The organism is Pseudomonas sp. HS-18 (assembly GCF_020401845.1).
Taxonomy (GTDB): domain Bacteria; phylum Pseudomonadota; class Gammaproteobacteria; order Pseudomonadales; family Pseudomonadaceae; genus Pseudomonas; species Pseudomonas nitroreducens.
This window is the reverse complement of sequence record NZ_CP084413.1, coordinates 1,244,056-1,301,056: the sequence shown is the minus strand read 5'-3', so window position 1 is coordinate 1,301,056 and position 57,001 is coordinate 1,244,056. Positions and strand designations below refer to the sequence as shown.

Sequence of the window (57,001 nt, the reverse complement as noted above, 5' to 3'; positions counted from 1 at the left end):
TGATCACCACCCTGCTGATGAAAGAGCCGCCGGTGAACGTGCAACCACAGGCTGGCAGCTCGGCTTTCGCCTTCAACCACCAGCTACTCTCGGTGCTGACCCTGCTGGTGCTGCTGATCTCCGTGCCGGCCATGCTCACCGCGCTGACCGCACAGGCCTGGCCGCGCGCCGCGCTGTATGGGATCTTCATCGGCATCTGCATGACGCCCCACGGTCGCCGGCAGATCCGCCCGGTCCGCGAGCTGCTGTCGAAGGTGCGCCGCCCGCTGCTGCTGGCCGTACACGGGCGCGGCCTGCCGCAGTTCGACTTCGTCCACCAGGCGGTTTCGGTGATCGTGCTGATCATCCTGCTGGTGACCGGCACCGCATTCATCAACATGACCGAGGCCGGCAAGTGGTGGCTCGCCCTCCTCTACCTGCTGATCGCCCTGAGCTGCATCTCCGCACCGGGTCGGCTGCTGATGGCCCCGGTGCTGACACCCATCACCGAGTTCGTCCGCCGCTACCGCTGGCAGGCCCTGCTGCTGCTCGGGCTGATATCCACCTACCGCATGTCCGACACCGTCATGGGCACCATGGCCAGCGTGTTCTACATCGACATGGGCTTCACCAAGGACACCATCGCCACCGTCAGCAAGCTGTTCGGCGTGGTCATGACCCTGGTGGGCGCGGCGGCCGGCGGTGTGCTGATCGCCCGCTTCAGCATCCTGCCGATCCTGTTCATCGGTGGCGCGGCCTCGGCGGCGACCAACCTGCTGTTCGCCCTCCTTGCGCAGATGGGCGCGATCGACGATCCGCATCTCATGGGGCAAAACGTCTTTGCCCTGCTCAAGGTGCTGGAGCCCCACGTCACCATGCTGGTGGTGACCATCATGCTCGACAACTTCAGCGGCGGTCTGGCGACCTCGGCCTTCGTCGCCTACCTGTCGAGCCTGACCAACCTGAAGTTCTCCGCGACCCAGTACGCCATGCTCAGCTCCACCATGCTGTTGCTGCCGCGCTTCATCGGCGGCTACTCCGGCGCCATGGTCGAGGGCATGGGCTATGAGCGGTTCTTCTTCTTCACCGCCCTGCTCGGCGTGCCGACGCTGCTGTTGATCGGCTGGCTGTGGCTGCAGCGCAAGAACGACATGACCAACGGCGCCGCCGAGGAAGCCAGCGAAGCCCCAACGCAGCCAGCCAGCGCCGAACGCCCCTGAACTGGCTGATGAAGCAGCGCCCATGAAAAAGGCCGGCAAATGCCGGCCTTTTTCGTTCCGCGTGAGGGATCAGTCCGCCAGGACGGCGTCCTCTTCACCCTTGACCACACGCACCACCTTGTTCGGCGCAAGGTCGATGCCGTCGTCGCGCAGGCGCTGACGCACCTGCTCGTTGAGCATGAAGGTGACCGCCCAGTAATCGGAGTTGGCGGTCCACAGGCGCAGCGACAGGGTCACCGAGTTCTCCCCCAGGCCCGCGACCACCACCACCGGCGCCGGCGACTTGAGTACGCGCGAATCCTCCGCCAGCTCCTTGAGGATGGCACGAGCACCCTCCAGATCGGCGTCGAAGGCCAGCTTCACATCGAAGGTCACCTGGCGGGTCGTCTGGGTCGAGGTGTTGGTGATGATGCCGTTGGACAGCGCGCCATTGGGCACGATCACCGTGCGGTTGTCACCGGTGCGCAGCACGGTGTGGAAGATCATGATGTGGTCCACCGTGCCGGAAACGCCCTGGGCTTCGATCCAGTCGCCGACCTTGAACGGGCGGAACAGCAGGATCAGCACGCCGCCGGCGAAGTTCGACAGGCTGCCCTGCAGCGCCAGGCCGATGGCCAGGCCGGCGGCACCGATGGCAGCGACGAAGCTGGTGGTCTGGATGCCGATCATCGACGCCACGCTGACCATCAGCAGGATCTTCAGGATGATGTTCACCATGCTGCCGATGAAGCCCTGCAGCGTCCTGTCCACATGCTTGGTGGACAGCAACCCGCCGATACGACGGGTGAACAGGTTGATCACCCACCAACCGATCAGCAGGGTCAACAGCGCCAGCACGGCATTGCCCAGGTAAGCCAGGACGACCGGCGTCCAGGCCTCCGCACTGTTCATGATCTGCTCGTAATTCATATCCATGGATGCAGGCCCCTTGTCTGTTGCCATTGCCTAAAACAAAACCGCCATGGCAAGCCATGGCGGTCGGGAGTTCGCCGAGCGACTCTATTACTGCGACGTCGCGCGGGCGCTGAGGTTCCGCAGCGCTTACAGAGCAGCGCGCATCAGTCGCGGAAGTTGTTGAACTGAAGCGGCATACCGAGGGATTCACCACGCAGCAGCGCGATGGCTTCCTGCAGGTCATCGCGCTTCTTGCCGGTGACACGCACCTGCTCACCCTGGATGGCAGCCTGCACCTTGAGCTTCTTGTCCTTGATCAGGGCGACGATCTTCTTCGCCAGATCCTTGTCGATGCCCTCGCGGAAGGTCACTTCCTGCTTGACCACCTTGCCCGACGGGAAGGGGTCCTTGGTTTCGATGCACTGCACATCGATCTTGCGCTTGACCAGGCTGGAGCGAAGAATGTCGAGCATCTGCTCAAGCATGAAATCCGCCTCGGCGGTCAGGGTGACGGACTTGTCCTTGGTCTCGAAGCTGCACTTGCCCTTCAGGTCGAAACGGCGGTCCAGTTCCTTGGCAGCATTATCCAGGGCGTTGGTCAGTTCGTGTTTGTCCAGTTCGGACACCACGTCGAACGAAGGCATGACATCTCTCCAGATGGACGGCGCGACCCGGTTCACAGACGGGACGACGCCTGGCTTGACGATAAAAATGCGCGGTCATTATAACTGACAGACAAGACCGCGCCCGGCCTCTGACGTCGTTAGCCGGCATTTCCTACCCGTTTCCGAGACATTCCATGCCAACCAACCATCTCAGCATCCTGGTAGTCGACGATGCCAAGTTCTCCAGCGCCATGATCGGCCGCGCGCTGAGCCAGGCCGGCTACCTGAACGTGCGCTTCGCCAGCAGTGCCAGCGAAGCGCTCGACCTGCTGGAAAAGCAGCCGGTGAGCGTCCTCCTCGCCGACTGGCTGATGCCCGAGATGGACGGCCTGGAGCTCACCGCCCGAGTGCGCCAGCTCGACGAGAGCGGCGACCACTACACCTACATCATCCTGCTCACCGGCAAGGAGGGCGACAACGCCCTGGCCGAAGCCTTCGACCGTGGCGTGGACGACTTCGTCAGCAAATCGGCGATGAACGAGCAACTGGTGCCCCGCGTACTGGCCGCCGACCGCCTGAGCAATACCCTGCAGCGCCTGCTGATGGAAAACCGCCTGCTCACCGAGAACATCACCAGCCTGGAAGAACGCAACCTGGTGGACAGTGCCACGGGCCTGGGCAACCAGCGCTACCTCAAGCAGAAGCTGGCCGACAGCATCCGCCAGGTGGAATCCCGTGGTGGCGCCGTGTGCTACATGCTCATCGGCCTGCCGGAGTTGGCCGAACTGGGGCAGAAGCGTGGCCAGTCGTTCCAGAACGAACTGCTCCACGGCGTCGCCCGGCGCCTGCAGCAACTGGTACGACCGCTGGACGTCCTGGCGCGCATCGACGGCCAGCATTTCGCCCTGATCACCCTGCTCGAAGACCTGCAGGAATGCTCCCCCAGCAGCTTCCGCCGCCTGCACGAAGGCCTGAACCTCAAGGCGTTCAAGACCAGCGAAGGCTTCATCACCCTCAAGGCCGGCATCAGCCTGGTGGGCCTGGACGCCAAGGCGCTGCCCGTGGAAGTCGAGCAACTGATGCAGCAGGGCCGTGCCCTGCTGCCCGATGCCTTCGCCAGCGGGCGAATCAACGCCAGTCGCCTGACCGGCCTGCGCTAAACTTCGCGGTAAGCCCCCGAACCCGCGAAGTTTCTCCCATGACCTGGTCTATCCTCGGCGCCGGCAGCCTCGGTTGCCTGTGGGCCGCCCGCCTGTCCCGCGCAGGCCTGCCGGTGCGCCTGCTGCTGCGCGACCGCCAGCGCCTCAACGCCTACCGCACCCTCGGTGGCGTCACCCTGATCGAAGACGGTCGCGAGAGCCTCTACCCGATACCCGCCGAAACCGCTGCGCAAGGCGCGCCGATCCAGCGCCTGCTGCTGGCCTGCAAGGCCTACGACGCCGAGTCTGCCGCCGCCAGCGTGGCGGCGCGCCTGGCCCCCGGAGCCGAACTGATCCTGCTGCAGAACGGTCTGGGCAGCCAGCAGGCGGTCAGCGCCCACCTGCCGCGCGCGCGCTGCCTTTATGCTTCCAGCACCGAAGGCGCATTCCGCGAATCCGACTTCCGCGTGGTATTCGCAGGCCATGGCCAGACCTGGCTGGGCGACGAGCACGGCGGGCCCACTCCGGCCTGGCTGACCGAGCTGGAGCAAGCCGGGATTCCCGCCCAGTGGAGCGAGAACATCCTCGAACGCCTGTGGCGCAAGCTGGCCCTGAACTGCGCGATCAACCCGCTGACCGTGCTGCACCAATGCCGCAATGGCGAACTGGCCGGGCACCCCGACGAAGTGGCCGCGCTGTGCGACGAACTGGGCCAACTGCTGCACGCCTGCAACTACCCCGCCGCTGCGCAGGAATTGCAGGGCGACGTGGAGCGCGTGATTGCCGCCACTGCAACGAACTTCTCCTCCATGTACCAGGACGTCGTCCAGGGCCGGCGCAGCGAGATCGCTTACCTGCTCGGCCACGCCTGCCGCGAAGGTGACCGCCTGCACCTCGCCCTGCCGCGACTGCGAGCCGTACACGAGCGCCTGCGCGCCTACCTGGTGGCGCGCGGATTGCCCGACACCTGATCGCGGGCTACCCTGCCCGCCTCTCCTGTTTTTCCAAGAAAGCGCCCATGCCTTCACCCATGAACCTGCGCCAGCGCCTGGAAGACCTGCCGGTCGGCCAGAAAATCCTCGCCGCCCTGCTGGTGCTGCTGGCGACCGTGATGCTGGTGGCCAACCTGGCTTTCATCAGCGCGGCCTACTGGATTTCCCAGGACAGCGTCGCGCCCCAGGCGCTGCAGACCATCGGACGGCTGATCGCCAATCCGGCGCTCAGCGAGCCGGCGTTGTCCTCGCCCACCCAGGCCCAGGTGCTGCTGCGCCAGCTGGACGACTACCAACCGCTGCGCGCCGCCGCACTGTACGACAGCAACGGCGAACGCATCGCCCAGACACCGGGCAACGGCCCCATTGCCCTGCCCGAGCGCCTCGATCACCTGGAGCGCTGGCGCCAGCACGAATACCGCCTCAACGCGCTGTTCGAACTGCCCCAGGCCGGCCGCAACAGCGGCTACCTGCTGCTGGTGGCGAGCAGCGAGCTGCCCGGCGCCTTCTATACCGGCACGCTCACCGCCAGCTTGGTCATCCTCGCCGTCTCGGTGCTGCTCTGGCTGCTGATCGCCCAGCAGATCCGCCGCCTGATCACCCGGCCGATCCGCAGCCTGGAGGAGCTCTCGCGCCAGGTCACCCGCGAGGAGAACTACGCCTTGCGCGCCGAGCGCGGCAATGCCGACGAGATCGGCCGGCTGGCCGACGCCTTCAACACCATGCTGACCCGCATCGAAGCCCGCGAGCAGCAGCTCAAGCGCGCCCGCGACGATGCCCAGGAAGCCGTGGAGCAGGCCCAGTCGCTGGCCGAGGAAACCCGCCGCTCGAACCGCAAGCTGGAGCTGGAAGTCCAGGTACGCAGCAAGATCGAGAAGAAGCTCACCGGCTTCCAGCACTACCTCAACAGCATCATCGACTCGATGCCCTCGGCGCTGATCGCGGTGGACGAGCAGCTCTACGTCACCCAGTGGAACCAGGAAGCCAGCCTGCTCTCCGGCACCAGCCTGGACGACGCAGTGAACCAGCCGGTATTCCTCGCCTTCCCGTCGCTCAAGCCCTTCCTGCCGCAGCTCACCCGCGCCGCCGAGCAGCACAAGGTCGAACGCGTCGAACGCGTCACCTGGGCCCTCACTGACGCGCCGCGCCATTACGCCCTGACCTTCTACCCGCTGATGGGCGGCACCGGCCGTGGCGCGGTGATCCGTATCGACGACATCACCGACCGCCTGGGAATGGAAGAGATGATGGTGCAGTCGGAGAAGATGCTCTCCGTCGGCGGCCTCGCGGCCGGTATGGCTCACGAGATCAACAACCCGCTGGGCGCCATCCTGCACAACGTGCAGAACATCCGCCGGCGACTGTCGCCGGAGTTGCCGAAGAACCTGGAGGTAGCCGGCGAAGTGGGCGTGCGCCTGGACGACCTCAACCACTACCTGGAGGCGCGGGAGATCCCCAAGCTGATGGATGGCATCCAGTACGCCGGCTCCCGCGCCGCGAAGATCGTCACCCACATGCTGTCCTTCAGCCGCCGCAGCCACCGGCAGATGGCCGCCTGCGAGCTGCCAGCGCTGTTGGAGCAAGCCGTGGAGATTGCCGGTAACGACTTCGACCTCACCGGCGGCTTCGACTTCAAGTCGCTGGAGATCGTCCACGAGTACGACCCGCGCCTGGGCCCGGTGCCGGTGATCGCCAACGAAATCGAGCAGGTGCTGCTCAACCTGCTGAAGAACGGCGCCCAGGCCATCCACCTGCGCGACGACGAAGAGGAAGGCGAGTACGGCCGCATCACCCTGCGTACCCGGCTCAATCCGCCCTGGGCGGAAATCCACGTGGAAGACAACGGCTGCGGCATGCCGGAGAACGTGCGCAAGCGCATCTTCGAGCCTTTCTTCACCACCAAGGAAGTCGGCCAGGGCACAGGGCTGGGCCTGTCGGTCTCGTACTTCATCGTCACCAACAACCACAAGGGGCAGATGGAGGTGCAGTCCGAGCTGGGTGTCGGCACCTGCTTCACCATCCGCCTGCCGCTGGCGGCCGAAATTTCCCCGCCGCTGCCGCTGCTGGCGCGCGACGACAAGGAGCATTGAGCATGGGCAACCGCCTGTCGAAGATCTACACCCGCACCGGCGATGCCGGGGAAACTGGCCTGGCCGATGGCCGGCGCGTGCCCAAGCACCACCCCCGCGTGGAAGCCATGGGCGCCGTGGACGAGCTGAACAGCCACCTCGGCCTGCTGCTGGCTGGGCTGCACGAGGCGCGCAGCAGTGCGCTGGAAGAAGTGATCGGGGTGTTGGCGCCGATCCAGCACCGCCTCTTCGACCTCGGCGGTGAGCTGGCAATGCCGGAGTACCGTGCGCTGAACGATGCCGAAGTGGAACGCCTGGAAACGGTGATCGACCGCTGGAATGAAGAGCTTGGGCCGCTGAAGAACTTCATCCTGCCCGGCGGTTCGCGCCTGGTCGCTCTCGCTCACCTGTGCCGCGCCCAGGCGCGCAATGCCGAGCGCCGCTGCCAGCAACTCAATGCCGAGGAACCGCTGGAAGGTGCGGGCCTGCGCTACCTGAACCGCCTATCGGACCTGCTGTTCGTCGCTGCGCGCTTTATAGCCCGGCGCCAGGGCGTGGAAGAGATTCTCTGGCAAGCCGCTGAGAAGCCCGCCTGATCGGTCGAGAGTCGACTCGTAGGAGCGCGCTGTGCGCGCGATCGCGGGCATGGCCCGCCCCTACTCGATAGTCCTGTGCTCGGATCAGCCCTCACCCTAACCCTCTCCCAGGGGGAGAGGGGACTGTTCGGTGCAGGATGAAACCTTGTCGTTCGCCGGCACGGGCGGCTCCCTCTCCCCCTGGGAGAGGGCTGGGGTGAGGGGAAGGCGCTGGTACGGACTCACCTGAAGAACACAGTTGCTCCTACAGGGAGCATCGTAGGATGGCGTGGAGCGGAGCGATACCCATCGCCGCCCCACGCAAAATGCCTGTCAGCCTTCGTTCTTCGGCCAGAACGCTCGAATACCCGCCACGCCCTGCGCCCCTGTCTGCCAGGCGCGCTCAAGATCCTGCGGGCCGACGCCACCGAGCAGGAACACCGGCTGGTTGAAGCCATCGATCAGCTCCGCCGCCGCCTCCCAGCCCAGCGCTGGCTCGCCCGGATGGCTCTCGGTGGGCTGCACCGGCGACAGTGTGACGAAATCCACCCCCATGCGCGCCGCCAGCTCCAGTTCCTCGGCGCTGTGGCAGGAAGCCGCGAGCAGACGCTCACGCGGGAACGGGCGACCATTGGGCGCGTATTTGCGCAGTTGCTCGGAGGTCAGGTGCCAGCCGGCCGCCGGAAAGTCTCCCAACCACTCCAGCGGCCCCTTGAGCATCAACTGCGCCTTGCCGGCGCACAGGCCCTGAACATCCACCGCCAGGTCGCGGTACTCGGGGCTGTACATGTTGGGCGCGCGCAACTGGATCAGGCGGATACCACTGGCCACTGCGGCGCGCACGCCCTGCACCAGCTGAGGAATTTCCAGGCCGTCGGGGGTGATCAGGTAGCGATCGGGCAGTCGCGCGGCCTGCACGATGGGCTCATTGGCCGCTGGAAACTCATAGTCCGGCAGATCGCGCGGGGCAACCCAGGCCAGCGGCTGGCCCTCGGCGCCGTGGGGCGCGCCGGAGAAGGCCGAGACTTCCCAGACATCCAGCAGCACGTGCTTGTCGCTATAGTCGTGCTGCACCCGGATCAGCGGGCGCGCCTGCTCGACGTCGATGCCCAGCTCTTCCTTCAGCTCGCGGGCCAAGGCGACCTGTACCGCTTCGCCCTCCTCCACCTTGCCACCGGGAAACTCCCAGAGGCCGCCCTGGTGCTTGTCGTCCGGACGGCGGGCGATCAGCACCCGGCCATCGAGTCCGCGAATCACGGCGGCGGCGACATGTACTCGTTTCACAGTGCTACTCCTCAATCCGATTCAGGCAGGGCCCGCGCAGACGGGCATTCTACCGTCATTGGCGGCCGGGTTCAGGCGCGTTCGACCATCGCCGCGTCCAGCCACGGGAGGAACGCCGGCCAGGCGTAGATGGCGTCGACGTAGTTCTGTGCCTCAATGGGCAGGGTAACGCAGTAGCTGCGCAGGCGCGTGGCGACAGGCGCGTAGAACGCATCGGCGATGCTGGCGTGGCCGAACAGGAACGGGCCGTCCTGGCCGAACTGCTGGCGACACAGCGCCCAGAGCTCGACGATTCGGGCGATATCGGCCGCCACCGCTTCGGGCACTTCGGCCAGCGGCTGGTTGCGCTGGAGGTCCATGGGCATGTTCGAGCGCAGCGCCATGAAGCCGCTGTGCATCTCGGCGCAGACCGTACGTGCCAGGGCGCGGGCCGCTTCACCGCGGGGCCAGAGATGGGCTTCGGGGAAGCGCTCGGCGAGGTACTCGGCAATCGACAGGGAATCCCAGATCAGCCCGTGCTCGCACTTGAGCGCCGGCACCTTGCCGCTGGGCGAATGCTCGCGGATGCGCCGCGCGGTGTCCTGGCCACCCAGGGGAATGAGGACTTCCTCGAACTCGGCGCCGGTGAGCTGCATGGCCAGCCAGCCGCGCAGGGACCAGGAGGAGACGTTCTTGCTGCCGATGATCAGGGTGAGGGACATGGACGCGATGCTCTTGAAGGTCAGTCAGGAGACCTTAGAGTGCGGCAGCCATGAAAACAAATTCCCGATTTTCATCGATCCATGAAAATCGGGAATCCGAGTGAAATGACGCGCCGGCACCGGGCCGGCGCCGGATCAGGTGCGGTATTCCGCGTTGATCTTCACGTACTCGTGGGACAGGTCGGTGGTCCAGATGGTCTCGCTGCAGGTGCCGCGGCCGAGATCGATGCGGATGGTGATCTCCTCCTGGGCCATGACTTTCGCGCCCTGGTCCTCGGTGTAGCTGGCAGCACGGCCGCCGCGGCTGGCGATGGCGACGTCGTCCAGGTACACGTCGATCAGGCTGACATCCAGGTCCGGCACACCGGCGCGGCCAACGGCAGCGAGGATGCGACCCCAGTTCGGGTCGGAGGCGAACAGGGCGGTCTTGATCAGTGGCGAGTGGGATACGGCGTAGCCGACGTCCAGGCACTCCTGGTGAGTGGCACCGCCATTCACCTGCACGGTGACGAACTTGGTGGCGCCTTCGCCGTCGCGAACGATGGCCTGGGCCAGTTCCATGGAGACTTCCAGCACGGCCTGCTTCAGCGCGGCGAACAACGCGCCGGTGGCAGCGGTGATTTCCGGCAGCGCGGCCTGGCCGGTGGCGACCAGCATGCAGCAGTCGTTGGTCGAGGTGTCGCCATCGATGGTGATACGGTTGAACGATTTGTTCGCTGCATCGCGCAACAGATCCTGCAGCACAGCCTGGGCGACCTTGGCATCAGTGGCGATGTAGCCAAGCATGGTGGCCATGTTCGGCTTGATCATGCCCGCACCCTTGCTGATGCCGGTGACGGTGATGGTCACGCCGTCATGCTCGAACTGGCGGCTGGCGCCCTTGGGCAGGGTGTCGGTGGTCATGATGCCAGCGGCAGCGTCGGCCCAGTTGTCCACGGACAGGTTGGCCAGCGCGGCGGGCAGCGCGGCTTCGATCTTCTCGACCGGCAGCGGCTCGCCGATCACACCGGTGGAGTATGGCAGCACGGCGTTTTCCGCAACGCCGGCCAGCTCGGCCAGCTTGGCACAGGTACGGATGGCGTTGGCCAGGCCCGACTCGCCGGTGCCGGCGTTGGCGTTACCGGTATTGGTCAGCAGATAGCGCACCGGCCCCAGGAAGCGCTTGCGCGCCAGGATCACCGGAGCGGCGCAGAAGGCGTTGGTGGTGAACACACCGGCCACGGTGGAGCCTTCGGCGCAGCGCATCACCACGATGTCCTTGCGGCCGGGTCGCTTGATGCCGGCGGAGGCGATGCCGAGTTCGAAACCGGGGACCGGGTGCAGGGTGGACATGGGGCCGAGACCAACAGCCATGTGGCGCGCTCCTATCTAGTCAGTGAATCTAGTCAGTGAAACGAATCAGCGATTCAGATGAGAAAAACGCCGCGAGCGGCAGGGCCGGTCGCGGCGTCGGTATCAGGGTCGGGAGGCGTTATTCCACCTGACCGTGGCAGTGCTTGTACTTCTTGCCCGAACCGCAGGGGCACGGCTCGTTGCGGCCGATCTTCGGTTCGTTGCGGATGGGCTCCATCGGCACCACGTTGTCAGCCGGTACTTCGCCTTCTTCTTCCGGCTCGTCGGTGACCTGCTCCATCGACGGCGCAGCGGCGTGCTGGAACTGCATGCGCTTGGCCATTTCCTCGGCTTCGCGGCGCAGGCGGGCTTCTTCTTCGGCCGGGTCTTCGCGGCGAACCTGGACGAAGGACAGCACGCGGATGGTGTCGCGCTTGATGGAGTTCAGCAGTTCCTGGAACAGGTTGAAGGACTCGCGCTTGTATTCCTGCTTCGGGTTCTTCTGCGCGTAACCACGCAGGTGGATACCGTGGCGCAGGTGATCCATGGTGGACAGGTGGTCCTTCCACAGGTCGTCCAGCACGCGCAGCAGCATCTGCTTCTCGAAGGTACGCAGGGCTTCGGCGCCCGCCATGTCTTCCTTCTCGTTGTAGGCCGCGACCAGCTCGGTGAGGATCTTCTCGCGCAGGGTTTCCTCGTAGAGCTTCTCGTCGTCGTCCAGCCACTGCTGGATCGGCAGCTTCAGACCGAAATCGCTGTACAGCGCGGCTTCCAGACCGGCGACGTCCCACTGTTCGGGCAGCGACTGCGGCGGAATGTGCTCGCTGACGGTGTTGTTCAGGGTCTCTTCGCGGAACTCGACGATGGTCTCGCCGATGTTGTCGGCCGCGAGCAGGGTGTTGCGCATGTGGTAGATCACCTTGCGCTGCTCGTTGGCGACGTCGTCGAACTCCAGCAGTTGCTTACGGATATCGAAGTTGCGGCCTTCGACCTTGCGCTGGGCCTTTTCGATGGCGTTGGTCACCATGCGGTGCTCGATCGCCTCGCCTGGCTGCATGCCGAGCGCCTTCATGAAGTTCTTCACCCGGTCGGAGGCGAAGATGCGCATCAGGTGGTCTTCCAGCGACAGGTAGAAGCGGCTCGAACCCGGGTCGCCCTGGCGACCGGCACGGCCGCGCAGCTGATTGTCGATACGGCGGGACTCGTGGCGCTCGGAGGCGATCACATGCAGGCCGCCCGACTCGATGACCTGCTGGTGACGCTTCTGCCAGTCGGCCTTGATCTGCGCGACCTGCTCGTCGGTGGGGTTTTCCAGCGCGGCGACTTCCACTTCCCAGTTGCCGCCCAGCAGGATGTCGGTACCCCGACCGGCCATGTTGGTGGCGATGGTGACCGAGCCCGGACGACCGGCCTGGGCGATGATCTCGGCTTCCTTCTCGTGGTACTTGGCGTTCAGTACCTTGTGCTCGATGCCGGCGTTCTGCAGCAGCTGCGAGACGTACTCGGAGGTCTCGACAGAGGCTGTACCCACGAGGATCGGACGGCCCAGAGCCTGGCACTGCTGCACGTCGGTGATGATGGCGGCGTACTTCTCGTCCTGGGTCAGGTAGACCAGGTCGTTGAAGTCCTTACGGGCAACCGGGCGGTGGGTCGGGATCACCACCACGTCCAGGCCGTAGGTCTGGCGGAATTCGAAGGCCTCGGTGTCGGCGGTACCGGTCATGCCGGCCAGCTTGGTGTAGAGGCGGAAGTAGTTCTGGAAGGTGGTCGAGGCCAGGGTCTGGCTCTCGGCCTGGATCGGCAGGTTTTCCTTCGCCTCGATGGCCTGGTGCAGGCCCTCGGAGAGGCGACGGCCCGGCATGGTACGGCCGGTGTGCTCGTCGATCAGCAGGACCTGGTCGCCCTGGACGATGTATTCCACGTTGCGGTGGAACAGGGTGTGGGCGCGCAGCGCGGCGTAGACGTGGGTCAGCAGGCTGAGGTTGTGCGCGGAGTAGAGGCTCTCACCCTCGGCCAGCAGGCCATTCTGGGTCAGCAGTTCCTCGACGTAGGCATGGCCCTGCTCGTTGAGTTCGACCTGACGGGTCTTCTCGTCGATGCTGTAGTGGCCCTGCTGGGTCACCTGGCCTTCAACTTCCTCGATGTGGCGCTTCAGGCGCGGGATCAGCTTGTTGATCTTGATGTACAGCTCGGAGCTGTCTTCGGCCTGGCCGGAGATGATCAGCGGAGTCCGCGCCTCGTCGATGAGGATGGAGTCCACTTCGTCGACCACGGCGAAGTTCAGCTCACGCTGGAACTTGTCTTCCAGGCTGAACGCCATGTTGTCGCGCAGGTAATCGAAGCCGAATTCGTTGTTGGTGCCGTAGGTAATGTCGGAGGCATACGCGGCACGCTTCTCCTCCGGCGGCTGGAACGGGCTGACGATGCCGACGGAAAGACCGAGGAACTCATACAGCGGGCGCATCCAGTTGGCGTCGCGGCGGGCCAGGTAGTCGTTCACGGTGACCACGTGCACGCCTTTGCCGGACAGGGCGTTCAGGTAGACAGCCAGGGTACCGACGAGGGTCTTGCCCTCACCGGTACGCATCTCGGCGATCTTGCCTTCGTGCAGGGTCATGCCGCCGATCAGCTGGACATCGAAGTGACGCATGCCCATCACGCGCTTGCCGGCCTCGCGGGCGACGGCGAAAGCCTCTGGAAGGATCTGGTCGAGGGTCTCGCCCTTGGCGACGCGTGCCTTGAACTCTTCGGTCTTGGCCTTCAGTTGCTCATCGGAAAGCGGGACCATCTGGGGCTCGAGTGCATTGATGGCCTGGACCTGCTTGGCCATGCGCTTCACTTCGCGCTCGTTCTTGCTTCCAAAGAGTTTTTTCAACAAAGGCGCAAACATATCGACTGGGTCATCCGAACTGGAGAATTGGAGGGCTGCCCGACTGGCTGGCCGCGGCGCGGAACGGCAATGAAGCGGGCATTCTACCCGGAAACTTCCGGGAAAAAAGTGCCGAAGTCATCCTCCGAAGCTTCGCATTCTGCGAGCCTCGGGGCAATGCATGGGCGGACAACTTTGAGTCCGAGTGAGTGATATGGTGACGCAGACAGGCAACTTCAAGGGCGGACAGTGGCGTCTGGCCCTGGGTGCATCTGTTACCATCCTTCTTCATTCACTCCCGGTTGCTCTCCATGGCCTTCCGCCCCCTGCCCGCCAAGGCGATGACCAAGTTGCTGCGCGAAGCCAAGCCGCTGCAGTCGCTGTTCGCCGAGGCGCAACGCCTCTCGCGCCTGCAGGAACTGCTCGACTCACAATTGCAACCCGCCGCACGCCCCTATTGCCGCGTCGCCTCCTGGCGTGAAGGCAGCCTGCTATTAGTGGTCACCGATGGTCACTGGGCTACGCGCCTGCGCTACCAGCAGAACCGCCTGCTGCGGCAACTGGCCGCGTTCGAGGAATTCAGGGGCCTGGTGCGCATTCTGTTCAAAGTGCAGCCGACGACCCAGGCGCCGACCCGGGTGAACACCAACCGCATCAGCGAGTCCGCCTCTGCCACCCTGCACGAAGCTGCCGAAGGCATCAGCAATCCGCAACTCAAGGCCGCGCTCGAGCGGCTCGCCAGCCGTAGCCGCAAACCACCGGAGCCGGGCGAAGAGTAAACAGCGGGGCATAAAAAAAGGCCACCCAAGGGTGGCCTTTAAAAGTTGTAGCTGAAAGGAGGAGGTTTCCTTATACGGCCGCAGCGGGTCGCATATAGGAGATCGGCGCGGTCTTGGCGTCCTCGAAGGTCACCACTTCCCAAGCATCCTTGTCTGCGATGAGGGTCCGCAGGAGACGGTTGTTCAGGGCGTGACCGGACTTGTAGCCGATGAACTCGCCGATGAGGCTGTTACCCAGCAGGTACAGGTCACCAATGGCGTCCAGGATCTTGTGCTTGACGAACTCGTCCTCGTAACGAAGACCGTCTTCGTTGAGCACTCGATACTCGTCGACCACGATGGCGTTCTCCACGCTGCCACCCAGAGCCAGGTTCTGCGAACGCAGCATCTCGATGTCGCGCATGAACCCGAAGGTACGGGCGCGGCTGACTTCCTTCACGAAGGAAGTGCTGGAGAAATCCACCACGGCTTTCTGGGTGCGACCACGGAAGACCGGGTGATCGAAATCGATCTCGAAGCTCACCTTGAAGCCGTCGAACGGAACGAAGGTGGCGCGCTTGTCGCCCTCTTCCACCGTCACTTCGCGCTTGATGCGGATGAACTTCTTGGCCGCGTCCTGCTCTTGCAGGCCAGCGGACTGGATCAGGAATACGAAGGGACCTGCGCTGCCGTCCATGATCGGTACTTCCGACGCGGACAGCTCGACATAGGCGTTGTCGATACCCAGGCCGGCCATGGCCGAAAGCAGATGCTCCACGGTATCCACTTTGACGTCACCCTTGATCAGGGTGGTCGACATGGTGGTTTCGCCGACGTTCGAGGCCCGGGCAGGAATTTCCACCACAGGGTCGAGGTCAGCCCGGCAGAACACGATGCCAGTATCGACGGGAGCCGGCTTCAGGGTCAGGTAAACCTTCTCCCCGGAGTGCAGGCCGACACCGGTCGCCCGGATGATGTTCTTCAAGGTGCGTTGTCTGATCATGGCTTTGGCCGCTTTCGCGCAAGTTGCGAACTGTTGTCAACAATGGGCGGCGATGATAGCAGAACCGCCCTTTGCTGAACACCAATCACATTGATACTCCTGATAAATCGACTCAATCGGCCTGGCGACGCAGAAAGGCCGGGATGTCCAGGTAGTCCAGATCGTCCTGCGGGTTCAGCTTGGCCGCGGTGGCAGCGCCGCCGTGGTTCTGATTGCGCATGACGGTCGGGCGATCCAGGTCGCGGTAGTTCACCGACTGCTGCTCACGCTGAACCGGAGCCTGGGCGCTGACGGCCTGGGTCTGGACGGTGTTGTCGACGACCTTGACCGGTTTTTCCAGGCGAGCGCCCAGGCCGGTGGCAACGACGGTGACGTGCAGCTCGTCGCGCATGTCCGGGTCGATCACGGTGCCCACCTTCACGGTGGCGTGCTCGGAAGCGAACTGCTCGATGATGTTACCCACGTCGGAGTACTCGCCCAGGGACAGGTCCGGACCTGCGGTGATGTTCACCAGGATGCCGCGGGCGCCCTGCAGGTTGACGTCTTCCAGCAGCGGGTTGCGGATCGCGGCTTCGGTCGCCTCGCGAGCACGGTTCGGGCCGCTGGCGCAGCCGGTGCCCATCATGGCCATGCCCATTTCGCTCATGACGGTTTTCACGTCGGCGAAGTCGACGTTGATCATGCCCGGGCGCTTGATGATGTCGGAGATACCGCGAACGGCACCGGCCAGAACATCGTCAGCCTTGGCAAAGGCGGCCAACAGGCTCGCGTCCTTGCCCAGGATGGTCAGCAGCTTTTCGTTCGGGATGGTGATCAGCGAGTCGACGCTTTCAGCCAGCGAGCGGATGCCTTCATCGGCGATCTGCATGCGCTTGCGACCCTCGAACGGGAACGGACGGGTCACCACCGCAACGGTGAGGATGCCCATCTCCTTGGCCACTTCGGCGATGATCGGCGCAGCACCGGTACCGGTACCGCCACCCATGCCGGTGGTGATGAAGACCATGTCGGCGCCTTCCAGAACCTCGGCGATACGCTCGCGGTCCTCGATGGCGGCCTGGCGGCCTACTTCAGGGTTGGCGCCAGCGCCCAGGCCCTTGGTCACGCCTGGGCCGAGCTGCAGCACGGTGCGCGCGGCGATGTTCTTCAGCGCCTGCGCATCGGTGTTGGCGCAAATGAATTCGACGCCATCAACGTTGTTCTTGGCCATGTGGTTCACGGCGTTGCCGCCACCACCACCTACGCCGATCACCTTGATGACTGCTGTTTGCGGGACGTTATCTACCAGTTCAAACATTTCCCCTCTCCTTCCTTTCTAGTTGTGTCGCCTACGTTTACCGCGGTGGTAAATCAGAAATTGCCCTGGACCCAGCGTTTAAGCTTTTCCAGTACCGGTGTCTTGGGTTCGTCACTGCTGAAACTGCTGCCGGACATGGAGATGCCGTCGGACTGTTTCTGCAGTCCGTACAGGAGCAGCCCCACACCCGTGGAATAGATGGGATTGCGCACGACGTCGGCCAGTCCCTTGACGCTATGCGGTACGCCCAGGCGTACCGGCATGTGGAAGATCTCTTCGGCCAGTTCGACAGCGCCTTCCATCTTGGCGGTGCCGCCGGTCATGACGATTCCGGCTGGAATCAGGTCTTCGTAACCGCTGCGGCGCAGCTCGGCCTGGACCAGGGTGAACAGCTCGTCGTAACGAGGCTCGACCACTTCGGCAAGCGCCTGGCGCGACAGTTCCCGCGGCGGACGATCACCGACGCTGGGTACCTTGATGGTTTCGCCCGGACCGGCCAATTTGGCCAGCGCGCAGGCGTAGCGAATCTTGATTTCCTCAGCGTACTGAGTCGGGGTGCGCAGCGCCATGGCGATATCGTTGGTGACCTGATCGCCGGCGATCGGGATGACAGCCGTATGGCGGATGGCGCCTTCGGTGAAGATCGCGATGTCGGTGGTGCCGCCGCCGATGTCCACCAGGCAAACGCCCAGTTCCTTCTCGTCCTCGGTGAGCACGGAGTAGGCCGACGCCAGTTGCTCGAGGATGATGTCGTCGACTTCCAGGCCGCAGCGGCGCACGCACTTCTCGATGTTCTGCGCAGCGTTCACCGCGCAGGTCACCACGTGCACCTTGGCTTCCAGACGCACGCCGGACATGCCCAGCGGCTCACGCACGCCTTCCTGGTTATCGATCACGTAGTCCTGGGCCAGGGTGTGCAGCACACGCTGGTCGGCCGGGATGGCCACGGCCTGGGCCGCGTCCAGCACGCGCTCGATATCGGCGCCGCTGACTTCGCGGTCGCGGATCGCCACGATGCCGTGGGAGTTCAGGCTGCGGATATGGTTGCCGGCAATGCCGACGAAGGCCGAGTGGATACGGCAGCCCGCCATCTGCTGGGCTTCATCGATGGCGCGCTGGATCGATTGCACGGTGGACTCGATGTTCACCACCACGCCCTTCTTCAGGCCGCGCGACGGATGCGTCCCGATGCCGACGATTTCCAGCTTGCCATCGGCCGCCACCTCGCCCACCAGCGCCACCACCTTGGAGGTGCCGATGTCCAGGCCGACGACCATTTTGCCGCTCTGCACGCTTGCCATGTTTATAGAAGTCTCCTCAACTCACTGCGCGGCGGTGGTCTGAGCCACCGTCGCTTCCGGCACCGGATCACGCCATGCCACGGCCAGGCCGTTGGGGTAGCGCATGTCGATGCGGGCAATTTTCGTAATCTGTTCTTTCAGCGCCTTGTCGTAGATGGTCACGAGCCGGCGAATCTGTTCTACCGCGTGGTCGCGGCCCAGCATGATCTCCACGCCTTGCGCGGTGCCCAGGGTCCAGGCGCCGCGCGAACTCATGTCCAGGCTGGCGATGGTGAAGCCCAGCGGGCGGAGCATCTGGCTGAGAATCTGGTACTGCTGCATCACTTGCTGCTGAGCGCGCTGCGGGCCGGAAAGGCGCGGCAGGTGCTCGTAGTTGGCCACTTCCCGCGGTGCAAAAGCCTGACCCTGATTGTTCAGCAAGGCTTCGTCACCCCAACGGGCGATGGGCAATTGCTCGTCCAGGCGGATAACCACCTGATCAGGCCATACACGGCGCACCTCGGCATGAGCGATCCAGGGCATCTGTTCCAGCTCCTGGCGCATGCCGGCCAGGTCGATGGTGAAGAAGCTGGCCGACACGTAGGGGCTGATCCGCTGCTGCACTGCCGCCTGGCTGATGTAGCTGAGGTCGCCTTCCACGCTGACCTTGGCGATCGGACGGTCTGCATAAGGCAGCACGTACTGCGCGCCGTAGTAGGCACCAGCGCCGAGCACGCCCAGCACCAGCGGCCACAGCAGCACCTTCAGGAAGCCGAAGCTGGGCTTGGGCATGCGAGCGCTGAGCGGCTCCTTGGCCACCAGACGGCTGGCGCCGCGCGGCACCGGCTTGCGTGCGGGAGCACGGCCGATTCCGGGATTCTGGTGACGAAGCTGCGCGCCGTTCATGACTTACCCCCTTGCCTCGACGCTGTCGGCGAGGATCGCCAGCACCAGCTGCTGGAAATCCAGGCCGGCCGCGCGCGCGGCCATGGGCACCAGGCTGTGGTCGGTCATGCCCGGTGCGGTGTTCACTTCCAACAGCCAGAAGCGCCCTTGGGCGTCCTGCATCACGTCGGCCCGGCCCCAGCCCTGGATGCCGAGGGCATCGCAGGCGCGCGCGGTCAGGTCCTTGAGTTCCTGTTCCTTGTCGGCATCCAGGCCGCAGGGAATCTGGTACTGGGTATCGTTGGCCAGGTACTTGGCGTCGTAGTCGTAGAAGGTGTGCGGGGTACCCAGGCGAATGGGCGGCAGCACCTGGCCACGCAAGATCGCGACGGTAAACTCGGGGCCGCTGATCCATTGCTCGACGAGCACCTGCGGATCGTATTTCGCGGCACCGGCCCAGGCGGCAATCAGCTCTTGCTCGCTGTTCACCTTGGCCATGCCGATGCTCGAACCCTCGCTGGCCGGCTTGACGATCAGCGGGAAGCCCAGTTTCGCCGCAGCCGCGCGGCAATCTTCCTCGCTGGCGAGGACGGCGTGGTCAGGCGTCGGCAGACCGAGGCTCAGCCACACGCGCTTGGTACGCAGCTTGTCCATGGCCAGGGCGGACGCCAGCACACCGCTGCCGGTGTAGGGGATGCCGGCGATTTCCAGCAGGCCCTGCATGGTCCCGTCTTCACCGCCACGACCGTGGAGGATGACGAAGGCGCGGTCGATCTTCTCGCGGGTCAGACGTTCCAGCAGATCGTCGCCCACGTCGATGCCGAAGGCATCCACGCCCGCGCCCTGCAGGGCCTGCAGCACCATGGCGCCGGACTTCAGCGACACCTCGCGCTCGGCGCTCTTGCCGCCGTACAGCACGGCGACGCGACCGAAGGCGCGGGGCTCGAGGGCGGATTTGAGGGCGTCACTCATTGCTTCTTCCCCTCGGCGCCCGCAGCAGCGGCGCCGAACATCGGATTCTTGATCAGTGCCGGAGCCAGCCCGCCGATGTCGCCGGCGCCTTGGCAAAGCAGGATGTCGCCCGGACGCAGCAGCGGCTTGAGCAGCGAGGCGAGGTCGCCACCGCGCTCCAGGTAGATCGGATCGAGCTGGCCGCGCTGGCGGATGCTGTGGCACAGGTGACGGCTGTCGGCGCCGGGTATCGGCTCTTCGCCGGCCGGGTAGACCTCCATCAGCATCAGCACATTGGCCTCGCCGAGCACCTGCACGAAGTCGTCATACAGATCGCGGGTACGGCTGAAGCGGTGCGGCTGGTAGACCATCACCAGTCGACGCTCCGGCCAACCGCCGCGCACGGCCTTGATCACTGCCGCGACTTCGCGCGGGTGGTGGCCGTAGTCGTCGACCAGCATCACGCTGCCGCCTTCCACCTGCAGGTCGCCATAGACCTGGAAGCGCCGGCCCACGCCCTGGAAGCCGGACAGGCCCTGGACGATGGCTTCGTCGGAGATACCTTCGTCGGTAGCGATGACGATGGTCGCCAGGGAGTTCAGCACGTTGTGCAGGCCGGGCATGTTCACCGAAACGTCCAGCGGCTCGCGCTCGGGGCGCAGCACGGTGAAGTAGGTGCGCATGCCTTCCTGGCGGATATTGATGGCGCGGACGTCCGCGTCCTCGCTCAGGCCGTAGGTCACGGTCGGACGCGCCACCTGCGGCAGGATCTCACGCACCACCGGGTCGTCCACGCAGACTACGGCCAGGCCGTAGAACGGCAGGTTATGCAGGAAGTCGACGAAGGTGCGCTTGAGTTTGTTGAAGTCGCCGCCGTAGGTGCTCATGTGGTCGGCGTCGATATTGGTGACCACCGAGACCATCGGCTGCAGGTGCAGGAAGCTGGCGTCGCTCTCGTCGGCCTCGGCCACCAGGTAGCGGCTGGTGCCCAGCTGCGCGTTGGTGCCGGCAGCGTTCAGGCGGCCGCCGATGACGAAGGTCGGGTCCAGGCCGCCGGCGGCGAATACCGAGGCGATCAGGCTGGTGGTGGTGGTCTTGCCATGGGTGCCGGCGACGGCGATGCCGTGGCGGTAGCGCATCAGCTCGGCGAGCATCTCGGCGCGCGGCACCACCGGCACGCGGCGATCCAGCGCGGCGGCAACTTCCGGGTTCGACTTGTTCACTGCGCTGGACACCACCAGCACATCAGCGCCGTCGGAGTTTTCCGCGCGGTGACCGATGAAGATTTCCGCGCCGAACTTTTCCAGGCGCTCGGTGACCGGAGAAGCCTTGAGGTCCGAGCCGGAGACTTCGTAGCCGAGGTTGAGCAGCACCTCCGCGATACCGCACATGCCCACGCCGCCGATGCCGACGAAGTGGATGCGACGGATGCGCCGCATGGTACGGGTGACGCCGGTGGGTTCTTTAACCACGGGCCACCTCCAGGCAGGCATCGACTACCGTGCGGGTAGCCTCGGGCTTGGCCAGGCTGCGGGCGCGAGCGGCCATGCGGGTCAGGGAATCGGGATGCATCAATACCTCGGACAACTGCGCGGCCAGTTCGGCAGCGCTGGTAGATTTCTGCGGCAGCAGGTGGGCAGCGCCCTCCCGCACCAGGAATTCGGCGTTCTTGGTCTGGTGGTCGTCGATCGCGTGGGGCAGCGGCACCAGGAAGGACGGCAGGCCGGCGGCGGTCAGCTCGCTGACGGTCAGTGCACCGGCGCGGCAGATGACCAGATCGGCCCAGGCGTAGGCCGCGGCCATGTCGGCGATGAACGGAGCTACGTCCGCTTCGACACCCGCGGCGCGATAACGCTCCGCCGTGATTTCGTCATGCTGACGACCGGCCTGATGGCGAATGGCCGGGCGAATCTGTGCCTGCACCTGCGCCAGCGCTTCAGGCAACAGCTTGTTCAGCGGCTCGGCGCCCAGGCTGCCGCCCAGTACCAGCAGGTTGACACGACGACCGGCCAGCGGTGCGCGGGCGCCCTCTTCCAGGAACAATTCGGCGCGCACCGGGTTGCCGGTGGTCAGGCGCTTGGCGCTGCTGTCGAAGGTGTCCGGGAAGGCTTCGCAGACGCGCTTGGCCAGCGGCGCGAGGCTGCGGTTGGCGGTGCCGGCGACGGCATTCTGTTCATGGATCACCAGCGGCACGCCGGACAGCTTGGCGGCCAGTCCGCCCGGACCAGTGACGTAGCCACCCAGGCCGAGCACGCACACCGGCTTGAGCTGGCGAACCACGCCGATAGCCTGGAACAGCGACTTGAGCAGGTCGAACGGCGCGCGCAGCAGCGACTTCAGGCCCTTGCCACGCAAGCCGCTGACGTTGATCAGGTGCAACGGTAGGCCGGCCTTGGGTACCAGGTCGTTCTCGATGCCGCGCGGAGTGCCCAGCCAGTGCACGCTGTAACCGCGCGCCTGGAACTCACGGGCGCAGGCCAGGGCCGGGAACACATGTCCGCCGGTGCCACCCGCCATGATCAGGACGTTACCTTTCATCGGCAAAGTCCTCTTCGCTGAATTCATATTCCTCGCTGCCCATCACGGTGCGGCGTTCCCATTCGATGCGCAGCAGCATTCCCAGCTGGGCGCAGCAGATCACCAGGGACGAACCGCCATAGCTGAGGAACGGCAGGGTCAGGCCCTTGGTCGGCAGCAGGCCGACGTTCACACCCACGTTGATCAGGAACTGGCCGATCCACAGGAAGGCCAGGCCGTAGGCGACGTAAGCGGAGAAGTACTGTTTCGACTGCTCGGCCCAGATGCCGATGTACAGCGCGCGCAGGCTGACGAAGACGAACAGGGCCACGGTGGCCATGGCGCCGACGATGCCCAGCTCTTCGGCGAGCACGGCGAACACGAAGTCGGTGTGCGCTTCGGGCAGGTAGAACTGCTTCTGGATGCTGTTGCCCAGGCCCATGCCGGTCCAGCCGCCACGGCCGAAGGCGATCAGCGCCTGGCTGAGCTGGTAGCCCGCGCCGAACTGGTCGGCCCAGGGGTCGGTGAAGTTGGTCAGGCGTGCCATCCGGTAGGGCTGGGTCTGGATCAGCAGCACCACGGCACCGACCGCCAGCGCGACCATCAGGCCGAAGCGGAACAGGCCCACGCCGCCGAGGAACAGCATCGCGGCGGCAGCGCCCATCATCACCACGGTGGCGCCGAAGTCCGGCTCGCGCAGCAGCAGGCCGGCCATGGGCAGCAGCACCACGAACGGCTTGAAGAAGCCCAGCCAGCTCTCGCGCACTTCTTCCTGACGACGAACCAGGTAGCCGGCCATGAAGATCACCACGAAGACCTTGGCGATCTCCGAGGGCTGGATGTTGAACAGACCGAAGCCGATCCAGCGCATGGAGCCGTTCACCTCGCGGCCGATGCCGGGGGTGATCACCATGACCAGCAGCACGAAGGCCACGGCCAGCAGTTTCCAGCCCCAGCGCTGCCAGGTTTCCATCGGCACCATCATGGTCACGCCGCAGGCGACGAAGCCGATGGCCAGGTAGATCAGGTGGCGGACCGAGAAGTACAGCGGGTTGCCGGACTGCGCCGCGGCGACTTCGGAGGATGCCGAAGTGACCATCACCAACCCCAGGCCGAGTAGCGCCAGGCAACCTGCCAGCAACGGGAAATCGATATCGATGCCGTTGCGGCTGATCAGCGGGGACGGGTACGGGCGCAGGAAGGAGAACATCAGGCGAGGTCCTCCACGGCCTTGGCGAACAGCCGTCCGCGTTCTTCGTAGTTCTTGAACATGTCCAGGCTCGCGCAGGCCGGCGACAGCAGCACGGCGTCGCCCGGCAGGGCGAGGTCGGCAGCGTGCTCGACGGCTTCCTCGAGGGTATTCACACGAACCTTGGGTACGGCATTGCCGATGGCAACGCTCACCAGCTCGGCATCGCGGCCCAGCAGCACCACAGCACGGCAGTGCTGGGCAACGGGGCCACGCAGGTCATTGAAGTCGGCGCCCTTGCCGTCGCCTCCGGCGATCAGCACCAGCTTGCCGTCGATATCGGCGCCCAGGCCTTCGATGGCGGCCAGGGCGGCGCCGACATTGGTGGCCTTGGAGTCGTCGTAGTAGTTCACGCCGTTGCGCTCGCGCACCCACTGGCAGCGGTGGGCAAGGCCAGCGAATTCACGCAGGGTCTGCAGCATCGGCTCGAACGGCAGCCCAACGGCATGCCCCAGGGCCAGCGCGGCCAGGGCATTGGACTGGTTGTGCGCGCCGCGAATCTTCAGCTCGCGGGCTGGCATCAACTTGTCGAACTGGAAGGCCAGCCATTTCTCACCGTCTTCTTCGATCAGGCCGAAGGCCTTGAAGTCCGGCTTGTTGGTGCCGAAAGTCCAGCACGGTACGTTGTCGGCGATCAGCGGGCGGCTCAGCGCGTCGGCGCGGTTTACCACGACCTGCTTCGCACCGCGGAAAATGCGGTGCTTGGCCAGGTGGTAATCGGCCATGCCGTCATAGCGGTCCATGTGGTCTTCGCTGACGTTCAGACAGGTGGCGACTTCGGCGTTCAGGCGCTCGCAGGTTTCCAGCTGGAAGCTGGACAGCTCCACCACGTACAACTCGACGTCATCGGCCAGCAGGTCCAGCGCCGGAGTGCCGAGGTTACCGCCCACGGCGACGCGCTTGCCGGCAGCCTTGGCCATGTCGCCTACCAGGGTGGTGACGGTGCTCTTGGCGTTGGAACCGGTGATGGCGACGATCGGTGCCTTCGCATGACGCGCGAACAGGTCGACATCGCCGGACAGGCGTACGCCGCGAGCCGCAGCCTCCACCAGCGCAGGCACGCGCAGCGACAGGCCGGGGCTCACGTAGAGCTCCTGGGCACGGCAGAGGAAATCGGCGTCGAGGTCGCCGCAGCGCACCTCGACCTGCGGGTACTGCTCGCGCAGGGTCGCCAGCTCCGGCGGATTCGCGCGCGTATCGGCCACGGCAAACGGCACACCCTGGCGCGCCAGGAAGCGCACCAGGGACATGCCGCTCTTGCCGAGGCCGACAACGATGCGGAATTGGTCGGAAGCGATCAGGCTCATGCTCGATCAGTCCTCAACGCAGTTTCAACGTGGCCAGGCCGATCAGCACGAGAATTACCGTGATGATCCAGAAACGCACGATCACGCGCGGTTCAGGCCAACCTTTGAGTTCGAAGTGGTGGTGGATCGGCGCCATGCGGAACACGCGCTTGCCGGTCAGCTTGAAGGAGGCGACCTGGATCACCACCGACAGGGTTTCCATGACGAACACGCCGCCCATGATGAACAGCACGATTTCCTGGCGGACGATCACCGCGATGGTGCCCAGCGCGGCGCCGAGGGCCAGCGCGCCGACGTCACCCATGAAGACCTGGGCCGGGTAGGTGTTGAACCAGAGGAAGCCCAGCCCGGCACCGACGATGGCGCCGCAGAAGATGATCAGCTCACCCGCGCCAGGCACGCTCGGGATGAACAGGTATTCGGCGAATTTGATGTTGCCCGACAGGTAGCAGAAGATCCCCAGCGCGCCGCCGACCATCACGGTGGGCATGATGGCCAGGCCGTCGAGGCCGTCGGTGAGGTTCACCGCGTTGCTGGAGCCGACGATCACGAGGTAGGTCAGCACCACGAAACCGATCCCCAGCGGGATCTCGACGTTCTTCAGCATCGGCACGATCAGCGTGGTCTCCACCGGCGTCTCGGCGGTCATGAAGAGGAAGATCGCCGCGCACAGGCCGAATACCGACTGCCAGAAATACTTCCAGCGGCTCGGCAGGCCGCGGGAGTTCTTCTCGATCACCTTGCGGTAGTCATCCACCCAGCCGATGGCGCCGAACAGCAGGGTCACTACCAGCACGACCCACACGTAGCGGTTCGACCAGTCGGACCACAGCAGGGTGCTGATGGCGATGGCCGTGAGGATCAGCGCGCCGCCCATGGTCGGCGTGCCTTTCTTGGACAAGTGCGATTGCGGGCCGTCGTTGCGCACGGACTGGCCGATCTGGCGGATCTGCAGGGTGCGGATCATCCACGGCCCCAGCCAGAGCGACAGGACGAGCGCGGTCAACACGCTCAGGATGCCGCGCAGGGTCAGGTACTGGAAAACGCCGAAGCCCTTGTAGAACTGTTGCAGGTACTCGGCGAGCAGCAGCAGCATTTAGTGACTCTCCTCGGAGGAACCACAGAGCGCCGCGACGACCTTGTCCATCGCCGCGCTGCGGGAACCCTTGATCAGAATGGTGGTTGTCGAAGCTTCTTCGGCCAGGGCCTGGATCAGGCTGGCCTGATCGGCGAAGTGCCGGCCCGCGGAACCGAACGCCTGCACGGCGTGGCTCATCAGCGGTCCGACCGCATACAGGGCGGCGACTTTGCCAATGGCATAGGTTCCCACTTCGCGGTGGGAAGATTCCGCCCAGGCACCCAGCTCGCCCATGTCCCCGAGGACCAGGACGGTCCGGCCGGAAAAGCCGGCGAGTATATCAATCGCCGCGCAGATTGAAGCCGGGTTGGCGTTGTAGCTGTCGTCGATCACACGCATGCCGTTCGTCGCCAACTGGGCTACGGCGCGCCCCTTGACCGGCTGCAGGTTGTGCAGCCCGGAAACGATCCCGACCAGCGGCACGCCAAGAGCGTGAGCGGCTGCGGCGGCGGCCAGCGCATTGGTGACGTTGTGCTCACCCAGCAGATTCAGCTGAACGGCAGCCTCGCCGGCAGGGCCCTGCAGGGTGAATCCCGGGCAGCCACGGGCGTCACGCTTGACGTCGCTGGCGTGGAAGTCGGCGCGAACATCGTGCAGGCCGAAACTGGAGACGCGACGGCCGTCAGCACGGGCCTGCCAGGTATCGAAGGCCTTGTCGTCACGATTGAGAATGGCGACCCCATCGGCCGCCAGGCCTTCGAGTATTTCGCCCTTGGCCAGGACGATCTTGTCCTGCCCGCCGAACTCGCCCACATGGGCGGTGCCGGCGTTGGTGATGATCGCCACCTGCGGACGGGTCAGCGCGACGGTATAGGCAATCTCGCCGACACGGTTGGCGCCCAGCTCGATGACTGCGCTCTGGTGCTCGGGGGCCAGCTGCAACAGGGTCAGCGGCGCGCCGAGATCATTGTTCAGGTTGCCGCGGGTCGCCAGGACGTCGCCCTGGGTCCGCAGGATGCTGGCGAGCATTTCCTTCACGGTGGTCTTGCCGCTGGAGCCGGTCACGGCAGCGACGCGGCCGGTGAAGGCAGCACGGTTCAGCGCGCCGAGCTGGCCCAGCGCGATGCGGGTGTCTTTCACGACCAACTGCGACAGCGGCGCACCGGCGACTTCACGCTCGACCAACGCAGCGACAGCGCCCTTGGCGGCGACGTCGGCCAGATAGTCGTGGCCGTCGAAGCGCGGACCGGTCAGGGCAATGAACAGTTGTCCCGGCTCGATGGCGCGGCTGTCGGTGCTCACGGCGGCGAAAGTGACATCGGCACCGACCACCCGGCCTTGCAGTGCGCCAGCGACTTCGTTGAGCGACAGGGGCTTAAGCACGCTTCACCTCCCAGGCAGCCAGCGCCTTGGCGGCTTGATCAAGATCGGAGAACGGATGGCGTACGCCGTCGATCTCCTGGTAATCCTCGTGTCCCTTGCCAGCCAGCAGCACGACATCGTCGACACCGGCGGAGGCAATCAGGCGGGCGATAGCCTCGCCACGGCCCGGGACGAACTCGACGGCATCGGGCTTGGCGAAACCGGCGCGGATATCCGCGATGATCGCCCCGCTCTGCTCGGTACGCGGATTGTCGTCGGTGACCAGCACGCGGTCGGCGTGCTGCTCGGCAATCTGCGCCATGATCGGACGCTTGCCGCGGTCACGATCACCGCCGCAGCCGAACAAGCACAGCAGTTGGCCGTGCACATGCGGGCGCAGGGCCAGCAGGACCTTTTCCAGCGCATCCGGGGTGTGGGCGTAGTCGACAACCACCAGTGGCTTGTCGCCGCCACCCAGGCGCTGCATGCGGCCGATGGGGCCTTCCAGTTGCGGCAGCACTTTGAGGACGTCGCCCAGCGGGTAGTCCAGGCCTAGCAGCGCACCGACCACGGCCAGCAGGTTGCTCAGGTTGAACTTGCCCAGCAGCGAACTGCGCAGCAGGCCTTCGCCCTGCGGGGTGACGATGTGCGCCTGCACGCCGGCATCGCTGAACTTCGCTTCGCGGCAATAGATATAGGCAGACGAGTCGTTCAGGCTGTAACCCATCAGTCGCGACTCGTGGGATTCGGCAGCCAGCTGGCGACCGAAGTCATCGTCCAGGTTGATCACCCGGCAACGCAGCCCCTGCCAGGCGAACAGCTTGGCCTTGGCGGCGCCGTAGGCTTCCATCGAGCCGTGGTAGTCCAGGTGGTCGCGGGACAGGTTGGTGAATACCGCCACATCGAAACCCAGGGCGGCGACGCGGCCCTGCTCCAGGCCATGGGACGACACCTCCATCGCCACGGCCTTGGCGCCGGCCTGCTTGAGGCGTGCCAGGGTCGCCTGCACGGCGAGCGGATCGGGCGTGGTGTGGCGGCCGCTTTCCAGCGCGCCATAGAAACCGGTGCCGAGGGTTCCGACAATGCCGCAGCGTTCGCCCAGCAGGTCGAGCGCCTGGGCCACCAGTTGGCTGACGCTGGTCTTGCCATTGGTGCCGGTCACGCCGACCAGCTCGACGGCACGGCTAGGCTCGCCATAGAAGCGCCCGGCAATGGCGGAAAGCTGTTTGGCCAGGCCCTTGATGGCGATCATCGGCACATCGCTGGGTGGCAGGTCGACAGCACCTTCCGCTTCGTAGGCAATCGCGGCAGCGCCCAGGGAGAGCGCAGCGGCAATGTGCACGCGGCCATCCTGACGGCCACCCGGCACGGCCAGGAACAGGTCGCCCGGCTTGACGGTGCGGCTGTCCAGGGTCAGCTCACGGATCAGCTCGCCGCTTTCAGCTTGCGGCAGCAGTTGATTCAGGCTCATCGGCATCAGCCACGCCCTCCTTTGGCAGCGGGCGCAGCATCGGCTTGTTGCTGCGGGGTTGTCGGCAGGTTGTCTGGCGGCACGTTCATCAGGCGCAACGTCCCGGACATCACCTTGCTGAACACCGGCGCGGAAACCAGGCCACCGAAGTAACCGGCCTTGCTGGGTTCATCGATCACCACCACGGCGACATAGCGTGGGTTGTTCATCGGCGCGAACCCGGCGAACAGGGAACGGTAGGAGTTCTCGGCGTAGCCCTTGGTCCCGGTCGCGGTCTTGCGCGCGGTGCCGGACTTGCCGGCCACGTGATAACCCGGCACCTGGGCGCGGTACACGCCGTTCGGCGCCTCGATGACCTGCTGCAGCATGCCCTGCATGGTTTTGGCGACCGGCTCGGGGATGACCTGGACGGCGTCGGCCGGGCGATCGGCACGCACCATGGTCAGCGGCACGCTGCGACCATTGTTGGCCAGCGCCGCATAGGCATGGGCCAACTGGATGGCGGTTACCGACAGGCCATAGCCGTAGGACAGGGTCGCGGTCTCGGCCTTGCGCCACTCACGGTAGTTCGGCAGGTTGCCGACGCGCTCGCCCGGGAAGCCCAGGCCGGTGTCCTGCCCCAGGCCGACCTTCTGCATCACGCTGTAGATGGCTTCGCCGCCGATGTCGAAGGCGACCTTGCTCATGCCCACGTTACTGGAGCGGATCAGGATGCCGGTCAGGTCCAGCACCGGGCCCTCGGTACGGGAAACGTCGCGAATGGTGTAGCGGCCGATCTGCAGGGTGCCGGGGTAGACCTCGACCTTGTCGGTGGGCTTCCAGCGGCCGGTTTCCAGCGCCGCGCTCATGGAGAACGGCTTCATGGTCGAGCCGGGCTCGAACACGTCGATCATCGCGCGGTTGCGCATCATCGCCGGCTGCAGGTTGCGGCGGTTGTTCGGGTTGTAGGTCGGCTGGTTGGCCATGGCCAGCACTTCGCCAGTCTTCACGTCGAGGATCACCAGGCTGCCGGCCTTGGCCCCGTTCTCCACCAGCGCGTTACGCAGTTCGCGGTTGGCCAGGTACTGCAGACGCAGGTCGATGGACAGCGCCAGGGTCTTGCCGGCCTTGGCATTGCGGGTGACCTGCACGTCGCGGATCAGGTGGCCACGGCGATCCTTGAGCACTTGGCGCTTGCCCGGCACGCCGGCCAGCCAGCTGTCGAAGGCGAGCTCGACACCTTCACGGCCGCGGTCGTCGACATCGGTGAAGCCCACGACCTGTGCAGCAACCTCGCCCGACGGATAGAAGCGGCGGAATTCCTCGACCGAATAGACGCCGGGGATGCGGTGGGCCTTCACCTGAGCCATCACCGCCTCGCCCTGCTCCGGGGTCAGGCCCCGGACCAGATAGATGAATTCCTTGTCAGCGTTCGCCTCCAGTCGCTCGGACAGCGCGGCCTTGGGCTGGCCAAGCGCGTCGGCGAGGAAATCCCACTTCTCGCGCTCGAGCACCAGTTCCTTGGGGTTGGCCCAGAGGGTGGCGACCGGCGTACTGACGGCCAGCGGCTCACCATTGCGATCGGTGATCAGGCCGCGGTGCGCGGGGATGGTGATGTGACGCACGCTGCGCGCATCGCCCTGCCCCTTGAGGAAATCATGGTCGATCACGTGCAGGTCGACGATCCGCCAGGCAATCGCCGCCACCATCGCCAGCAGCAGGGCGATGACGACGCGGAAGCGCCAGGGGTAGCGAGCGCCGGCCAGGTCTCTCATGGTGCCACCATGATGATTTCGGTCGGATCGGGCACGCGCATCTTCAACTGGTCGGTCGCCAGGCCTTCGATACGGCTATGGGCCGTCCAGGTGCTCTGCTCGAGGATCAGCCGACCGTACTCGGCCTGCGCCTTGTCGCGCACGTTGAGCTCGGTATACAGCGAGTTGAGCAACTGGCGATTCCAGTAAGCGCTGTAGGAAACGGAGATGGCCGACAACAGCACGCCGATGAACAGCAGCAGCATGAAGAAGCTGCCGGTGGGCAGGCGCTTGGAGAAGAGACGGCTCATCTGAGCTTCTCCGCAATGCGCATGACCGCGCTGCGCGAGCGCGGGTTGGCCTTGAGCTCCGCCTCGGAGGCGTAGACAGGCTTGCCGATCAGCTTGAGGCGCGGATCGAACGGCTTGACCTGGATCGGCAGGTTGCGTGGCAGGTTGTCCGCTTCGCCTTTCACCTGCTTGCGCATGAACTGCTTGACGATGCGATCTTCCAGCGAGTGGAAGCTGATCACCACGAGACGACCGCCCACAGCCAGGCCTTCCAGCGCGGCCTCGAGACCACGTTCCAGATCGCCCAGCTCGTTGTTGATGAAGATGCGCAGCCCCTGGAAGGCACGGGTAGCCGGGTTCTTGCCCTTTTCCCAGGCCGGGTTGGCCTCGGTGATGACGGCCGCCAAGTCGGCGGTACGCTCGAACGGCGCTTCCGCACGGCGCTGCACGATGGCGCGAGCCATGCGCTTGGCGAAGCGCTCTTCACCGTAATCCTTGAATACACGGGCGATCTCGTCTTCCGCGGCCGTGGCGATCCACTGCGCAGCGCTGACGCCCTGATCCGGGTTCATGCGCATGTCCAACGGGCCATCATTGAGGAAGCTGAAGCCACGCTCCGGGTCATCCAGCTGCGGCGAGGACACGCCCAGGTCCAGCAGAACGCCGTTCACGCTGCCCTGCAGGCCGCGTGCGGAGAGCTCTTCGCCCATCTCGGCGAAGGACCTTTGCACAATGACGAAGCGGCCGTCTTCGGCCGCCAGTGTTTTTCCCGTCGCGATGGCTTGCGGGTCCTTGTCGAACCCGAGCAGTTGACCGCCCGGGCCGAGCTTCCCGAGCAAGGCCCGGCTGTGCCCTCCCCTTCCGAAGGTTCCGTCCACATAGCGGCCGTCCTCCAGGGGGGCCAGCGCTTCGACGGCCTCCTCGAGTAGAACGGTGATGTGTTGGAAGGTACTGGTCACAGGCAGGCTCACAGAATAAGGTCGCGCAATTCATCCGGCAGGCCGCCGGGCTCTTTGATGGCTGCGAGGTCGGCCTCGGCAACCGCATTCCACTTGTCTTCGTCCCACAGCTGGAACTTGTTCAGCTGGCCGACCAGCATCGCCTTCTTGTCCAGGCCGGCGTACTCGCGCAGGCGCGGCGGAACGAGAAAACGCCCGGCGCTATCGAGCTCCAGGTCAACGGCATTACCAATCAGCAAACGCTGCAGACGCCGCGTTTCTTCACGCAGCGAGGGCAGCTCGCGCAGTTTGGCTTCGATGAGTTCCCATTCAGGGAGGGGGTAGACGGTGAGGCAGGTGTCGACGGCATCGATAGTGACGATGAGCTGGCCATTGCAACGCGAAACGAGCTCGTCACGATACCGACTCGGCATCGCGAGGCGCCCTTTGGCGTCGAGACTGATGGCGTTAGCTCCGCGAAACACGTCAGCGCTTCCCCTGTGGTTGGCTATCCATGCCTGTTGATCCCACTTTTACCCACTTCATACCACTTCTGCACACTATAGAAATCCGCGCTCCCCACCGTCAAGGTAAGCCGGAGGGGAAAAATCCTTACAGGACCGAGATTTAGCGTGCTTTTGCGAGGTTCGGGGAGGGAATTTGACGCGCTAGAAAAGAGAAAAGCCCAGTGTTTTCAAAACACTGGGCTTTCATACTTAAAGTGATTTCTTAAGTTCTACACTTCTTCCGGTCAGCGACAAATGGTCATGTGGGAAGAAGTGGCGGAAAAGTGGTGAGAGTCGATCTGTAAGCCGGGTTCTGTCGAGGACAGCCATTCCTCTGGGACATACATCACTGCATGCCTCAAGCGATCTACCCGAACCCAACGCGGGCCGCGCCAATGGGTTCCTATTTGATCTTGCTCCGAGTGGGGTTTACCTAGCCACGAACTGTTGCCAGCCGTGCGGTGCGCTCTTACCGCACCTTTTCACCCTTACCGGCGCTTGCGCGCTTAGGCGGTTATTTTCTGTGGCACTTTCCGTAGGCTCACGCCTCCCAGGCGTTACCTGGCACTCTGCCCTGTGGAGCCCGGACTTTCCTCCACCCCGTGATGGAACACCACGGAACAGCGACTGTCCAATCGACTCTCAGGCTGCAAGGTTAGCGGCTGTCAACGCCCAGGACAAGCTCAAGCCTTGCCCTGGCGCTCCAACGCGATCTGATAAAGCTGGTTCTTGCGCGCCCCGGTGATCTCCGCGGCAAGCGCCGCCGCGCGCTTGATCGGCATCTCCGCCAGCAGCAGGTCGAGCACCCGCAGGGTGTGCGCATCGACCGTTTCATCGCCCTCGGGCGCAGGCTTGCCGGCCACCAGCAGCACGCACTCCCCCCGCTGCTGATTGCTGTCGGACGCCACGAATTCACGCAACTCCCTCAGCGGCAACCCCTTGAGGGTCTCGAAGGCCTTGGTCAGTTCACGGGCCAGCAGCGCCGGCCGTTCGTCGCCGAAGATCGCCACCATATCCTCGATGCACTCCAGCACGCGGTGCGGCGCCTCATAGAAGATCAGGGTACGCGGTTCATCCACCAGCGCCTCCAGGCGCCCACGACGTCCGGCGGCCTTGGCCGGCAGGAAGCCTTCGAAGACGAAGCGATCCGACGGCAGGCCCGCCGCGGAAAGTGCGGCAATCAGCGCGCAGGCTCCCGGCACCGGCACCACCGGGATGCCCGCGGCGCGCGCCTGGCGCACCAGGTGATAGCCCGGATCAGAGATCAGCGGCGTGCCCGCATCAGAGATCAGCGCGACATCCTCGCCAGCCTGAAGCTTGGTAAGGAAGCGGCCGCCCTGCTCTCGCTCGTTGTGTTCGTGACAAGCCGCCAATGGAGTCTGGATGCCGAAGTGCTGCAGCAGACGCACGGAGTGACGGGTGTCTTCGGCCGCGATCAAGGCCACGTCGGCCAGCACCTTCAGCGCCCGGGCGCTGATGTCGTCCAGGTTGCCAATAGGAGTGGCCACCACATAGAGAGTGCCTAGGGTCACGCGGGAGAACCTCACCGGAAGTGTCGGAAAAGACGCATTGTATCCCGATTCCGCCAGCCGCCATCGCGTCCCCCTTGCCGCTTCGGTACAATCGGCAGTTCTTTGAATGCGTCACGAGAAGCCCGATATGATCGCTCGCCTGCGTCCGCTATCCGCTCTGTTCCTGGCCGGCATGCTCGCCGCCTGTGCGTCCTCCCCGTCGTCCACTCTCGGCGAACTGCCGCGCACCCCGGACGCCAGCATCGAACAGCTGCTGCAGCAGGCCTCCACCGCCAAGCCAGATGAAGCCGCAGTCCTGCGCCTTTCCGCCGCCGATCAGGCCTACAAGCAGAAAGATCTTGGCCGCTCGACGCAGATCCTCGACCAGATTCCGCTGGAAAGCCTGAAGCCCGCCCAGCAGGTCTTCGCCAGCACCCTGCGTGCCCAGCTCGAACTGGCGCGCAACAAGACCAAGGCCGCCCTGAAGGCTTTCGACCATCCCAGCTTCCAGCGCCTGGGCGAAATGCCCGTGGACCTGCAGGCGCGCGCCGGCATGGTCAAGTCACTCGCCCTGGCCGCCGACGGTCAGGCCCTGAGCGCCGCCCGCGAACGCGTCTTCATCGACCCACTGCTCAATGCAGAGGCGAGCAAGGCCAACCACGAGGAGATCTGGAAACTGGTTTCCAGCCTCCCACTCGAGCAGATGCAGGCCAGCAGCAACGAAGGCGACCTGAACGGCTGGCTGGAACTGGCGCGCATCACCAAATCCTCGTCAACCCTCAAAGAACAGCAGTCGAACATCGACAACTGGGTCGCGCAGAACCCCGACCACCCGGCCGCCAAGCAATTGCCCGACGCGCTGACCAAGCTGAAATCCCTGGCTGCCCAGCCGCTGAACAAGATCGGCCTGCTGCTGCCCCAGCAAGGCCAGCTGGCCTCCGTCGCCCGCGCCCTGCAGGACGGCTTCCTCGCCGCCCACTACCAGGCCCAGCACAACGGCGGCCAGCAGCCGGATATCAAGCTCTACGACAGCACCCAGGTACGCTCGCTGGATGAGTTCTACCGCCAGGCCCAGGCCGACGGCGTGCAACTGGTCGTTGGGCCGTTGGAGAAGAACCTGGTCAAGCAGATGAGCAGTCAACCGCAACTGCCCATCACCACCCTGGCCCTGAACTACGCCGATGGCAATCAGGAAGGCCCTGCCCAGTTGTTCCAGTTCGGCCTGTCCGCCGAGGACGAAGCCCGCGAAGTCGCCAACCGCGCCTGGAACGACGGCATGCGCCGCGCCGTGGCCCTGGTGCCGCGCGGCGAATGGGGCGACCGTGTACTCGCCTCGTTCAGCCGCAACTGGCAGGCCGCCGGCGGCACCCTGATCGCCGCCGAACACGTCGACCAGCCGGTCGAGCTGGCGCGCCAGATCGCCGACCTGCTACAACTGCGCCAGAGCGAAGGCCGCGCCAAGCGCCTGCAGGGCGTGCTTGACAGTAGCGTCGACACCCAGCCGTCGCGCCGCCAGGACATCGACTTCATCTTCCTCGCCGCCACCCCGCAGCAGGCCCGTCAGATCAAACCGACGCTGGCCTTCCAGTACGCTGGCGACCTGCCGGTCTACGCCACCTCCAACCTGTACACCGGCGTAAACAATCCGGCGCAGGACCAGGACCTGAACGGCATTCGCTTCTGCGAAACCCCCTGGCTACTGAACCCCAACAACGCCCTGCGCCAGCAGGTCGCAGCGCAGTGGCCGGCCGCCAACGGCAGCCTCGGCCGCCTGTACGCCATGGGCGCCGACGCCTACCAACTGGCCCCGCGCCTGCCGGAGCTCAAGGCGGTGCCAAGCATGCAGCTAGATGGCCTGACCGGCACCCTGAGCGTCAGCGCCAGCCAGCGCGTAGAGCGCCGCCTGCCCTGGGCAGAGTTCAAGAACGGCCAGGTCCAGCCGCTGGAGAACAGCGGTATTTGATCGGCAACAGCCCTACCCAGAAGGCCGGGCAGCGAGCCGAAGCCGCCGCCCTGGCCCACCTGCAACAGCATGGATTGAGCCTCCTGGCTCAGAACTGGACGTGCCGCCGAGGCGAGCTCGATCTGGTCATGCTGGACGGCGATACAGTAGTATTCGTCGAAGTTCGCTCCCGCCGGCATTCTGCCTGGGGAGGAGCACTGGAGAGCGTGGACATGCGCAAGCGTCAACGCCTGGCCATTTCCGCTGAACTCTTCCTGCAACAGAACGCCCGCTGGAGCAGCCACCCCTGCCGGTTCGACATCGTCGCCATCGACATTCGCACCCCCAGCTCCGCAGGGCACTTGAACTGGATTCCCAACGCTTTTGACACCTGATCAGACGCCCGACGAAAGGTCACACCTGATGGACATGCAATCCCGTATCCGCCAGCTCTTCCATGCCAGCATCGAGACCAAGCAACAGGCTACCGAGGTGCTCATCCCGCATATCGAGCAGGCCAGCATGGTCATGGTCAATGCCCTGCTGAACGAGGGCAAGATTCTCTCCTGCGGCAATGGCGGCTCCGCTGGCGACGCCCAGCACTTCTCCTCCGAACTGCTGAACCGCTTCGAGCGCGAACGCCCGAGCCTGCCGGCGGTCGCCCTGACCACCGACAGCTCGACCATCACCTCGATCGCCAACGACTACAGCTACAACGAAGTCTTCTCCAAGCAGATCCGTGCCCTGGGCCAACCGGGCGACGTGCTGCTGGCGATTTCCACCAGCGGCAACTCGGCCAACGTCATTCAGGCGATCCAGGCCGCACATGATCGCGAAATGGTTGTCGTAGCTCTGACCGGCCGCGACGGCGGCAACATGGCATCATTGCTGCTGCCCGAAGACGTGGAGATCCGCGTTCCGGCCAAGGTCACCGCACGCATCCAGGAAGTCCACCTGCTGGTCATCCATTGCCTCTGCGACCTTATCGACCGTCAACTGTTCGGGAGTGAAGAATGACCCGCACCCCTCTGATCGCAGCCGCACTGGCCGTGACCATGGCACTGGGTGGCTGCAGCAGCTTCGTCAGCGCCACCCGCGACAAGCCGATCGACGATGACAAGGGTACCCGTACCCTGGGCAGCAAGATCGACGACTCACTGATCGAAACCAAGGTGGCGGTGAACGTCGCCAAGGCCGATCCGGACCTCGACCGCAATTCCCACATCGTGGTGATCAGCTATAACGGCGTGGTACTGCTCGCCGGCCAGACTCCGCGAGCCGACCTGAAGAACAAGGCCGAGCAGGCCGCCAAGGAAGTGCAGAAGGTCAAGACCGTGCACAACGAGCTGCAGATCCTGCAGCCCTCTTCCCTGGCCGCGCGCAGCAACGACACCTGGCTGACCACCAAGATCAAGAGCCAGATGCTCGCTGACGCAAACGTGCCGTCCACCCGCATCAAGGTGCTGACCGAGAACGGCATCGTCTATATGCTCGGCCTGGTGACCCGCAAGGAAGGCGACCTGGCCACCCAGGTGGTCCAGGGCGTGGACGGCGTGCAGAAGATCGTCCGCCTGTTCGAGTACATCGACTGACCGGGCCATTTATTGCAGGCATGAAAAAGGCGACCCTCGGGTCGCCTTTTTTTATTACTTCACCACCTTGAGACTCGGGCGGCCACTGGGGCGTGGCGGCTCGTCGGACGGGCCGTCATCCGGCAGCTCCTCGTCATCGGTGGGCACCGGCGGCTCCAGATCGAACACCATGCCTTGGCCGTTCTCCCGCGCATAGATGGCCATTACAGCCTGAGACGGTATGTACAGACCCTGGGCAACACCACCGAAGCGACCCTCGAAGCTGACCGCCTCGTTGTCCATCTGCAGGTGGCGCACAGCGGTCGGGGAGACGTTGAGCACGATCTGCCCGTCGCTGGCATAACCCGGCGGCACCCGCACGCCGGGATACTCGGAATTCACCAGGATATGCGGCGTGCAGCCGTTATCGACGATCCACTCATAGAGGGCTCGCACGAGGTAGGGACGACTGGAGTTCATCATCGGGCTCCTTAGCGCATATCACGTTCGATAGAGGACAGGCTGGCACGGAAAGTTTCCCGTGCAAACTGTCGCTCCATGTAATCCAGCAGGGGCTTTGCCGGCCGCGGCAGCTCGATGCCCAGGATCGGCAGTCGCCAGAGGATCGGCAGCAGGCAGCAATCCACCAGGCTCAGCTCGTCGCTGAGGAAGAACTGCTTGTCGGCGAACAGCGCCGATACACCCGTCAGGCTCTCACGCAATTCCTTGCGCGCCAAGGCGCGTTCGGTGTCCTTGCGGCGGGTATCGAGGATTCTATCCACCAGACTGCACCAGTCGCGCTGGATGCGATGCATCAGCAGACGGCTGTTCGCGCGGGCCACCGGGTAGACCGGAAGCAGCGGCGGGTGCGGATAACGCTCATCGAGGTACTCCATGACCACCGTCGACTCGTAGAGCGCGAGATCGCGATCCACCAGGGTCGGCAAGCTGCCGTAGGGGTTCACTTCAGCGAGTTTGGCCGGGATATTGCCGGCAGGGACGTCGATGATGTCGGCAACGACGCTCTTCTCAGCCAGCACCAGGCGTACGCGATGGCTGTAGTGGCAGGCGGGATCGGAGAAGCAGGTGAGCTTGTTGATAGCGGCCATGCCGCGCGCCTCCTCGCAGGACTTTCTTGTGGGAGGTAGAAAAACGCACGCGCGCCCCGTAGGGCGCGCGCTTGTTACTACGACGGGTGGTGCTTAGTGCACGTCCTTCCAGTATTCGCGCTTGAGCAGGTAGGCGAACACGAAGAAGAAGGCCAGGAACAGCAGGACGTAGGTGCCGATGCGGTGGGAGTCCAGCTTGTTCGGGTCAGCCGAATAAGCCAGGAAGGTCACCAGATTCTTCACCTTCTCGTCGAACTGAGCCTCGGTCAGCTGACCGGTCTTCGGAACGACGGTCAGTTGGTCGCAGGCCTCGTGGGTCAGCGGGGTACCGGTCAGAGGATCGTACTGCTTCTTGCCATCCTCGACGACCTGAACCTGCTTGCAACCGACGACCTGGCGGCCCTGCAGGCTCACCAGCACGTTCGGCATGCCGACGTTCGGGAAGATGGTGTTGTTCACCCCCCAAGGACGCTTGGGATCTTCGTAGAACGAGCGCAGGTAGGTGTACAGCCAGTCGGCGCCACGCACGCGGGCTACCAAGGTCAGGTCCGGCGGAGCAGCACCGAACCATACCTTGGCGTCAGCAGGCTTCATGCCGATGTCCATGTGGTCACCGATCTTCGCACCGGTGAACACCAGGTGGCTCATCATCAGCTCTTCCGGAATACCCAGATCACGACCAACACGCTCATAACGCTGGAACTTGGCGCTGTGGCAGCCCATGCAGTAGTTGGCGAAGGTACGCGCGCCGTCCTGCATGGCGGCCTTGTCAGTCAGGTCGATATCGACGCGATCCAACTCAGGACCGGCCTCAGTGGCGGCAAATCCGAATACCGGCAGGAAAGCCAGAATCAATGCTGCGAATTGCTTTTTCATCAGCCAGTCACCCTTTCCGGAACCGGTTTGGTTTTCTCCATCCGGGTGTAGAACGGCATCAGGATGAAGAAGGCGAAGTACAGAATGGTGCACAGGCGGGACAGGGTAGTCCCCAGCGGCGACGGTGCTTGCGAGCCGTAGTAGCCGAGAACGACGAAGGACACCGCGAAGATCACCAGCCAGATCTTGCTCAGCCAACCCTTGTAGCGGATCGAGCGCACCGGGCTACGATCCAGCCACGGCAGCACGAACAGCACAGCGATGGAGGCGCCCATGGCGACAACGCCCATCAGCTTGTCCGGAACGGCACGCAGAATGGCGTAGAAGGGCGTGAAGTACCACACCGGAGCAATGTGCGGCGGGGTCTTGAACTGGTTCGCCATCTCGAAGTTGGGCTTCTCGAGGAAGAAACCACCCATTTCCGGGAAGAAGAAGATCACGGTGCAGAAGACAAAGAGGAAGACCACGACACCGACAATGTCCTTCACGGTGTAGTACGGGTGGAACGGGATGCCATCCAGCGGGATACCGTTCTCGTCCTTCTTCTTCTTGATGTCCACGCCATCCGGGTTGTTCGAGCCGACTTCGTGCAGCGCCAGGATGTGCAGCACGACCAGGCCGAGCAGGACGATCGGCAGAGCGATCACGTGCAGGGCGAAGAAGCGGTTCAGGGTGATGCCGGAGATCAGGAAGTCACCGCGGATCCACTGGGCCAGGTCTTCGCCGACCACTGGAATGGCGCCGAACAGCGAGATGATCACCTGGGCACCCCAGTAGGACATCTGGCCCCAGGGCAGCAGATAGCCCATGAAGGCCTCGGCCATCAGGGCGAGGTAGATCAGCATGCCGAAGATCCACACCAGTTCGCGCGGTTTCTGGTAGGAGCCGTACAGCAGGCCACGGAACATGTGCAGGTAGACGACCACGAAGAACGCCGATGCACCGGTAGAGTGCATGTAGCGGATAATCCAGCCGTAATCCACATCTCGCATGATGTACTCGACGGAGGCGAAAGCCTCTTCCGCCGACGGGGTGAAGCTCATGGTCAACCAGATACCGGTGAGGATCTGGTTAACCAGGACCAACAGTGCGAGGGAGCCGAAGAAGTACCAGAAGTTAAAGTTCTTCGGGGCGTAGTACTTGCTCAGATGGTCTTCCCACATCTTGGTCGCGGGGAAGCGGGCATCGACCCAAGCCATGAACTTGTTCATCAGGCTTTCTCCTGGTCCACACCGATGGTCAACTCATCACCATCCAGCGTATAGGGCGGAATCGGCAGGTTCAGAGGCGCAGGCTGCCCCTTGTAAACGCGGCCGGCGAGGTCGTAATGGGAGCCGTGGCAGGGGCAGAAATAGCCACCCTTCCAGTCCGGACCGAGGTCAGCAGGGGCGACTTCCGGGCGGAAAGTCGGCGAGCAGCCCAAGTGGGTGCAGATACCGACGATCACCGCCAGCTCAGGCTTGATCGAGCGAACCTTGGGATCGACGTAAGCGGGCTGCTCCGAAGCCTTCGACTCGGGGTCGGCCAGTTGCCCTTCGAGCGTCGGCAGCGCGTCCAGCATTTCCTTGGTGCGGTGCACCAGGAACACCGGCTTGCCGCGCCATTCGGCCACGACTTGCTGGCCCGGCTCGATCTTCCCTACGTTGACCTTAACCGGCGCGCCAGCGGCCTTCGCCTTGGCACTGGGGAACCATGACCCCACGAACGGGACCGCAGCTCCGACCGCTCCTGCCGCACCTACCACCGAAGTGGCCGCGACAAGGAAGCGACGCCGGCCTGCATTCACGCCGTCATTACTCATTCAGTCGTCTCCCATCAGCTTCAAGCCTGTTCAAATCAGGCTTTTAAGTAAAAATTCGAGCCGCGCAAAAAATTCGCCAAATGGTAAAGAAAAGCCCTTGTGATGACAAGGTAATAGCCTGTCACACAACCCCTGAAACCCTTGAACGACGCGGCCTGCGCGGATGCGACACCTTGCCGCACGAACTTATTGAAGACATAAAAAAACGCCCAGTCCAAAGGATCTGGGCGTTTTTTTCGAAGCGTCGTATTAACGCTTGGAGTACTGCGGACGCTTACGCGCTTTACGCAGACCGACTTTCTTACGTTCAACTTCGCGGGCATCGCGAGTGACGTAGCCGGCTTTACGCAGCGGACTGCGCAGGGTCTCGTCGTACTCGATCAGTGCGCGGGTGATACCGTGGCGGATTGCACCAGCTTGACCGCTTACGCCACCGCCAACGACGGTCACGTAGATATCGAACTTCTCGGTGTTCTCGGTCAGCTCGAGCGGCTGACGAACAACCATGCGAGCGGTCTCACGACCGAAGAACTGCTCGATGGAGCGGTTGTTGATGGAGATCTTGCCAGTGCCCGGACGCAGGAAGACGCGAGCGGTAGCGGTCTTACGACGGCCAGTGCCGTAATTTTGAGTCGCCGACATAATGAGCTATCCCGTTAAATCTTCAGTTCTTGAGGCTGCTGAGCGGTGTGCGGGTGGTTGGCACCCTTGTACACTTTCAGCTTGCGGTACATGTCGCGGCCCAGCGGGTTCTTCGGCAGCATGCCTTTGACGGCAGTCTCGATAACACGCTCAGGAGCCTTGGCGATCAGCTTCTCGAAGTTGATCGACTTGATACCGCCCGGGAAGCCCGAGTGATGGTAGTACATCTTGTCGGTAGCTTTGGCGCCAGTGACACGAACCTGCTCGGCGTTGATCACGACGATGTAGTCGCCGGTGTCAACGTGCGGGGTGTATTCCGGCTTGTGCTTGCCGCGCAGGCGGGTAGCAATCTCGGTAGCCAGACGACCCAGGGTCAGGCCAGCAGCGTCGACGACGAACCAGTCGCGCTTAACAGTTTCTGGTTTCGCGGTATAAGTTTTCATTCGTTATAGCCTCAGGGGCCGCCTGAAAATAAGACGGCGAATCTTACTGGACAGTGGTTGCCTTGACAAGTCAAGGACAGCCGAAGACAGACACGAATTGGGGCTCGGGTCGGTGTGCGTCCGTAACGACTAGATGTATCAATCGGCAGGCTTTGGCATCCCCCACCGATGAAAGGCTGCGGAATTATGCAGATTCCGGCAGAATTTTCAACTGTATGACGCACTTGTTTTCATGAGGAGACCCGCATGGAGTACCGCCCGCTCGGCCGCACCGAATTGAAAGTCAGCGCCCTCTGCCTGGGAACCATGACCTGGGGCGAGCAGAACACGCAGGACGAGGCTTTCGCCCAGATCGAGCGGGCCAAGGCCGCCGGTCTGAATTTCATCGATACCGCCGAGATGTACCCCGTCCCGCCACGTGCGGAAACCTACACCCGCACCGAGCAGATCATCGGCAACTGGTTCGCCCAGCGCGGCGATCGCACCGATTGGGTACTGGCCAGCAAGGTTGCCGGCCCCGGCAACTCCATCAGCCACATCCGGGACGGCCAGCCAAAACTCGATCGCAAGAACATCGTGGCGGCACTGGATGGCAGCCTCAAGCGCCTGCAGACCGACTGGATCGACCTGTACCAACTGCACTGGCCCGAGCGCAGCACCAATTTCTTCGGCCAACTGGGCTACCAGCACAAGGAAGAGAGCTTCACCGCGCTGGAAGACACCCTGGAAGCACTCGACGAGCAGGTCCGCGCCGGCAAGATCCGCCATATCGGCCTGTCCAACGAAACGCCCTGGGGCACCATGCGCTTCCTGCAGATCGCCCAGGAGCGAGGCTGGCCACGCGCAGTGTCGATCCAGAACCCCTACAACCTGCTCAACCGCAGCTTCGAGGTGGGCCTGGCGGAAATCGCCATCCGCGAGCAGATCGGTCTGCTGGCTTACTCGCCCCTGGCCTTCGGCATGCTCTCGGGCAAGTACTTCGGCGGCGCGCGCCCGGCCAATGCGCGGATCACCCTGTTCAGCCGCTTCACCCGCTATACCAATCCGCAGACCGCCAGCGCCTGCGACCGCTATGTAACCCTGGCCCGCGAGCATGGCCTGGACCCGGCACAGATGGCCCTGGCCTTCGTCACCAGCCGACCGTTCGTGACCAGCAACATCATTGGCGCGACCAACCTGGAGCAACTGGAGGCCAACCTCGGCAGCTTCGACCTCAAGCTCTCCGACGAGATACTGGCCAGCATCGAGGCGATCCACAAGGATCAGCCGAACCCGGCACCCTGACCGCGCGCAAAGAGAAAAGCCCGGCAATCGCCGGGCTTTTCTCTTGCCGCTGCCGCTTACAGCGCGCGAGCGATGATTTCCTTCATGATCTCGTTGGTGCCTGCATAGATGCGCTGCACGCGCGCATCCGCCCAGGCGCGGGCGATCGGGTATTCCCACATGTAGCCATAACCGCCATGCAGCTGTACGCATTCATCGAGCACCTTGCACTGCAGGTCGGTGGTCCAGTATTTGGCCATGGCCGCTGTCGGCACATCCAGCTTGCCTTCCAGGTGCTGCTCCAGGCAGCGATCGACGAAGACACGCCCCACCTGCACCTCGGTGGCGATCTCGGCCAGCTTGAAACGGGTGTTCTGGAAGTCCGCCACGGACTTGCCGAAAGCCTTGCGCTCGCGGGTGTATTCCAGCGTCCACTTCAACGCTGCCTCGGCCGATGCCAGGGCGCCGAGGGCGACCGTCAGGCGTTCCTGGGGTAGCTCCTGCATCAGGTAGATGAAGCCCTGTCCTTCCTTGCCCAGCAGGTTCTCCTTGGGGATACGCACGTCCTGGAAGAACAGCTCGGAGGTGTCCTGAGCCTTCATGCCCACCTTTTCCAGGCGCTTGCCCTTGCTGAAGCCCGGTGTGCCGGCTTCCACCAGGAACAGGCTGGTGCCCTTGGCGCCGGCCTTCGGATCGGTCTTGGCGACCACGATCACCAGATCGGCCAGCCAGCCGTTGGTGATGAAGGTCTTCGACCCATTGATCACGTACTCGTCGCCGTCCAGTACAGCGGTGGTCTTCACGCCCTGCAGGTCGGAGCCGGCACCCGGCTCGGTCATGGCGATCGCAGAGACCATCTCGCCGGAGATCAGCCTGGGCAGGTAGCGCTGCTTCAATTCCTCGCTGCCGTAATGAAGGATGTACGGAGCGACAATGTCCGAGTGCAACGAGAAGCCAATGCCGGTCAGCCCGAGACGGCCGATCTCCTCGATCACCACCGCGCTGTAGAGGAAGTCCGCCGCCATGCCGCCATACGCCTCGGGCAGGTGCGAGCAGAGCATTCCGGCCTCCCCGGCCTTGTTCCACAGTTGACGGTCGATATGGCCGTCCTTTTCCCACTGGGCGTGAAAGGGCACCGCCTCCTGTTCGAGGAACTTGCGGACGCTGTCGCGGAACAGTTCGTGATCGGAACTGAACAGGGTTCTGGGAATCATGCGGTGCACCTGCGAATCGGTTGTAGGAATTATTGGAAGGCCGACTGTAGGCCAGCCCGAACCGCTCTGCACTGGACACTTTCGCCAAAAAATAAGACGATCCAGCCGCATCATGACCGCTTTAGCGTCATGCAAAGACATCCATAAGAAGTACAAGAATCGATGCCCAATTCAGTTTCCCAGGTGCTGCGCCGCGTCAGCATCCTCGCCACCCATGGCGTCTTCGGCTCCACCCTGATGCAGGCCAAGGACTTCTTCCACATGGCCGCCCTGCGCCACGGCCGCCAACAGGGCCTCGGCCTGCAGCCCAGCTTCGAGACCCGCATCGTCAGCCCCGACGGCCAGCCGGTAATGAGCTTCAGCGGCGACCTGCTACCGGTGCACGGCGCCCTGGACGAGCCGGAACTGATCATCCTCCCCGCCTTCTGGGGCGACTTCGACGAACTGCTGACCCTCTACCCACAGGTAACGGCCTGGCTGCGCGAGCGTCACGCCGCCGGCTGCGTGCTCTGCGGTGAGGTCTCGGGGGTGTTCTGGCTCGCCGAGGCGGGCCTGCTGGACGGCAAGGAAGCCACCACCTACTGGCGCTTCTTCCGCGAGTTCGCCGAGCGCTACCCCAAGGTACTGCTCAACCAGGACAAGCACATCGCCGACGCTGACAACATCTACAGCGCTGGTGGCCTGACGTCGGTGCGCGACCTGTACATCTACCTGATCGAACGCTTCTGCGGCGCCACCGTCGCCCAGGGCGTGGCCCGCGACATCCTCTACGAGGTGCAGCGCAACTACACGCCAGGGCGCCTGGGCTTCGGCGGACAGAAACTGCACCACGACCCGGCGATCCTGCAGATCCAGCACTGGCTGGAGGAGCACTTCTCCGACAAGTTCCGCTTCGAGGATGTGGCCCGCGAGCACGGCATGAGCATCCGCAACTTCATGCGGCGCTTCCAGGCGGCTACCGGCGACAAGCCACTGCACTACCTGCAGCGTCTGCGTATCGAGACCGCGCGCAACCTGCTGTCCACGACCCGCAAGAGCATCAAGACCATCAGTTACGAAGTCGGCTACGACGACGCCAGCTTTTTCGCTCGGCTTTTCCGCCAGCACACCGGGCTGTCGCCGAATCATTACCGGCGCCAGTACGAGCAGAAGGAAGGCTGAAACAGGCCATCCCTAGGATGGGTTCACGGACTCGGGGGCGGCCCTATGATCGGGGCAGCTTCCGACAACAAGAACTTCACGGGATATCGCCATGCGCCGCTTTCTGCTTGCCCTCCTGACCGTCTTCAGCCTCAACGCTGTGGCGGACGACACCTGGAAACCCTTCCCCTACGACCAGAAGGCCTTCGACTACAGCGGTGACAAGCTGCGCGAGGCTTGGCCGCGACTGACCCGAGGCTTCGGCGCCAACTACCCGTTCCCGGACGCGGACTGGGTAGTGACCATGGCCACCCGGCATCCCGAAGCCCTGGAGAAGACTGTCGCCGCCGGCACCGGTTTCAGCGGCAAGCCGGAAGAAGCACAGGTCTACGCCGAGAAGCTGCAGGACGTGTGGCGCAAGGTGTTCCGCGGCGACTTCGCCCAGGCCAAGAAGGACGGCCTGGCATTGGGTGTCGGCGGCCAGGTGCCGGGGATGTTCGCCCAGGTGCTCTACGCCATGTTCCTCGCACCGAACCAGGACGATAAGCAACGCCTGCTGGAAGAAGTGATCAGCTACACCGACGAAGCCGGCCCGCTGCTCAACGCCGACCCCATCGCCCAGTTCGGCCGCGCCTACGCCAAGGCTCGCCTGGCAGAGGACCTGCCGGTGCCGGTGGTGCTCAAGCGCGGCTACACGAGCGAGATTCCCAAGGAACTGGACGCCCTGCTGGCGAAGCAGCCGAACCAGCCGTTCGCCCTGGCACTCTACGGTGGCTACGAAGCCGGCGTGATCCGCAAGGTCGGCAAGCTGGTGGGCAAGATGACCTACGGCGTCAGCGCGGACAAAATGGAGCAGTACTTCGCCCGCTCCTTCCGCGCCGCCGACGACCTGCCTATCGGTCACTACGAGTACGCCAACGCGCTGGGTTATGTGTACGGCGAAGATGAACAGCAGAAGGCGCTGGAGCAGCTGAAGAAAGCGGTGGCAATCAAGCCGATCAATGCCATGGAGGCGCTGGAAGTCGCCCACGCCCAGCAACTACTGAAGAAAGCGCAGCAGGAGATGGCCCAGCGCTGACTGGTTTTGTAGAAGCCGGCCTGCTCGCGAACCGTCCAACTCCCGAGCGGCCGGTGGAATTTTCGCGAGCAAGCTCGCTATTGCGAAGTGCTCAAACGAAAAGGCTGCCCGAAGGCAGCCTTTTTCATTTGCCGAACCATCAGGGACGGTGCGGGCGACTCAGGTATTCGTGGGACTGCATTTCCAGCAGGCGGCTCAGGGTGCGCTGGAACTCGAACTCCAGTCGGCCACCGGTGTACAGGTCCTTGAGCTCCACCTCGGCGGAGAGGATCAGCTTGACGTTGCGGTCGTAGAACTCGTCCACCAGGTTGATGAAGCGGCGCGCCATGTCGTCCTTGGCCACGCCCATCTGCTCGACGTTGGAAATCAGGATCGCGTGGAAGATCTTCGCCAGCTCGATGTAGTCGTTCTGGCTGCGCGGGCCATCGCACAGCTCGCGGAACTCGAACCAGGCCACGTCATCGCAGGTGATGCGCGCGCGGATTTCGCGGTTCTCGATCATCAGCGCGTCATCGCGGGTCGCTGCAGCGCACTCCGGGGTCAGCGCCTTGAAGTCGCGGGTCATGGCCTGGTCGGCCTGTTCGGACAGCGGCCAGTGATACAGCTCGGCCTGTTCCAGGGCGCGCAGGCGGTAGTCCACGCCGCTGTCGACGTTGACCACTTCGGTGTACTTCTTGACCAACGCGATGGCCGGCAGGAAGCGGGCGCGCTGCAGGCCGTCCTTGTAGAGGCCATCCGGCACGATGTTGGAGGTCGCCACCAGGCTGACGCCGTTCTTGAACAGCTCTTCCAGCAGGGTCGCGAGGATCATCGCGTCGGTGATATCGGAGACGAAGAATTCGTCGAAGCAGATCACCCGGGCCTCGTCGGCGAATCGCTTGCCGATGATGGTCAGCGGGTTCTTCTCGCCCTTGAGGGTTTTCATTTCCTCGTGGACGCGCTTCATGAAGCGGTGGAAGTGCGTGCGCATCTTCTGCTTGAAGGGCAGCGCTTCGAAGAAGGTGTCCACCAGGTAGGTCTTGCCGCGGCCGACGCCGCCCCAGAAATACAGGCCCTTCACCGGCTCCTGGGACTTCTTGCCCAGCAGTTTGCCGAACAGCCCGGACTTGCCCTTGTCGGCGGCGACCAGGTCGTCGTAGAGGCGTTGCAGGTGCTTCACGGCGTTCGCTTGCGCGGCGTCGTGGAAGAAATCGGGGCGTTTGAGGTCTTCCTGGTAGCGCTGAAGAGGCGTCATGATCGGTAGCAAGGCAACGAAAACGGGGGCGCACACTTTAGCGGCGCCCCCGTTTCTTGGCAATTGGCCGGTAGTCGGACCGGCCTGCTGCGCCTCACTCCTGCGGAGCGAGAGCCTCGCGCAGACGCTGCATGGCGGTGTCGCGCTCCGCGTCGGTGGAGAACTCCGGGCTATACGCCACGGCTTCGCCATCCAGGCGCACGCTGAAGGCGTTCAGTTCGGCGTGCAGGTCCAGTTCCTCGGACTGCAGGCGCTTGGTCACCTGGCCGGCGGCCTTGCCATCGGTGAAGGCGATGGACAGCAGCAGTTGCTCACCCGCGGCATCCAGCAGGCGGAAGCGGAAGCCGTCGTCCTCGCGGAAGCTGACGAAGCGCGCCGCCTTGGCAGCTTTCTTCTTGCCCTCGGTCGCCACCTGCACCTGCTCGCGGAACGAACGCAAGCCGACCGACTCGCGCAACTCGCCGAGGAACGGCGTCGCAATGCGGCGGGCCTTGGCGGCGCCGGCCAGGAGAATATCTTCCAGGTCGGCCGGGCGGGTGATCAGCGCGTGATAGCGCTCGCGGGCCTCGCCCAGCTCGTTGTCGAGCAGCTCGAACAGGCGCTGTTTGGCCTCGCCCCAGGCCAGGCCGCCGAGCAGTTCGGCGCGAAACGCGGCCTGTTGCTCGTGGGTGGAGAACGCCTGGTACAGGGTGAACAGGTGGGAGTTGTCCGGGTCCTTCGGCTCGCCCGGCGCGCGGGAGTCGGTGACGATGCGCGCCACGGCGTCCTTGAGCTGCTTGGCGCTGCCGAACAGCGGGATGGTGTTGTCGTAGCTCTTGGACATCTTGCGACCGTCCAGGCCCGGCAAGGTCGCCACGTCTTCCTCGATCACCACTTCAGGCAGGGTGAACAGTTCCTTGCCGTTGCCGAACAGGTGGTTGAAGCGCTGGCCGATGTCGCGGGCCATTTCCACGTGCTGGATCTGGTCGCGGCCGACCGGCACCTTGTGCGCGTTGAACATCAGGATGTCCGCGGCCATCAGCACCGGATAGCTGTACAGGCCCATGGTGACGCCGGCGTCCGGGTCTTCGCCGGCCTCGACGTTCTTGTCCACCGAGGCCTTGTAGGCGTGGGCGCGGTTGAGCAGGCCCTTGGCGCTGACGCAGGTGAGCAGCCAGGTCAGTTCGGGGATTTCGGGAATATCGGACTGGCGATAGAAGGTCGCCTTGTCAGCATCCAGGCCGCAGGCCAGCCAGGTGGCGGCGATTTCCAGACGCGAACGCTGGATGCGCGCCGGGTCATCGCACTTGATCAGCGCGTGGTAGTCGGCCAGGAAGTAGAAGGAATCTGCCTGCGGATCGCGGCTGGCGACGATGGCAGGGCGGATGGCGCCGGCGTAGTTGCCCAGGTGCGGAGTACCGGTGGTGGTGATGCCGGTCAGGATACGGGTCGTCATGGGAATCCAGGAATCAACACAAATGAAATGGCGGGCCGGATGGTAACGCGGCTTGGCGGCCTAGGCGAGCCGGGCCTGTATCAGGTCCTTGAGCTCGATCAGCTTGCCGTGGAAGAAATGGCTGCACTCGGGGATGCGGATCAGTTCGTGGGGCTTGGTGAGCTCCGCACTCCAGGCGTACACACGCTCGGGCGTGACTACTTCGTCGGCTTCGGGCTGGATCACCGTCAGCGGGCAGCGCTCGGGCAGGTCGACATCGAAGCGCTCCACCGGCGGCGCCAGCATGAACAGCTGTGCGAGTTCTGCGCCCTGCTCTTCCAGGCGCCCGGCAGCATTGCCGGCCACGCAGGAGCCGAAGGAGAAGCCCATCAGCGTCAGCGGCAGGCCCGGATGCTGCCCGGCCAGCCAGTGCGCGACGGCCAGCACGTCGTCGATTTCACCGCGGCCTTCGGCGTAACTGCCGGCGCTCTGACCCACGCCACGAAAATTGAAACGCAGGGTGGCGTATCCTGCATCCCGTGCGGCGCGTTGCAGGGTGGCGACCACCTTGTTCTGCAGGGTGCCGGCGAACAGCGGGTGCGGATGACAGATCAGCGCGACGCCCTTGGCATCAGGCGTGGCGAGGTGCAGGGCTTCCAGTTGGCCCTCGGGGCCATCGAGGAACAGGGGGATTTCGCGGGTGGTCAAACAACAGCTCCGTGACCCCGTGGCGGGTCGTCTCGTCTAGCTCAATACCTGCGCAGGCGGCGAAGCATTCGCCACGGTATACAAGCACAGGTGCAAGCCGCTAACGTAAAGCAAAGCCGTCTATAGAGGAAGGATTCGCGTGGAACAGTCCCTCACCACCTGGTTGCTGCCGCTACTCGCCCTGATCGTCGGGGTCGGCATCGGCTTTCTGATCGCCCGCCTGCTGCCCAACGCCGCGCCCAACAAGCTGCAGCGTCAGGTGGACGACATGCAGGATCGTTTCGATAGCTACCAGCGCGAAGTGGTGACCCACTTCAGCACCTCCGCCAGCCTGATGAAGAAGCTCACCCAGAGCTATCAGGATGTGCAGGAGCACCTGTCCGAGGGCGCCGAGCGCCTGGCCCTGGACGAACAGACCAAACAGCGCCTGCTGGCCGCCCTGCACGCCGACGAATACCCCGAGCGCCGCGAGCGCCTGACCCCGCCGGCGAACAACGAAGCGCCGCGCGACTATGCGCCCAAGACCGGCGACGGTCCGGGCACCCTGGACGAGACGTACGGGCTGAAAAGCAAGTACTGAGGTCTCCGCGCCAAGGAAAAAGCCCCGCCGATGCGGGGCTTTTTCATTCATGCTGCCAGAACTACCAGCGGAAGGTCACGCTCCCCAGCAGCGAGCGCTCTTCGCCCCAGTAGCAACGCCCGGCGTTGTTGCAGCCGGCGACGTATTCCTTGTCCAGCAGGTTCTTCGCATTCACTTCTGCGGACCAGTGCTCGTCTAGCTGGTAGCCGACCAGGGCGTCCACCAGGGTCACGTCGCCGGTATCCAGCTTGCCGTACAGCGATGCCGGGGTGTAGGCGAAGGTGCTGTCGAAGTGCCTCACGCCGCCACCCACACGAAACCCCTTGAGATAGCCGTCGAGGAAGCGGTAGGTACCCCAGGCCGACGCCTGGTTGCGCGGCACGCCGGTCATCTGGTGGTCCTCCAACAGTGAACCGGGGGCATCCTTGGTAATCCGCGAATCAGTGTAGGTATAGGACGCCGTCAGGCTGAGATTTTCGGTGATGTCGCTGTTGACCTCCAGCTCCAGCCCCTTGGAACGGCTTTCACCCACCTGCCGGTAGTCGCCGACCGTGCTGTCGTAGATCACATCGTCGGTCTTGCGCAGATCGTAGACCGAGGCGGTCATCGAGGTATTCCAGCCCTTGGGCTCGTACTTCACGCCCACCTCGTACTGCTCGCTGGTCGTCGGGTCGAGAGTGCCCGATTTGCTCGACGTCTGCTGGGTCGGAGCGAAGGCGGTGGAGTAGCTGGCATACGGCGACAGGCCATTGTCGAACTGGTACATCAGGCCCGCCTGCCAGGTGAAGTCATGGTCCCAGTAGTCCAGGTCTGCCAGCCCGTTGGTGGTGCCGGCGCGGTTGCGGTACTGGCTGTTGACCTCGTCAAGGCGCCCGCCCAACAGAGCGACCCAGTTGTCGTAGCGGGTCTGCAACTGGCCGTAGAGGCCATACATCTTCTGTTCCAGCAGCGCGTCCTGAACATGGATCGGCGTGCTTGGCTTGACTGTCCACACCGGGTCAAACACGTTCACCGAACCGCCGGCACCGGCGTCCCAGTCCTGGTTGAATGAAGTACGGTCGAAACTTGCGCCCACCAGCACGGTGTTGGCCAGCTCGCCGGACTGGAAGTGCCCCTCGAACTGGTTGTCCAGCGAGTAGGTCATCGACTTGTTGTAGCGGTCGTACGCCGTGTTGTTGACGTTGGTACCGAAGCCAGCGTTGTTCAGGCTCCCCGGCCACATCTCGCGGCGGTCGATACGCGACTGCATGTAGCGTGAGTTCTGGCGGAACTGCCAGGTATCATCGATCTGGTGGCTGAACTCGTAGCCCAGGGTCCAGGCTTCGCGCTCGAACTTGTCCCAGTCCGGGTTGCCCGACAGCGTGTCCTTGTCGATCTTGCCATTGGGGTTGTGCAGCAGCTTGCCGGCCGCCGGATAGCCCAGCTCCATCAGCGTGCGGTCGCGCTGGTAGGTAGAGAGCAGTGTCAGAGTGGTGGCATCGTCGAAGTTGAAGGTCATCGATGGCGCGATATAGATGCGGTCATCCGGCTGGTGATCGACCTGGGTATCGGCGTCGCGGCCGAGCATCACCACGCGACCGAGAATGTTGCCTTCATCGGTCAGCGGGCCGGAAACGTCCACGCCCAGCTGCTTGCGGTCATGGGACCCGTAGGTGAGTTGGACCTCGCCGCGCGGGTCGGCGGTGGGCCGCTTGCTCACCAGGTTGACGATGCCTCCGGGAGCATTTTCCCCGTAGAGGATCGAGGTCGGCCCACGGAATACCTCGACGCGTTCCAGGCCATAAGGCTCGCTGGTGGTGTCGTAGCGATTGCCCTGCACCCGCAAGCCATCGCGCAGCAGGCCATAGCCCCAGTCGGTGGCATTGAAGCCGCGGATAAAGAACAGATCGCCGGCCAAGCCATCACCGGCAGCGAACGGCGGGGCGAAGATCCCCGGCACATAGCCCAGCACATCGGTCAGCGTCTGCGATTGCTGATCGACCATGCGCTGGCGGGTCACGACGGAGATCGAGCGAGGTGTCTCCGCCAGGGAAGTGCTGGTCTTGCCCGCCGTGGAGCTGACCTTGGCGTTGTAGCCGTTGTCGTCCAGTTGCTCGGCGCCGGTACCGCTACCGATGATCGAGGTCGAATCCATCTGCAATACGGTACCGTTCGGGTCCGGTTGCAGGACGTAGCCGCCGGACGCCTGCGGCACTGCCTGCAGGCCCGTGCCATCGAGCAGCAACGCCAGGGCGCGCTCGATGCTATAGCGACCATCAAGCCCCTTGCTGGTCTTGCCGGCGGTCAGATCGTTGTGGCCAACCAGGTAGATGCCAGCCTGGCCGCTGAACTGGTTGAGCGAGGCCGCCAGGGCCCCCGGAGCGATGTGGTATTCGCGCAGAACAGCCTGTTCCGTGCCCGAAGCCGCTTGAGCCGACTGAATCGGGTTCAGCGCAACGAGGCTGCACAGCGACAACGAGATGGCCAGCGCCAGCGGCCGCCGGACGAAGGGGCGCGAGGAGGAAATGAGCGAATGCATGGAATTCCCTGGTTCGGTGCAGTGGGTAAAAGTACGTTTCTGAGGAATGACCGAACGGGGAACTGAAAAGGGAACCGCGGCGGAAAGTTTTTTTCGTGAGACGTCAGACGGACTCGATGCTCACCCACCACGGTGTCAGGCGCTGGACCTTGACCGGCAATGCCGCTGCCAGCAGGCGCAGCGCCTGGTCACTGTCGTCCAGGGGGAAGGCCCCCATCACCGGCAACTGCGCGACTGCCGGATCACAACCCAGGTAGCCGTGGCGATAACGGCCCAGCTCTTCGACCAATTGCCCCAGCGACATGTTCTCGGCGGTGAGCACGTGGCGTACCCAGGAATCCCCTGCCGTCTGTGCCGGCAACACCTCGCCGATGGCGATGCGCGTGAAGTCAGCGCGTTGGCCGGCTTCCAGTACTCGCTTCTCGCCACTCTCCGCGGTGCGGATTTCCACTGCGCCGGTGTAGACGTTGAGGCGCGTAGAGTCGCCCAGTTGCCTGACCGCAAAGCGCGTGCCCAGTGCGCGCAGACGCCCCTGCTCAGTATCGACAAGGAAGGGCCGGTGCGCGGCATCCCTGGCGGTGTCCACCAGCACTTCGCCGAAACGCAGCCGCAACAGGCGCTGGTCCGGGCCGAAGTCTGCATCCACCGCACTGATCGCCGCCAGCCAGAGATGGGTGCCATCAGCAAGGATAGCCTCGCGAGTCTCGGCAGTACTGGTGCTGTAATCGGCACTCCATCCTTGCACCAACCTCGGCAACGCGGTACTGCGCCAGGAGCCCCAGCCGAGCAGCAGGCCGCCGCTGAGCACCAGCAGTCCCTTGAGGCCCTGGCGACGCGAGAGCTGGCGCTCGCCACTGGCCTTGAGCACCCGCCCCGCCAGCTGTCTTTCACCCTGTAGCGGTGCGAATCGTTGGCCTATGCGCTCGACGTAGTGCCAGGCGGCCTGGTGCTCGGCGTGCAGGTCGAGCCATTGGCGCCATTGCGCATGGAGTTGCACGCTGGGATTTTCATCCTGCAGCAGCACGTACCAGTTCGCCGCCTGCTGCAGGCTGGCGTGGCTGAGCTTGTCGTCGCGACCGTTCACTCCACCAGCACTCCGTCCAGCTCGGCTTCCAGCACCACGCAGTGCAGGAACGCCTGGGCGAGATATTTCTTCACCATGCGCTCGGACACCCCCAGCTCCACAGCGATTTCCCGGTACGGCAAGCCATCGATCTGCGCCAGCAGGAAGGCCCGGCGAGCTCTGGCGGGCAGACGCAGAAGCATCGCGTCCACCTGCTGCAATGTTTCCAGGATCAGCGCCAATTGTTCAGGAGACGATTGCACCGCCTCGGGCTGGGCGGCCAGGGACTCCAGCCACGCCTGCTCCAGCTGCAGGCGGCGCCACTGGTCGATCACCAGGCCGCGGGCAATGGTCGCGAGGTAGGTGCGCGGTTGCTCGAGATACACCGCGATGCCCTTGGCACGCACCGTGAGCACGCGCAGGAAAGTGTCCTGGGCGAGGTCGGCGGCACGCTGCGAGCAGCCCGTCTTGCGACGGATCCAGCCTTGCAGCCAGCCATGGTGATCGGCGTAGAGGCGGTGCATGTCGTGATCCGCGAGTTGTGTACGACCCAGTAGCGACACCACCGCACCTGCCATTCAGCAAATAATAATCAGTCGCATTATATGCAGGTATCGATCAACGGCAATAGCCATCTGCCAGCGAAGGCTTTGCGCATGACAATCGACCGGGCCGCCCGCCACAGCGGCTCCCACAAGAACGTCAGGCATGAAAAAGCCCCGCAGGTGCGGGGCTTCTTCAGTTCAGCGCTGTGCGATCAGATCGCGCCGCGCTGGCGCAGCAGGTCGAGGACCGCCTTGACGCCCTCTTCCACCGACTGGCTCTGGGTGTCGATCACCAGATCGGCATCCAGCGGCACATCGTAGGGGAAGGACTCGCCCGGGATGTTGTCCTGGCCGGCGGCATACAGGCCTTGCGGGTCGCGTTCGCGGCAGACCTGCGGGGAAGCCTGGACGTAGACGGTGATGAAGCGCTCGGCTCCGATCAGCGCCTTGGTCTGCGCGCGGCCTTCGGCGCTCGGGGCGACGAAGGCGCACAGGCTGATCAGGCCGGCTTCGTTGAACTGCTTGGCCACATGGGCGGTACGCTGCCAGTTCTCGTTGCGACCGGCGCGGTCCTGCGGCAGGCCCTTGTTGAGGTCGTGGCGCAGGTTCTGGCCGTCCAGCACATAGACCGCGCGACCCATGTCGAACAGCTTGCGCTCCACCGCATAGGCCAGGGTGCTCTTGCCGGCGCCGGAGAGGCCGCTGAACAGCACAGTAGCCGGCTGCTGGCCGAATCGCGCAGCACGCTCTTCACGGGCTACATGGCCGTTGCTGTGGTGGACGGAAGCCCCCTGCCCGGCCTGCGGCGCGGCGATGATCATGCCGGCGCCGACGGTGCCGTTGGTCAGGCGGTCGACCACGATGAAGGCACCGGTGGTGCGATTCTGTTCGTAGCCGTCCAGCGCGATCGGAGCATCCAGGCTGACCTTCACGCGGGCGATCTCGTTGAGCTTGAGTTCGCTGGCGGCGGTCTCTTCCAGGGTGTTCACATCCACCTTGTGGGTGATGCTCGGGATCGAGCCCGGGACATAGCTGGTGGCGCGCTTGATGTCGTACTTCTTGCCCGGCAGCATCGGCTCTTCGGCCATCCATACCAGCATGGCGTCGAAGCCGTCGGTGACCTGCGGACGGTTGTCGGCATGCACCAGCATGTCGCCGCGGGAGACGTCGATCTCGTCTTCCAAGGTCAGAGTGATGGCCTGGCCCGGACCTGCCTGCTCCAGCTCACCTTCGTAGGTGACGATGGACTTGACCTTGCTGCCCTTGCCCGACGGCAGGGCAATGACTTCGTCGCCTTTGCGCACGATGCCGCTCGCCAGGGTGCCGGCGAAGCCACGGAAGTTCAGGTTCGGACGGTTGACGTACTGCACCGGGAAGCGCATGTCGTCCAGGTTGCGGTCACCCGCGACTTCCACGGTCTCGAGGATTTCCATCAGCGACTGGCCGGTGTACCACGGCGAGCGCTCGGACTTGTTGACCACGTTATCGCCCTTCAGCGCCGACATCGGCACGAAGTGCAGGGAATTGGTCTTGAGGTTGATCTTGTCGGCGAACTGCAGGTAGTCGGCCTTGATCTGCTCGAATACGCCCTGGTCAAAGCCCTTGAGGTCCATCTTGTTGATGGCGACGACGATGTGCTTGATGCCCAGCAGCGAGGCGATGAAGCTGTGCCGGCGGGTCTGGGTCTGCACGCCGTAGCGGGCGTCGATCAGGATGATGGCCAGGTCGCAGGTGGAAGCACCGGTAGCCATGTTGCGGGTGTACTGCTCATGGCCGGGGGTGTCGGCGATGATGAACTTGCGCTTGGCGGTGCTGAAGTAGCGGTACGCCACGTCGATGGTGATGCCCTGCTCGCGCTCGGCCTGCAGGCCGTCGACCAGCAGCGCCAGGTCGACGTCATCGCCGGTGGTGCCGACTTTCTTCGAGTCGCGGGTGATGGCCTCGAGGTGGTCCTCGTAGATCATCTTGGAGTCGTGCAGCAGGCGCCCGATCAGGGTGCTCTTGCCGTCGTCGACGTTGCCGCAGGTGAGGAAGCGCAGGAGTTCCTTGCGCTCGTGCTGGGCCA

52 protein-coding genes and 1 other RNA gene (2 of these 53 running past the window's edge) are annotated in these 57,001 nt (G+C 64.2%); 14 read left to right on the top strand and 39 right to left on the bottom strand.

The features are described 5' to 3' along the window. A protein-coding gene (locus tag LDJ84_RS06115) for an AmpG family muropeptide MFS transporter (RefSeq protein ID WP_024764079.1) crosses the window boundary here: on the top strand, nt 1–1,199 show its 3' portion. Its footprint begins 610 nt before the window's first position; the window shows 1,199 of its 1,809 coding nt (coding positions 611–1,809); its start codon lies beyond the left edge, outside the window; the stop codon is at nt 1,197–1,199. Between the two features lie 69 nt (nt 1,200–1,268). Here LDJ84_RS06115 and LDJ84_RS06110 read toward each other — a convergent pair whose 3' ends face one another. Together LDJ84_RS06110 and LDJ84_RS06105 are read right to left on the bottom strand one after the other, a co-directional pair. After that, a complete protein-coding gene (locus LDJ84_RS06110; protein WP_024764078.1) occupies nt 1,269–2,114 on the bottom strand; it encodes a mechanosensitive ion channel family protein in 846 nt (281 codons plus the stop codon). 143 nt (nt 2,115–2,257) lie between these two features. Next, nucleotides 2,258–2,737: a YajQ family cyclic di-GMP-binding protein gene (locus LDJ84_RS06105; RefSeq protein WP_037016362.1), complete on the bottom strand. Its 480-nt coding sequence runs from the start codon at nt 2,735–2,737 to the stop codon at nt 2,258–2,260. 155 nt (nt 2,738–2,892) lie between these two features. On the opposite strand from LDJ84_RS06105, the gene LDJ84_RS06100 reads away from it, so the two are divergent. Genes LDJ84_RS06100 through LDJ84_RS06085 form a run of 4 tightly spaced genes read left to right on the top strand, consistent with a single transcriptional unit; the run spans nt 2,893 to nt 7,494 of the window. Then, complete coding sequence (locus LDJ84_RS06100; protein ID WP_084358283.1) at nt 2,893–3,858, top strand: response regulator; 966 nt, start codon at nt 2,893–2,895, stop codon at nt 3,856–3,858. A gap of 38 nt (nt 3,859–3,896) precedes the next feature. Further along, nucleotides 3,897–4,808 (top strand): putative 2-dehydropantoate 2-reductase, encoded by a 912-nt coding sequence (locus tag LDJ84_RS06095; RefSeq protein WP_226046071.1) that lies wholly within the window; start codon nt 3,897–3,899, stop codon nt 4,806–4,808. Nucleotides 4,809–4,867: 59 nt separating this feature from the next. Further along, nucleotides 4,868–6,919 carry a sensor histidine kinase gene (locus tag LDJ84_RS06090; protein WP_024764074.1) on the top strand — a complete coding sequence of 684 codons (2,052 nt, stop codon included), beginning with the start codon at nt 4,868–4,870 and terminating at the stop codon, nt 6,917–6,919. 2 nt (nt 6,920–6,921) lie between these two features. Continuing rightward, nucleotides 6,922–7,494, top strand: a complete 573-nt coding sequence (locus tag LDJ84_RS06085) for a cob(I)yrinic acid a,c-diamide adenosyltransferase (protein WP_037009764.1) — start codon at nt 6,922–6,924, stop codon at nt 7,492–7,494. A gap of 312 nt (nt 7,495–7,806) precedes the next feature. On the opposite strand, the gene LDJ84_RS06080 is transcribed toward LDJ84_RS06085, so the two are convergent. The 4 genes from LDJ84_RS06080 to secA form a co-directional block, all read right to left on the bottom strand. Further along, nucleotides 7,807–8,757 carry a Nudix family hydrolase gene (locus LDJ84_RS06080; RefSeq protein ID WP_024764072.1) on the bottom strand — a complete coding sequence of 317 codons (951 nt, stop codon included), beginning with the start codon at nt 8,755–8,757 and terminating at the stop codon, nt 7,807–7,809. A 71-nt stretch (nt 8,758–8,828) separates the two neighbouring features. Next, nucleotides 8,829–9,458: a glutathione S-transferase family protein gene (locus tag LDJ84_RS06075; protein WP_226046070.1), complete on the bottom strand. Its 630-nt coding sequence runs from the start codon at nt 9,456–9,458 to the stop codon at nt 8,829–8,831. A 135-nt stretch (nt 9,459–9,593) separates the two neighbouring features. After that, nucleotides 9,594–10,811, bottom strand: coding sequence for a bifunctional glutamate N-acetyltransferase/amino-acid acetyltransferase ArgJ (gene argJ / locus LDJ84_RS06070; RefSeq protein WP_024764070.1), 1,218 nt, complete (start codon nt 10,809–10,811; stop codon nt 9,594–9,596). Between the two features lie 118 nt (nt 10,812–10,929). Beyond that, the gene (secA, locus tag LDJ84_RS06065) at nt 10,930–13,680 is read right to left on the bottom strand and encodes a preprotein translocase subunit SecA (RefSeq protein WP_226046069.1); all 2,751 of its coding nucleotides are present in this window, start codon (nt 13,678–13,680) and stop codon (nt 10,930–10,932) included. Between the two features lie 290 nt (nt 13,681–13,970). Between secA and LDJ84_RS06060 the strand changes: the two genes are divergently transcribed. Then, entirely contained in the window at nt 13,971–14,438 is a 468-nt protein-coding gene (locus LDJ84_RS06060) for a DUF721 domain-containing protein (protein ID WP_065083905.1), read from the top strand. A 70-nt stretch (nt 14,439–14,508) separates the two neighbouring features. On the opposite strand, the gene lpxC is transcribed toward LDJ84_RS06060, so the two are convergent. From lpxC to rsmI, 18 genes are all read right to left on the bottom strand, one after another. Then, nucleotides 14,509–15,420, bottom strand: coding sequence for a UDP-3-O-acyl-N-acetylglucosamine deacetylase (lpxC, locus tag LDJ84_RS06055; RefSeq protein ID WP_024764067.1), 912 nt, complete (start codon nt 15,418–15,420; stop codon nt 14,509–14,511). A gap of 112 nt (nt 15,421–15,532) precedes the next feature. Then, the gene (gene ftsZ / locus LDJ84_RS06050) at nt 15,533–16,717 is read right to left on the bottom strand and encodes a cell division protein FtsZ (protein WP_024764066.1); all 1,185 of its coding nucleotides are present in this window, start codon (nt 16,715–16,717) and stop codon (nt 15,533–15,535) included. Nucleotides 16,718–16,770: 53 nt separating this feature from the next. Next, complete coding sequence (gene ftsA, locus LDJ84_RS06045) at nt 16,771–18,018, bottom strand: cell division protein FtsA (RefSeq protein ID WP_024764065.1); 1,248 nt, start codon at nt 18,016–18,018, stop codon at nt 16,771–16,773. Nucleotides 18,019–18,039: 21 nt separating this feature from the next. Beyond that, a complete protein-coding gene (locus LDJ84_RS06040; protein ID WP_037009767.1) occupies nt 18,040–18,903 on the bottom strand; it encodes a cell division protein FtsQ/DivIB in 864 nt (287 codons plus the stop codon). Between the two features lie 3 nt (nt 18,904–18,906). Beyond that, a complete protein-coding gene (locus LDJ84_RS06035) occupies nt 18,907–19,854 on the bottom strand; it encodes a D-alanine--D-alanine ligase (protein ID WP_226046068.1) in 948 nt (315 codons plus the stop codon). After that, entirely contained in the window at nt 19,851–21,305 is a 1,455-nt protein-coding gene (gene murC, locus LDJ84_RS06030; protein ID WP_054906587.1) for a UDP-N-acetylmuramate--L-alanine ligase, read from the bottom strand. Before murC ends, LDJ84_RS06035 begins: the two co-directional genes overlap by 4 nt. Further along, nucleotides 21,298–22,371 carry an undecaprenyldiphospho-muramoylpentapeptide beta-N-acetylglucosaminyltransferase gene (murG, locus tag LDJ84_RS06025; RefSeq protein WP_037009769.1) on the bottom strand — a complete coding sequence of 358 codons (1,074 nt, stop codon included), beginning with the start codon at nt 22,369–22,371 and terminating at the stop codon, nt 21,298–21,300. Before murG ends, murC begins: the two co-directional genes overlap by 8 nt. Next, nucleotides 22,361–23,560 (bottom strand): putative lipid II flippase FtsW, encoded by a 1,200-nt coding sequence (ftsW, locus tag LDJ84_RS06020; protein WP_017518101.1) that lies wholly within the window; start codon nt 23,558–23,560, stop codon nt 22,361–22,363. The genes murG and ftsW overlap by 11 nt, the downstream gene beginning before the upstream one ends. Further along, nucleotides 23,560–24,906: a UDP-N-acetylmuramoyl-L-alanine--D-glutamate ligase gene (murD, locus tag LDJ84_RS06015; protein WP_038803243.1), complete on the bottom strand. Its 1,347-nt coding sequence runs from the start codon at nt 24,904–24,906 to the stop codon at nt 23,560–23,562. Before murD ends, ftsW begins: the two co-directional genes overlap by 1 nt. 13 nt (nt 24,907–24,919) lie before the next feature. Beyond that, nucleotides 24,920–26,002, bottom strand: a complete 1,083-nt coding sequence (gene mraY, locus LDJ84_RS06010; protein ID WP_037009773.1) for a phospho-N-acetylmuramoyl-pentapeptide-transferase — start codon at nt 26,000–26,002, stop codon at nt 24,920–24,922. Next, entirely contained in the window at nt 26,003–27,367 is a 1,365-nt protein-coding gene (locus LDJ84_RS06005; RefSeq protein ID WP_065083908.1) for a UDP-N-acetylmuramoyl-tripeptide--D-alanyl-D-alanine ligase, read from the bottom strand. Then, nucleotides 27,360–28,823 (bottom strand): UDP-N-acetylmuramoyl-L-alanyl-D-glutamate--2,6-diaminopimelate ligase, encoded by a 1,464-nt coding sequence (locus tag LDJ84_RS06000; RefSeq protein WP_065083909.1) that lies wholly within the window; start codon nt 28,821–28,823, stop codon nt 27,360–27,362. Before LDJ84_RS06000 ends, LDJ84_RS06005 begins: the two co-directional genes overlap by 8 nt. Further along, nucleotides 28,823–30,571 carry a peptidoglycan D,D-transpeptidase FtsI family protein gene (locus tag LDJ84_RS05995; protein WP_024764059.1) on the bottom strand — a complete coding sequence of 583 codons (1,749 nt, stop codon included), beginning with the start codon at nt 30,569–30,571 and terminating at the stop codon, nt 28,823–28,825. Before LDJ84_RS05995 ends, LDJ84_RS06000 begins: the two co-directional genes overlap by 1 nt. After that, nucleotides 30,568–30,861, bottom strand: coding sequence for a cell division protein FtsL (ftsL, locus tag LDJ84_RS05990; protein WP_024764058.1), 294 nt, complete (start codon nt 30,859–30,861; stop codon nt 30,568–30,570). Before ftsL ends, LDJ84_RS05995 begins: the two co-directional genes overlap by 4 nt. Next, complete coding sequence (rsmH, locus tag LDJ84_RS05985) at nt 30,858–31,799, bottom strand: 16S rRNA (cytosine(1402)-N(4))-methyltransferase RsmH (protein WP_226046067.1); 942 nt, start codon at nt 31,797–31,799, stop codon at nt 30,858–30,860. Before rsmH ends, ftsL begins: the two co-directional genes overlap by 4 nt. 8 nt (nt 31,800–31,807) lie before the next feature. Beyond that, nucleotides 31,808–32,263 carry a division/cell wall cluster transcriptional repressor MraZ gene (gene mraZ / locus LDJ84_RS05980; RefSeq protein WP_024764056.1) on the bottom strand — a complete coding sequence of 152 codons (456 nt, stop codon included), beginning with the start codon at nt 32,261–32,263 and terminating at the stop codon, nt 31,808–31,810. Between the two features lie 307 nt (nt 32,264–32,570). After that, nucleotides 32,571–32,927: RNase P RNA component class A (gene rnpB, locus LDJ84_RS05975), an RNA gene on the bottom strand. Nucleotides 32,928–32,967: 40 nt separating this feature from the next. Continuing rightward, entirely contained in the window at nt 32,968–33,816 is an 849-nt protein-coding gene (rsmI, locus tag LDJ84_RS05970) for a 16S rRNA (cytidine(1402)-2'-O)-methyltransferase (protein ID WP_226046066.1), read from the bottom strand. A 127-nt stretch (nt 33,817–33,943) separates the two neighbouring features. Between rsmI and LDJ84_RS05965 the strand changes: the two genes are divergently transcribed. The 4 genes from LDJ84_RS05965 to LDJ84_RS05950 are packed head-to-tail and all read left to right on the top strand — an operon-like array spanning nt 33,944 to nt 37,329. Beyond that, nucleotides 33,944–35,758, top strand: coding sequence for a penicillin-binding protein activator (locus tag LDJ84_RS05965; protein WP_169888195.1), 1,815 nt, complete (start codon nt 33,944–33,946; stop codon nt 35,756–35,758). After that, the gene (locus tag LDJ84_RS05960; protein WP_024764054.1) at nt 35,755–36,132 is read left to right on the top strand and encodes a YraN family protein; all 378 of its coding nucleotides are present in this window, start codon (nt 35,755–35,757) and stop codon (nt 36,130–36,132) included. The genes LDJ84_RS05965 and LDJ84_RS05960 overlap by 4 nt, the downstream gene beginning before the upstream one ends. A gap of 28 nt (nt 36,133–36,160) precedes the next feature. Further along, entirely contained in the window at nt 36,161–36,754 is a 594-nt protein-coding gene (locus LDJ84_RS05955) for a phosphoheptose isomerase (RefSeq protein WP_017518113.1), read from the top strand. Next, nucleotides 36,751–37,329 (top strand): BON domain-containing protein, encoded by a 579-nt coding sequence (locus tag LDJ84_RS05950; protein WP_017518114.1) that lies wholly within the window; start codon nt 36,751–36,753, stop codon nt 37,327–37,329. Before LDJ84_RS05955 ends, LDJ84_RS05950 begins: the two co-directional genes overlap by 4 nt. 54 nt (nt 37,330–37,383) lie before the next feature. Here the strand turns inward: LDJ84_RS05950 and LDJ84_RS05945 are convergent, their stop codons facing one another. From LDJ84_RS05945 to rplM, 7 genes are all read right to left on the bottom strand, one after another. Then, nucleotides 37,384–37,788, bottom strand: a complete 405-nt coding sequence (locus LDJ84_RS05945) for a ClpXP protease specificity-enhancing factor (RefSeq protein ID WP_024764052.1) — start codon at nt 37,786–37,788, stop codon at nt 37,384–37,386. Nucleotides 37,789–37,799: 11 nt separating this feature from the next. Continuing rightward, nucleotides 37,800–38,417: a glutathione S-transferase N-terminal domain-containing protein gene (locus LDJ84_RS05940; protein WP_024764051.1), complete on the bottom strand. Its 618-nt coding sequence runs from the start codon at nt 38,415–38,417 to the stop codon at nt 37,800–37,802. Between the two features lie 93 nt (nt 38,418–38,510). After that, the gene (locus LDJ84_RS05935) at nt 38,511–39,293 is read right to left on the bottom strand and encodes a cytochrome c1 (protein WP_084358267.1); all 783 of its coding nucleotides are present in this window, start codon (nt 39,291–39,293) and stop codon (nt 38,511–38,513) included. Next, the gene (locus LDJ84_RS05930; protein WP_017518118.1) at nt 39,293–40,504 is read right to left on the bottom strand and encodes a cytochrome b; all 1,212 of its coding nucleotides are present in this window, start codon (nt 40,502–40,504) and stop codon (nt 39,293–39,295) included. Before LDJ84_RS05930 ends, LDJ84_RS05935 begins: the two co-directional genes overlap by 1 nt. Continuing rightward, the gene (gene petA / locus LDJ84_RS05925; protein WP_024764049.1) at nt 40,504–41,094 is read right to left on the bottom strand and encodes a ubiquinol-cytochrome c reductase iron-sulfur subunit; all 591 of its coding nucleotides are present in this window, start codon (nt 41,092–41,094) and stop codon (nt 40,504–40,506) included. The genes LDJ84_RS05930 and petA overlap by 1 nt, the downstream gene beginning before the upstream one ends. A 249-nt stretch (nt 41,095–41,343) precedes the next feature. Next, nucleotides 41,344–41,736: a 30S ribosomal protein S9 gene (gene rpsI, locus LDJ84_RS05920; protein ID WP_017518120.1), complete on the bottom strand. Its 393-nt coding sequence runs from the start codon at nt 41,734–41,736 to the stop codon at nt 41,344–41,346. A gap of 14 nt (nt 41,737–41,750) precedes the next feature. After that, nucleotides 41,751–42,179 carry a 50S ribosomal protein L13 gene (gene rplM / locus LDJ84_RS05915; RefSeq protein WP_015475857.1) on the bottom strand — a complete coding sequence of 143 codons (429 nt, stop codon included), beginning with the start codon at nt 42,177–42,179 and terminating at the stop codon, nt 41,751–41,753. Between the two features lie 246 nt (nt 42,180–42,425). Here rplM and LDJ84_RS05910 point away from each other — a divergent pair, with 246 nt between their 5' ends. Next, nucleotides 42,426–43,463, top strand: a complete 1,038-nt coding sequence (locus LDJ84_RS05910) for an NADP(H)-dependent aldo-keto reductase (protein WP_024764048.1) — start codon at nt 42,426–42,428, stop codon at nt 43,461–43,463. 56 nt (nt 43,464–43,519) lie between these two features. Here the strand turns inward: LDJ84_RS05910 and LDJ84_RS05905 are convergent, their stop codons facing one another. After that, entirely contained in the window at nt 43,520–44,665 is a 1,146-nt protein-coding gene (locus LDJ84_RS05905; protein WP_169888205.1) for an acyl-CoA dehydrogenase family protein, read from the bottom strand. Between the two features lie 252 nt (nt 44,666–44,917). Between LDJ84_RS05905 and LDJ84_RS05900 the strand changes: the two genes are divergently transcribed. Together LDJ84_RS05900 and LDJ84_RS05895 are read left to right on the top strand one after the other, a co-directional pair. Beyond that, nucleotides 44,918–45,817, top strand: coding sequence for a GlxA family transcriptional regulator (locus tag LDJ84_RS05900; protein ID WP_162484002.1), 900 nt, complete (start codon nt 44,918–44,920; stop codon nt 45,815–45,817). 91 nt (nt 45,818–45,908) lie between these two features. Beyond that, on the top strand, nt 45,909–46,874 hold the full coding sequence (locus tag LDJ84_RS05895; protein WP_065083915.1) for a hypothetical protein: 966 nt from the start codon (nt 45,909–45,911) through the stop codon (nt 46,872–46,874). A 139-nt stretch (nt 46,875–47,013) separates the two neighbouring features. Here LDJ84_RS05895 and zapE read toward each other — a convergent pair whose 3' ends face one another. The 3 genes from zapE to LDJ84_RS05880 form a co-directional block, all read right to left on the bottom strand. Then, on the bottom strand, nt 47,014–48,108 hold the full coding sequence (zapE, locus tag LDJ84_RS05890) for a cell division protein ZapE (protein ID WP_037009786.1): 1,095 nt from the start codon (nt 48,106–48,108) through the stop codon (nt 47,014–47,016). A 94-nt stretch (nt 48,109–48,202) separates the two neighbouring features. Further along, complete coding sequence (locus LDJ84_RS05885) at nt 48,203–49,543, bottom strand: tryptophan--tRNA ligase (RefSeq protein ID WP_193452727.1); 1,341 nt, start codon at nt 49,541–49,543, stop codon at nt 48,203–48,205. 60 nt (nt 49,544–49,603) lie between these two features. Continuing rightward, complete coding sequence (locus LDJ84_RS05880; RefSeq protein WP_038803239.1) at nt 49,604–50,230, bottom strand: alpha/beta hydrolase; 627 nt, start codon at nt 50,228–50,230, stop codon at nt 49,604–49,606. A 139-nt stretch (nt 50,231–50,369) separates the two neighbouring features. Here LDJ84_RS05880 and LDJ84_RS05875 point away from each other — a divergent pair, with 139 nt between their 5' ends. After that, nucleotides 50,370–50,810 carry a YhcB family protein gene (locus LDJ84_RS05875; protein ID WP_045209602.1) on the top strand — a complete coding sequence of 147 codons (441 nt, stop codon included), beginning with the start codon at nt 50,370–50,372 and terminating at the stop codon, nt 50,808–50,810. A gap of 61 nt (nt 50,811–50,871) precedes the next feature. Here the strand turns inward: LDJ84_RS05875 and LDJ84_RS05870 are convergent, their stop codons facing one another. From LDJ84_RS05870 to cysN, 4 genes are all read right to left on the bottom strand, one after another. Further along, entirely contained in the window at nt 50,872–53,328 is a 2,457-nt protein-coding gene (locus LDJ84_RS05870; RefSeq protein ID WP_226046065.1) for a TonB-dependent siderophore receptor, read from the bottom strand. 103 nt (nt 53,329–53,431) lie between these two features. After that, nucleotides 53,432–54,412 carry a FecR domain-containing protein gene (locus LDJ84_RS05865; protein ID WP_024764040.1) on the bottom strand — a complete coding sequence of 327 codons (981 nt, stop codon included), beginning with the start codon at nt 54,410–54,412 and terminating at the stop codon, nt 53,432–53,434. After that, nucleotides 54,409–54,915, bottom strand: coding sequence for a sigma-70 family RNA polymerase sigma factor (locus tag LDJ84_RS05860; RefSeq protein WP_024764039.1), 507 nt, complete (start codon nt 54,913–54,915; stop codon nt 54,409–54,411). Before LDJ84_RS05860 ends, LDJ84_RS05865 begins: the two co-directional genes overlap by 4 nt. Nucleotides 54,916–55,148: 233 nt before the next feature. Further along, nucleotides 55,149–57,001: the 3' portion of a sulfate adenylyltransferase subunit CysN gene (cysN, locus tag LDJ84_RS05855; RefSeq protein WP_024764038.1), read on the bottom strand. It continues 46 nt past the right edge of the window; the window shows 1,853 of its 1,899 coding nt (coding positions 47–1,899); its start codon lies beyond the right edge, outside the window; it ends in the stop codon at nt 55,149–55,151.

Bases quoted from the DNA above. Each gene is read 5' to 3' on its own strand.
- secA (WP_226046069.1), bottom strand. From the start codon at position 13,680: ATGTTTGCGCCTTTGTTGAAAAAACTCTTTGGAAGCAAGAACGAGCGC.
- LDJ84_RS06090 (WP_024764074.1), top strand. From the start codon at position 4,868: ATGAACCTGCGCCAGCGCCTGGAAGACCTGCCGGTCGGCCAGAAAATC.
- LDJ84_RS06085 (WP_037009764.1), top strand. From the start codon at position 6,922: ATGGGCAACCGCCTGTCGAAGATCTACACCCGCACCGGCGATGCCGGG.
- LDJ84_RS06105 (WP_037016362.1), bottom strand. From the start codon at position 2,737: ATGCCTTCGTTCGACGTGGTGTCCGAACTGGACAAACACGAACTGACC.
- LDJ84_RS06100 (WP_084358283.1), top strand. From the start codon at position 2,893: ATGCCAACCAACCATCTCAGCATCCTGGTAGTCGACGATGCCAAGTTC.
- LDJ84_RS05950 (WP_017518114.1), top strand. From the start codon at position 36,751: ATGACCCGCACCCCTCTGATCGCAGCCGCACTGGCCGTGACCATGGCA.
- LDJ84_RS05945 (WP_024764052.1), bottom strand. From the start codon at position 37,788: ATGAACTCCAGTCGTCCCTACCTCGTGCGAGCCCTCTATGAGTGGATC.
- petA (WP_024764049.1), bottom strand. From the start codon at position 41,094: ATGAGTAATGACGGCGTGAATGCAGGCCGGCGTCGCTTCCTTGTCGCG.
- LDJ84_RS05870 (WP_226046065.1), bottom strand. From the start codon at position 53,328: ATGCATTCGCTCATTTCCTCCTCGCGCCCCTTCGTCCGGCGGCCGCTG.
- murG (WP_037009769.1), bottom strand. From the start codon at position 22,371: ATGAAAGGTAACGTCCTGATCATGGCGGGTGGCACCGGCGGACATGTG.
- LDJ84_RS05955 (WP_017518113.1), top strand. From the start codon at position 36,161: ATGGACATGCAATCCCGTATCCGCCAGCTCTTCCATGCCAGCATCGAG.
- LDJ84_RS05935 (WP_084358267.1), bottom strand. From the start codon at position 39,293: ATGAAAAAGCAATTCGCAGCATTGATTCTGGCTTTCCTGCCGGTATTC.
- rplM (WP_015475857.1), bottom strand. From the start codon at position 42,179: ATGAAAACTTATACCGCGAAACCAGAAACTGTTAAGCGCGACTGGTTC.
- murD (WP_038803243.1), bottom strand. From the start codon at position 24,906: ATGAGCCTGATCGCTTCCGACCAATTCCGCATCGTTGTCGGCCTCGGC.
- LDJ84_RS06060 (WP_065083905.1), top strand. From the start codon at position 13,971: ATGGCCTTCCGCCCCCTGCCCGCCAAGGCGATGACCAAGTTGCTGCGC.
- LDJ84_RS06095 (WP_226046071.1), top strand. From the start codon at position 3,897: ATGACCTGGTCTATCCTCGGCGCCGGCAGCCTCGGTTGCCTGTGGGCC.
- LDJ84_RS05885 (WP_193452727.1), bottom strand. From the start codon at position 49,543: ATGACGACCCGTATCCTGACCGGCATCACCACCACCGGTACTCCGCAC.
- ftsA (WP_024764065.1), bottom strand. From the start codon at position 18,018: ATGGCAAGCGTGCAGAGCGGCAAAATGGTCGTCGGCCTGGACATCGGC.
- LDJ84_RS05910 (WP_024764048.1), top strand. From the start codon at position 42,426: ATGGAGTACCGCCCGCTCGGCCGCACCGAATTGAAAGTCAGCGCCCTC.
- argJ (WP_024764070.1), bottom strand. From the start codon at position 10,811: ATGGCTGTTGGTCTCGGCCCCATGTCCACCCTGCACCCGGTCCCCGGT.
- rpsI (WP_017518120.1), bottom strand. From the start codon at position 41,736: ATGTCGGCGACTCAAAATTACGGCACTGGCCGTCGTAAGACCGCTACC.
- LDJ84_RS05930 (WP_017518118.1), bottom strand. From the start codon at position 40,504: ATGAACAAGTTCATGGCTTGGGTCGATGCCCGCTTCCCCGCGACCAAG.
- LDJ84_RS05900 (WP_162484002.1), top strand. From the start codon at position 44,918: ATGGCCGCCCTGCGCCACGGCCGCCAACAGGGCCTCGGCCTGCAGCCC.
- ftsW (WP_017518101.1), bottom strand. From the start codon at position 23,560: ATGTTCTCCTTCCTGCGCCCGTACCCGTCCCCGCTGATCAGCCGCAAC.
- LDJ84_RS06075 (WP_226046070.1), bottom strand. From the start codon at position 9,458: ATGTCCCTCACCCTGATCATCGGCAGCAAGAACGTCTCCTCCTGGTCC.
- LDJ84_RS05965 (WP_169888195.1), top strand. From the start codon at position 33,944: ATGATCGCTCGCCTGCGTCCGCTATCCGCTCTGTTCCTGGCCGGCATG.
- LDJ84_RS05895 (WP_065083915.1), top strand. From the start codon at position 45,909: ATGCGCCGCTTTCTGCTTGCCCTCCTGACCGTCTTCAGCCTCAACGCT.
- LDJ84_RS06110 (WP_024764078.1), bottom strand. From the start codon at position 2,114: ATGGATATGAATTACGAGCAGATCATGAACAGTGCGGAGGCCTGGACG.
- ftsZ (WP_024764066.1), bottom strand. From the start codon at position 16,717: ATGTTTGAACTGGTAGATAACGTCCCGCAAACAGCAGTCATCAAGGTG.
- lpxC (WP_024764067.1), bottom strand. From the start codon at position 15,420: ATGATCAGACAACGCACCTTGAAGAACATCATCCGGGCGACCGGTGTC.
- LDJ84_RS06000 (WP_065083909.1), bottom strand. From the start codon at position 28,823: ATGCCGATGAGCCTGAATCAACTGCTGCCGCAAGCTGAAAGCGGCGAG.
- ftsL (WP_024764058.1), bottom strand. From the start codon at position 30,861: ATGAGCCGTCTCTTCTCCAAGCGCCTGCCCACCGGCAGCTTCTTCATG.
- LDJ84_RS06040 (WP_037009767.1), bottom strand. From the start codon at position 18,903: ATGAACGGCGCGCAGCTTCGTCACCAGAATCCCGGAATCGGCCGTGCT.
- LDJ84_RS06035 (WP_226046068.1), bottom strand. From the start codon at position 19,854: ATGAGTGACGCCCTCAAATCCGCCCTCGAGCCCCGCGCCTTCGGTCGC.
- mraY (WP_037009773.1), bottom strand. From the start codon at position 26,002: ATGCTGCTGCTGCTCGCCGAGTACCTGCAACAGTTCTACAAGGGCTTC.
- LDJ84_RS05995 (WP_024764059.1), bottom strand. From the start codon at position 30,571: ATGAGAGACCTGGCCGGCGCTCGCTACCCCTGGCGCTTCCGCGTCGTC.
- LDJ84_RS05860 (WP_024764039.1), bottom strand. From the start codon at position 54,915: ATGCACCGCCTCTACGCCGATCACCATGGCTGGCTGCAAGGCTGGATC.
- zapE (WP_037009786.1), bottom strand. From the start codon at position 48,108: ATGACGCCTCTTCAGCGCTACCAGGAAGACCTCAAACGCCCCGATTTC.
- LDJ84_RS05940 (WP_024764051.1), bottom strand. From the start codon at position 38,417: ATGGCCGCTATCAACAAGCTCACCTGCTTCTCCGATCCCGCCTGCCAC.